The following is a 57671-nucleotide window of genomic DNA, read 5'->3' on the forward strand; positions in this document are numbered from 1 at the left end:
TATCCACCCATTTCGGCAGGAGTACGTAATGAACCGTCAGGTTGGGGAAGAACCCCTCGGCCAGTATGGAATCAATGGATGTTCGGCCGTCTTTTTTGGTCAGACAGTGAACCTCCAGTTCATTCCTGCTCAGTGTTGTGGCGTATGTCCAGCCCGTTCCTTCTTCAGAACCATGATTGGGAATGCAGGCGTAGGCGGATAGAAGCACTTTTTTCATGGCTTATAGCGGTTTCATCAGTTTTACTTTACGCAGTAAAAAACCCGTGCAGATTCGACCCACGTCGAAACAGAAGTAGAGCGCTTTCGTCTTGGAATGGTCGATGGCGAAGTTGTAGCGTATCCGCAGGTTGGTGGGCGACTTGATGGAGGTAAAGCTGTCGATGAATTCCTTCAGCGTTATTTTGCGCTCCACCTGAATACCCGTTGCCTTCACGTATTCATACACCACACTCGGCACGTTGACGATGAGCCGGTAGCCCGCCTTCCGCGCCCGCACCGAAAACTCGATGTCGGACATGTAGTGAATGTATTTCTTGGAATCGTAGAGCCCGATCTTATCGAACACTTCCATCGGAATCAGCGTGCCCCGGCCCGGCAGGGAGTGCGACTCGACGTAGGAGGTCTTGGCAGCCAGTTCGCGGTAGCTGTTGTTATAATCTTCGCACAGGTGTCGGCCACCTGCCGTGTACAGTTCGAAGGAAGCCCCGGCGTATTCCAGCTTTTCGGGGTTGTCGCTGTCCACACTCACCGATCCAATTAGGCAGGGCTTGTATTTCCGGTAAGCGTCCAGCATGGTTTGCAGGTAGTCTGGTGCTACGCGGGTGTCGTCGTTAAGGGTCAGGATGAAATTTTCCTGGCGTTTGTCCTGCGTTTTCTGGGCGTAGCGAATGCCCCAGTTCGTGGCTTCCGTCCACCATAAATTACCGTCGCCTTTCAGGACAACGACCTCCGGAAACTCCTGGCCGATCATGATATCGGTACCATCGGTTGAGCCATCGTCGACGACAATGACCTGAAAATTGCGATAGGTTTGCGCCGAAAGGCACGCCAGGCATTGCCGGGTGTACTCAAGGCGGTTGTGGACAGGTATAACGATACTAATCATAACAGTGATTGGCTTTGGGTTAACTCAGTGGATTGTAATGGATGGGTAGAATCGATCTCCTCGAAGGGCGTATACTCAACAGGGAGTTCGGGCGCGGGGCGTTTGAGACCGTAATACATGCCCAGCCCAACAAATCCCCAGAAAAAGACGGGTAACTGATACGAAACGGCGTACACAAGGCCGCTGACGATAAAGCCGAAGAGGACGGTCTGCTCAAGGGTGAACACCCGGTTTCGGCGGTACATGACCCACAGCGTACCCAGTATGATGAGCAGGTTGATGAGCAGCCCCGCAAATCCGTAATTGTAGAGCATGTCGATGTACTGCGAGTGGATGATGGTGCCCTTCTCGGGGAAATCTTCATTCTCCATGATCTCGCCCTTGTCGTAGCCAACGTACCGCCAGCCCAGCATGGGTTTGTCCGGGATTTTGCTCAGGTAAAACTCTGACTGTTCCAGCCGCCAGCTACCCGTATTGTCATCTTTGGGGTCGAGGATGCCGCCGATGTTTTCCAGAAAGCCCGCCACTTTATTGTCGGGCAGCATACCCGCCAGCGGAGCCACCAGCACCAGCAGCACCGCAAACGTGGCAATGGTGCGGCCCATCGGGAAGCCACGGGTTGGTAGCTTGCCCATTACCGACAGACCAGCCACTACGCCAATGGCAATGAAAGCCGCTGAGATCACCGAGCGGTGCAGCAGGAAAACGATGAATGCGAAGGTGAACAGCGTGAGCAGCAAATCCCGAACCTGACGATCGCGCAGGTAAAGCATCAGGTAATACAGACACGGAATAACCAGATAAAGCGCTTCGTTGGAGGTTACGGTACGGCTCTCGGAGGTAAGGTTATAGCTGAAAATCTGTCCCAGAAACAACTGGTTGATGATGTAGAAGCCGAAAATCAGGAGCACAATGTGCTGAACGCTTATGTCGCCCACCTTCCGCGCAATGGCATAGGTGAGCAACGCCAAACCACAGTAGGCAAAGCGTTTGATGACGAAATAGGAGTAAACAAACTGCCCGTAATCGTATTTCGATTCGAGAACCAGACCGATAACGCCCAGCAGAATCATCCAGGCCGCCACTTTGTAGATACCCGGCTGGTCGAAATAATAGACCACCAGCCCGACGATACCAATCAGCGCGGTACCGCTAACGGCCTTATCGAACAGCGGATTCAGGGCGTTGCCCCCATAAATCAGGGCACTCATCCCGAACAGCAGGAGAAAGAGGACGAACCGATAAACCCAGATCATCATAAAACAGGTGCCAGTTGAGTGACGGCATCGGCAGGAACACCCGCCGTTTGCCGGTAAAATGAAAGTAGTTTTTCGAGATTACCCCGGTGATTGAACGATACGGCGGCATTAGCCCGCTGGGCACCGGTCAGTTGTTTCCGCCGGGTCGAATCGAGGTAACGGGCTACCTCAGTGGCCAGCTCGGCGGGCTTTGTGCCGCTGAAAAGGCCAGCGTCTTTGGGGAGCATTTCGGGAATACCGCCCACGGGCAAAGCCAGCACGGGCGTTTCCACGGCAAAAGCTTCGACAATGGAGTAGGGACAATTGTCGTTGAGGGCGGTGTGAACGTACAAGTCACTCTGGGCCACTAACTGCCAGGGCGCGGCCTGCCGACCCAGAAAACGAACATGGTTGTTCAGATCAAACTGCTGGGTTAGCTGTTCGTAATCGGCGCGTTTCGGACCATCGCCAATCAGCCAGATCATAAAGTTGTGAATACCCCGGCTGCGGAGCTTGCGCCCGATCTCCAGCAGGAGTTTCTGGTTTTTTCGCTCGTCGATATAACCCACGTTGCTGATAACGAACGTATCAGGGGCCAGACCATCGGGGCGGCTCTTGCTCACCGAACCCGCCAGCCGAACCGTGTTGCGGAGGATTTGCTTGTTGACGTTAGCCGGTAACAGGTGCTTCGACTGGTTGTAGGCGTAGTTCGAGACGAAAATGTAGTTGCTGATGTACGAAAACAGGTACACGTACCAGCTCGTGAGCCGTTTAGTGAAGCCGGGCTTAAGGGAAAAGTGGTCGACTAGTTCCTTTACGGGGTCGTCGTTGAAGTGGCAGGTCAGCACAATGGGTGCCCGCCGACCCAGCGCCAGGTAAGCCGCCACACCGGAGCGGGGGTCCTGCGCGTGAATGAGGTCGATGTTGGCGTTCCGCCACTTACGGGCAGACAGGTAGATGCCGGTGAAATACGCAAACTCGTCGTACAGCACAAAAAACGCACCACCCAGAGGCCGCATCACCCGCTTCAGGATGCCCAGGAATTTCCGCCAGAGAACGGGCGTATTCGTCGCATCAACGGTATGCACGCCAACCCCGGCATCGGCCAGATCGCTGGCCAGTGCTTTGGTATAGGTAACAACACCCGAGGGTGAGTTTGGGGCGAGATACGTGGCAATCAGTACATTCATGGCCGGGTCTTATTTATGCATGAATCGATAAAGCCGAACCGTGAAAATGGATTCGGGGCGTTTGCGGAAGTTGTTCAGCAGGCTGTCGAAAGCCGCTTCGCCGTAGAGCAGGAAGTTATACAGTCGGTTCTGTCGTTTCTCTTTGGCTTGTTGCAGCGTAGCCCGGATAGACCATTGCAGGAAAACGACGATGCCGTATTTACTGCCGTACATGTTCTGGAAAATGCGTCGCTGGTTCCGGACAGCGTAGTACTGTTTCCATGCACCGGGCCAGGGAATGCCGTTCCGGTCGAAGGAGGGCGGATGGTAGAATACCGATGTTGGCACAGTAACCACCGGAAAGCCCATTTTCTGGGCGCGGGTCATGTATTCCACTTCGTCGCCCCAGATGAACAGTTTCTTGTCGGGGATACCAATGGTCCGGATCACCTCCGCGCTGATGAGTGTGCCGTTGAAGAGCGACGCCACGCCATACACCAGGTCGAACTGGGTCATGTCGGTCACTTTCCGAAAGCTCTGATTGGGCCGGTCGACGTAAAACGCCAGTTCTTCGTGGTCTTTGACGCTGATGGACACGCAGTTTTTGATGGCTGGCCCGATATTGGGCGACAGCAGCAGGTTTTCGAGCGCATCCGGGGCCGCAATGCAGTCGTCGTCCATGCACCAGATGCCGTCGAAACCATCCTGAAACGCCCGTTCGATACCCGTAGCAAAGCCCCCGGCACCACCCAGATTGGCCTGCGTCAGTACCGTGAGCCCCGGCTGGCTTTTCAGCCACTCATCGGTGCCGTCGGTACTGCCATTATTGACGACATAGATCGCATCGGTCCGGCGGGTCTGCTTGTGCAGGCTCGACAGACAGATTTTCAGATCGGTTAGTCGGTTATAGGTCACAACAACTGCGGCTATTTGTTTCATGATTGTTGTTTAAACAGGACCGCCAATCGGCTCTTGCTGAATGTTATAGCTTCCTGTAAGTAACTGAGCTTCACTACCTCGATGCCTTTGTAGCGGAGGTAGACGTAGAATGATGTGGTAACGAATGCCTCGGTAATGACCCACGAACAGGCCACGCCCACGTGACCGAAGCGTTGAATGAAGAGAGCGTTGAGCGATAGACTCACGATGGAGCCTACCGCCGAAATCCTGAAGAATGCTTTGTCCATACGCAGGCTGAGCATGGTATGAACGCCGAATAGATTGTTAAGCCCCAGTGTAATGGGCAGCAGGGCCACGATGCGCAATACCAGCACGGCCTCCTCGAACTTGGCCCCGTAAAACATGGAAATGAAAATGGGCGCAATGAGCCAGATGCCCGCCGAAACCAGCATCATCAGGAGTGTAACGGGGAAGAAAATGGTCCGTACGATGGTCAGCCCTTTCTCTTCGCTTTGCCCGAAGGCGTTGGCTACGATGGGGAAAAAGGCCTGATTCAGCGCCAGCGACACAAACGCCTGGGCAATTCCCACAATCCGGGTCCCGGCCGAAAAAATGCCTACGTTGTACGGCGTGCTGAACATGCCAAGCAGGAAGATGTTCGACCCGGCGTAAATGGTAGCCACCACCGAGGTGAAGAACAGCGTGCTGTCATCGCGGAACCGCTTCGTCATCTGGGCCATCGTTGGCCAGGAGAAATGGATGTTGAAGCGTTTGACGGCTACAAAGAAGGCAACGAAACTCACCATCACCTGCGATAAGCTCAGCGACAGGTTCTGGTAAACATAATCTTCCGGCTGCTGGATAAAGATGAACACCGTGAGCGTGACCAGTACCTTGATGATGGTGTTGAACAGCGCCACCCGCCCCAGATTTTCCATGGCCTGGTAGAGCCAGACCGGAAAAAATACGATCCCGATGGTGCCAATGTAGGTGCAGATGTGCAGCCAGTAGTGCGCCCGGAACTCATCGACAAACGAAGAGATGACAGCGAAAATGATCGTCGAAACGACCCATAATGCCGATTTTCCGAAAATCACCTCGCTGAACACCCGGTTTTTCACTTCGGCATTGTCGCGGTTGGCGGCAATCGCCCGCACCGAAGCCATGTCGAAGCCGTAGTTGATGAGCAAGGTAAAGTAGGCAACGAATGCCTGCGAAAAGTTGAGCAGTCCCAGCCGCTCCGGCCCGATGATGCGCACCACGTACGGCACCGTGAGCAGGGGCAACAGCATGTTTGCCACATGCAGACTAAAGAGCGACGCCACATTGACCGCGAACCGCTTCAGGATGGGTTTCGATAAAATATCCTGTTTGCGGGGAGCGGGAGCAGGTGCCGTTTCTACCGCGCTGGAAGATGAACCCGCATAGGCAGCCCGGTCAGTTACCCGGATCGAACTCTCTGCCTGGTCGGTCAACTCACCAGCCGCCATACTTACGGAGCCTACTTCTTTACTAACCATATACTGTTGTTTGTTAATGACTTGTGTAGTTGGGCGGTCGGCTGCTGCCGTGGGGTTAGTACTTAATTCAACTCGTGGCAACCCCGAAGTAAACGTACTCCAGCGGGTCGTCGCCGGTGGCTTCCAGCCGGTGCGAGACACCCGCCGGAATCCGGACAAAAACACCGTGATGCAGCGGAATCGTCTGGTCGTCGACTACGTAAATGCCTTCGCCTTTGAGGAAGAAAAAGCACTCTTCCATGGTGGGATGCGTGTGTAGTTCGCAGTAATCCGCCTTCGTAAAAATGCCGTAAGCCACCTGCGTTACGTTGGTTGGCGTGTCGCTGTTCCGAAGGAAAACCTGCTTTGCGCCCTGAGCATGAGCGGTTAGCTCGCGCTCAAGGTGCAATAGGGAGGCTGTTATCCGTTCCATCAGGCTTCGACCGGTTCGAGGACTTTCTTCTGGATCTGTTCCGAAATCCAGTCGTAGGTTTTCTCAACGCCTTTGCGCAGTGGGGTCGACGGTGCCCAGCCCAGTTTTTCCTGGATCAGGTGGTTGTCCGAATTGCGGCCCCGTACGCCCAGCGGCCCCGGAATGTTATTGATCGAGAGGCTCTTGCCCGAAATGTCGATGACCATTTTGGCGAAGTCGTTCAGCGAAATCATCTCTTCCGAGCCGATGTTGACCGGTCCCGAAAAATCTGACAGCATCAACCGACGAATACCTTCTACGCACTCGTCGACGATCAGGAAGGAACGGGTTTGTTTGCCGTCGCCCCAGATCTCGATGGAGCCGCCATCTTCGGCCATGGCTACTTTCCGGCAAACGGCAGCGGGTGCTTTTTCACGACCGCCGTCCCAGGTACCCTGTGGGCCAAAAATGTTGTGGAAACGGGCAATGCGGGCTTCGATGCCGTGGTTTTTCTGGTAGGCCAGAAACAAGCGCTCCGAGAACAGTTTCTCCCAGCCGTACTCGCTGTCGGGGTTAGCCGGGTAAGCCGACTCTTCCGAGCATTTCGGGTTGTTGGGGTCCATCTGGTTATGCTCCGGATACATGCAGGCCGACGAGGAATAGAAAATCCGTTTCACGCCTTTGTTCTTAGCCGCTTCGAGCACGTTGAGGTTACAAAGCACCGAGTTGTGCATGATGGCCGCGTCGTTGGTGCCCGTAAAGACAAAACCGGCACCGCCCATATCGGCCGCCAACTGATAGATTTCGTCCAGATCAGATGTGATCACCTCATTTGCAACCTCCGGGTCTCGTAAATCGCCAAGGATGAACTCGTCGGCATTCCGGTTTTCGTATTCATTTTCTTTAACATCGACTCCACGAACCCAGTATCCTTCTGATTTGAGTCGATTAACGAGGTGGCCGCCAATAAAGCCACCAGCACCACAGACGAGAGCTTTTTTCATACTTGTTGATTTGCCGAAGCAGTTGATTGTTTAACGGGTGAGATAAGTTCTTTTATGTTGAGCAGGATAAAGAGCGGTACAATTTCTAAGTATCTCTTATAGAGTCGTTTGGGTTCGGCCATGAGCCGGAACAGCCATTCCAGCGACATCCGCTGCATCCAGCTCGGAGCCTGCGCTACGCGGTCGGTGTGGAAGTCGAAAGCGGCCCCCACCGTTACGATGAAGTTGACGTTGACCCACTGGGCCAGCCGCCGGGCAAAGCGTTCCTGTTTGGGCGTACTCAGCCCGATCCAGACGATGTTAGCCCCCGAGCGGTTGATGGTTTCGGCCAGCTCCTGAAACTCGCCGTCCGTCAATTCGCGGAAGGGCGGACAGTAGGTGCCGCTGATCTGGTAGTTGCCAAACTTGCGGCCCACGGCTTTTTTTAGCTCGTCGGCAACCCCTTCCTGACCTCCGCAGAAGAAGTGCTTCACCGATTTGTCGGCGCTGCTCTCCATCACGAATTTGAAAAAATCGGGGCCGTAGCACCGGGTCATCTGTTTGGCGCCTTTCATCTTGCCAACCCAAACACCGGGCATACCGTCGGGCAGGTTCCAGTAAAAGGAATCCAGCGTAGCCTTGAATTCGGGTTCTTTGAAGGCCGTTACCAAGCCATGGGCGCCCGTGGCGCTGATGCATTTGTTTTGTTTAGGCAGTACCGGGTCGCATTGCCCGATAATGTCCTGCACGGCAGACGGGAGCCCGGCGTCGTACAGCTTCACTTGTAGTACTTTTGTCATCGTACCTGAGTTAATGGGTGATTGGATAGGATTACTGAGAATTACCAGGCGTTTTTGTTGCCACCAATGGCCGCCTTAACGGTCCACCAGCAGATTTTGGCATCCAGCCGGGTCGACTGCCGGTTGATGTACAGGTGGTCGTAGCGAACGCGGACCTTCATTTTGTACAGCTCACCGGTTTCGCCCCGTGCCCCGCGTGCCTGCGCCAGCCCCGTAATGCCGGGTCGGACGGAGTAGCGTTCCTTGTAGCCCGGCATGGTATGCCAGTGTTGGGCATCCAGCGGAATGGGGTGGGGGCGGGGGCCAACAATGCTCATGTGCCCGGCCAGTACATTGAGGAACTGCGGCATTTCGTCGAGATTGGTCCGTCGCAAAAACCGTCCGATACGCGTTATCCGCATGTCGTTGCGGGTTGCCTGTTTAAACTGGGCATTGCGCTCGTAAGCCATCGTCCGAAATTTCAGGCAGGGGAATACCTTGCCATTGCGCCCCGTCCGGGACTGCACGAAGATGGCCGGACCCGGAGAGGTCAGTTTTATCAATAGGGCAAGTAGAGGTATAAGCCAAATAAGAACTGATACCAAAACGATGCTCGCAACGAACAGATCGAATCCGCGTTTTTTGAGCCCCTGAACAATACGCTTCGTTGTGTAAGGTCTGGCCTCACCATCGTAGCTTAGATATACATGAAAAGTTTTTCCGTCGGTAGAAGCCTGCATAGGAATCTCCAGTTTCTGGGGTGGACAAGTGAGTAATCCAGCATCCAAAGTAAAGAGCCAGCTAGTGTGGCACCGGGTTTAGCGGTATGAGTAGCTATTCTTGTACTTGCTGTTGAAATGGTAGCCATCGCCACCACCCACGGCATTAAGAATGATGCTCATGTTCTGGAATCGGTGCTCGCGGTGGAGCATATCCAGAATCTTGAGGCTTTCTTTGGGCGTTACGCCGTGCCGTACCACAAACAGGGTGGCGTCGGAATACGGAGCAATCGCTTGGGCATCCGTAACGATACCCACGGGTGGCGCGTCGATGATGACGTAGCGGAATCGCTCCCGAAGTTCACCAATGAGCTGTTTCAGGTTCGGGCCGCTCAGGAGTTCCGACGGGTCAGGGGGTAGCGGACCACTGGGAACGATAAAGTAGTTGGGATAGCCCGGCACCGGCTTCAGAATGTCGGCCAGGGTGGCTTCGCCGTTCAGGTAGTTGCTGATGCCGACCGAATTGTCGATGTCGAAATGCTGGTGCAGGCGGGGTAGCCGCATGTCCATCTCCAGAATGACTGTGGGCTGTTTCAGCAACGCCATGCTGGCACCCAGATTTAGCGATATGAACGATTTGCCCTCGCCACTGATGCTGGACGTAAAGAGCAGCACCTGGCTATCGGTCGATTCGCCCCGGCCAAGGTGGAGGTTGGTCCGGATGGTTCGGATCTGTTCAGCAATGACCGAGCGGTTATTAGGGGCCACAATCAGTACGTCGCGGTTACGCTTGTTCATGATCTCGCCCAGGATGGGTACCTGCGTTACGTCTTCAACATCGTTCCGGCGCAGCACTTTGGTGTTCAGTGCGCCTTTACCCGCCACAGCAGCCGTTGGTACCAGCAAACCCACCAGTGCAAACAGGGCATAGATGACAATGCCCACTGGCTTCACCGGTCCCAGACTGCTTTTGGCAGCATCGATGGTGCGGCTGTCGGCAATGGCAGCGGCAAAAGTAACGGCCATTTCTTCGCGCTTCTGAAGCAGGTAGGTGTATAGGTTATTCTTGATGGTCTGCTGCCGGGTAATGTCCAGCAAGGCCCGCTCTTTCTGGGGAACCGTCCGGATAACGCCCTCCAGCCGGGCATTGGTGGCCACGTACTGGTCTTTAGACCGGTTGAGCATGGACTTCATCGTACGGATGTTCTGCGCGATGTTGTTCTGCGTATTTTTTATCTGCTGATCCAGCGACTGAAGCTTGGGGTTCTGGTCGCCACTGGTTTGCCGTAACTCGTCCCGCTGCAATTCAAGCTGCGACAGTTTGTCGATTTGGTTGAGCAGAACAGGATCGCCCAAGCCAACCGTAGCGGGCGTGCTGCCCCGCTTGTCGGCGCGGGTGCTTACGAATTTGTCGAGGTCTTCCAGCGCGGCCAGTTGAATGTTTACCTGGTTGAGCTGAGCGTCGTTCTGGGTGGTCGTTTGCATGATCGACTGTGCCTGTGCGCCCAGGTCGGTGATACCCAGCGTCGATTTATAGGTTTCAACGTTTTTCTCAACCGTCGCCAGTTCGCCGGATACGATTTGTAGTCGATTCTCAACGAACTTGAGGGTGTTGTCGGCTACTTTGTTCTTGTCGACGAGGGAGGCCTGATTGTATTCGTTGATGAGACTATTGAGCACCGCTTCGCCTTTTTTGGGAACGGCGTCTTCGAGCGTCAGGCGAATCACGGTCGAGGTTTTGCTGGTTGGCTCGGCTTTTAGGTTGTCCAGATACATCCCAACGGCCGCTGCGAGCGGTATCGCCTGTACAATCACAGGCTCCGTTTTTGGGCTGATTGGCTTGCGGGTTAGAATGCGTAACTGGCCGTAAGGCGTTCCAATCCGCTGATTTAGAGGATAGGTTCTATCATTAATTCGGACGGATTTATTATCGATAAACGATAGGGTAAGTGGTTTTTTGTACAAAGCTTCATCGCCTTCTTCAACAAGCACCCAAACCGGCGATTCGGTGTAGATTTCCCGTTTGCCGAAAGACGCTTTCCGGAAATACCGGGCGTCGAGGTGCAGGTTGGTCACAACCCGCTCCATCAGGGTAGAGGAACGAAGCACTTCCAGTTCGTTTTCAACTACTTTTTTGGGCGAGTAGACTTCCAGTTCCTTCAACGGGTTGGTTTGTCCGCTCCCTTTTTTCTCATCCTGGAGCATCAGGCTTGCCTGAATGCGGTAAACCGGTTGTTTGTAGAGCAGGAAAACGTACGCACCCACCAAGGAAAGCGCCAGCGACAACGCAAACCAGGGCCAGTAACGAAGGTAGGGAGCCAGATGCGTTCGAATCGGAGAGCCGCCGGGGTCGACTACCTGATAAGAAACATACGATTGGTTGGTTTTTGTATTCATACTCATTAAGTCTACGTTGAGAGGTAAGTGTTGGTCCGGTTAACGCCGGGTCGCAATGATGGCAATGATTGACAGAATACCCGTCAGGATGGGGGCCAGCTGATAGGCCCGGTCTACACTGGTTGCTCTGGCTTTACCGGGTTCTACATACACAATATCGTTGGGGTGAAGTGTGTAATAGGGCGACCGGAAGGCGTCGCGTTGGGTGAGGTTGAGCCGCGTAAAAATTCGCTTGCCACCCTCCTCCCGGATAACCAGTACGTTGTCCCGCCGACCGTAGATCGTCAGGTCGCCGGCGAGCCCCAGGGCTTCCGGAATGGTGATCTGTTCGGTTGGGATGGTAAACAGCGCTGGCCGCGACACCTCACCCAGTACGGAAATTCGGAAGTTCAGGTTGCGCACATTGACAGTTGGTTCTTTGAGGTAGTTTTTTAATTTACTGCTGATTAAGTCACCTGCTTTGGCATTCGTCAGACCAGCGACCGCCACCTGACCAATCAGCGGCAGTTTGATCGTGCCATCATTGGCAACCACATAGCCTACTGTTCGGGCCAGTGGGTTGGTGCCATTGGCCGTTGCGGCAGCTTCGGCCATGGATACCGGATTGAAATAAGCCGATGCCTCGGCGTTGAGGCTGCTCACCTGAATGGAGAGCACATCGCCTTTTTTTATCGTTGGAATGAAGGGTTCTGCTATCGCTATTGTATCGTCTTTGCTGGTTGCCCCCTGAAAATAGACCAGTTTCTTGGCGGATGTACAGCCGTCCAGCGAAGCTATTGAAAGTAAAATGGCTGCTAAGGCGGCCCAGGTGGCTACCCGTGCGTGTACTCTCTTACTCGTTCCCTTACTCATTCTTAAACGTTGGTTGGTCATTCTACTCAATGCTTCAGGGAGAACAAGGCTTCCTGAAGCGTATAATCAGTCATTGTCCTTTCAGATATGATCTGGTAGCTGATAATCAGCAATTGGTTAAAAGAGGTTCTAAACCCGATGATTGGTGAAAATGGAACTACAGTTTGCTGGTAGCAGATGGCTGTAGTGTGTACTGTAAGAGTACGTTTATGATGGGCGCACGGTGGATTGCAAAGGCATTGACTGGTGTGTTCAATTCTTTACTTGATTATTTACCGAATGTAAAGCCGGGATAATTGAAGACAAAGGATGATGAGTGAGCGGCTGAAATTCAGGGGTTAATAAACGGGAGATATTTGTATGTGTGTATTGTGATGTGTTAACAATTTAGGCCTAATAATGAGCTAACGTTAATACAATCATTGGATATAATGAAGTTTTTTTTGACTAATACTTACTAATACCGATTTAGAAATTAACGTAGCCTTTAGATAGTTTACAGGTAAAGTTATACCACTAACAGAAATTGTACTATACTAAGGATGGTACTATACTTATAAAAAATTAAACTATTTGAAAAATACCAAAAAGGCAAGGCGTTGGTTATACACGTGGGCCTGTAAAACTAATTGTAAAGATTAGCTGAAAAGAAAAACTACAAGAGACCGTAAAGCACAAATCGTCTGTTGGGGTTGAATCAACAGACGATTTGGTAAATGGAAAAAAGCGGAGAATAGGCTAGCTCGCTATAAATCAGGGAAGTAGATTGCCTGATTCATCATAGTTCATCGACGCCTTAACACTGCCTCCCAGCACAGCATCGTAAGGCTTGCCCCCACTCCCCTGAATCAGCTTGTTGTTTGTGAGAACATTATTCGTGGCTTTACTGCCATACGCCATAAGCGTAGCCTGATTGCCGGGATTGGTTTTATTGGAAATTGTATTGTTGATAAATGTATTATTCGGTGAATTGTCGCAGATGATCGCTTTGTTGGCGGCACTTTCTATGACGTTTTCGGTGAACAAACCACCCGCTGTAGAGTGGGCCAGTTCCAGCATGCCGGTCATGGAAAAGGTGTTTTTCGTGAACTGAATGGCCCCTCCGTTGAAAAACTGAATACCACCCGTAACGGTGCCCACGGTTCCATTGCCAGAAACGATCATACCGCCAATTATTGTCCCCCCGTTTTTGTCTGGCCCGCTTCCATCATTCGAACCCGTCAGAAACTTATCGAAAACGCCTTCAAACTTGTTGTTGATAATGCTGACGTTCTGGGCGGCTCCGGCAATCTCGATACCAAACAGGCTGCAGTTTTTAAGGTAGTTGTTCGCAACGGTAAGCTGGTCCAGCGGTCCGGATAAGGAAATGCCGAAGCGGCAATTCGAAAAGCTGTTGTTGCTAACCGTTATGTTTTTGCCCGCATAGACATTATAGTTGTCATGGTTGAAAATCTCGCAGGCCATTCGCTTTGCCTGAACGGTGTTGTTGCGTACCACGATGTCCTTACCAGTTCGATTGGCCTGTATTTTTACCGTGAGCCAGTTGGTACTGTCTTTTGCAGCCGCATCGTTGCCTGCACAGTTCTGGATGGTCAGGTTAGTAATGGAAGGCCCGTCGATGTAGATGGTACCATAAGTACCCTTTTCCTGCGAGCTTGTAATCCAGGACAGGCCATCGATCAGAATGTCGTTTAACGGGATTTTCGGATCGTCGGGATTAACCAGCGAGATATAGGATTTGGGCAGCTTGATCGTCACCTTGCCCGGATTGGCCCGAATGGCGATGTTGCTTTTCAAATGAACCGGCGTGGTTTGGGTGTAGGTGCCGTCCGGAATGGTCAGGTCACTAACGGCCGTAACGGCAGTTTGTAACTCAGGACCTATGTCCGTATCCGCTACATCCACCCCAAACCAGTAAGCACTGGCAGAACCGCTATAGGCTCGCTTGTAGCGGTGGCCCTTAGTCGTAACGAGCGTGGTGCCCATGTTATCGGAGCTGCTCATGTCGGCTTCGTCGAGCGTGAAAACACCTTCCCGGCCCGCGTCGGTAACCCGGATTCGGCTGGGAATCGGGTTTTCGTGGAAGAGCCTCACCTGCGCAATGCTCATGGTATCCTCCCGCTGAACAACGGTTTCCGGAACAGGATCGGCTGGTTTACAGTAAGCCAATAGGCTCACCGCAGACACGAATAAGCTTATCTGAAATATGCTTGAGTTCTTCATAGTTGTTGTCAATAGATCAATCCGGGCGGTGAAAAACCGCCCCCCTGCCCGAATAAGCCAGGGGGGCGGTGACCATTAGCGCATACCGGCAATGGTTTTCAGTCGGTTAAAAATTCGAATGGGCACACTGTACCGACGCAGCGTTTGCTGGTGGTAATAGTCGGTCGTTTGTACTAGTCTGGGGAAGGTAAAGACACGCTGCGTACCGTTGTCAAGGTCCGTTTTATAGCGATTGTAGATGTTGGTATGGGTGGCTTCTTCGCCAAAGCCAATGTTTTGCACTTTTGATTTTGTTGGATAAACCGTTAGGCCATTGCCTTTGAACCGGTTGAAACAGAACCGGATATCCCAGGCATCGGCCCGGCCTTCCATCTGGTCGCGCAGCATACCGAGTAGGTCAGACCCACCCTGCATAAATGCTTTTTGCTGTTGTTTGTCCCGGATAAACGCCGGATACTCGTGCATATCCCAGTCGATGGATTCCCAGCGGTCGGCCCAGGTAGCCCAGCCCCACGGACTATGGCGCGGGATCATGTAAGCGTCCGTTTCGTGGGTTAGCGGTTTTTGAAAGGGAAAGGTATAGCCCGCCACCGAATATACGCGCTTGTTGAGGGCGTATTGGCGGAGTCCCTGGTTCATAAAATCCAGGAAGTTAGGCGACGTAATCAGGTCATCTTCAACGATAATCGCGGTTGGATGCCTGGCCAATACGTAGGATATACCCCGGATAACCGAATCGGCACAACCGATGTTGGTTTGGGCGTAGTCCCGCTGAATGGTTCGAAATCCCGTAACGCTGTCTAAAAGTTGCCGGACTTCATTGACTTTGAGCCAGTCCTCGGGACGCTTCGGCGCATCGGCGAAGATATAAAGATCACTTTCCGACGCCAGGTAGTTTGCCTGTAGGGCCTGGATCGTTGCTTTAAGTTCATGAGGACGCTTGAAGGCAAATAAGATTACCGGTGCATTCATAAAATCGAAACGTTTGAGTAGTAGAACAAGCCATTAATGAAAAGACAAGGTCGATGGGTAAGGACGCGTTCCTGAGTCCTGTTGCGCTCAGGTTTTCCAGCCTTTAGCCGCCATTTGGTAAGCAGGCAGATGTTCAACGGTACACGCCTGAAAGGGCTGGAGCAACAAGTGATGTACTAAAGAGTACCAACAGCTACATAGAGTAGGCTCACCCATCTATTCATATTGGTGAAAACAAAGGCGGTAAGTAGCCCGGAGGAACCCCCTGATTTTTGCCCTGTTTGACTGAATGCCTACTATAAAGCTAGATGGGTAGTTTGTGAGAACAAAAAAGTGGCCTTCAGCAGCCCTTCCTACTGATTAAATTAACGGCCTTCTTTTATATATCTCTGATCGCTAAATGGATCTATCTACTTGGTGAAGGAATTAATTGGTAAACAAAAAATTGAACTTTGCCACTATATAATAGGCTGTTGCTTGATTATGCCTGTTAAGAAATTAACTCTGTTTTGACGGTATCCTGCTCAGAACCTTCGTGTATGGACTTCGCCAAAACAAAAAAAGCAATCGTCCTGTAGTGTTAAACAGGCAATTGCTCGGGTGGTGTAAATGGTAAACGCGTATTAGCGGTTTGCTCGCTGACAGATCGTTCAATCGGCCAGGGGGTAATCAGACAGGTCATCCGGCATGTCATCCAGCTGCATTTCCTGCCTAACGATCAGGGTAAGCTGAGCCGCTGTGTAAAGAAGCCGATCACGGGAAACGGGTATGACGGTGTCGTCGAGCAGCCGTACCCAGCCCGACCGTCCTTTTTTCTGGACAAATTCGCGGGCGTACGCTGGATTAATGATGGCAGAGCGGTGAATTCGTACAAAATTCAGATTTTGCTCAAACCAATGAAGCGGCTGAGTGATTGTTGTAATGGTGCCGTTCTGAAAATGAACCCGGGTGTAATTTGCATCGCCTTCCAGCCATACAATAGAACTTATGTGGACCTGGTGTGTGTAGCCTACTAATTGAATGGTATCCATATAGAGCTTGTTGAGTTGCTTCTATATACGTATTGTATGTAACGCTGGTTTTCGTTAACTGGTGGTAGTTTAAAGGGGTTTCGCCCTAGTTAACTGGTTTTGTGAGCATACGGTAGCTATGGAATAGATGCTTATATTTACTTGAAAAGGTACACTAAAAAGGCTGTTACGTCTAAACTATTTATTATTCGTAGCTATTTATCAGTAAAACTATGGAGCTATCCAGTCGCCAACCAAGTCTGAAGATCAGTCAATCGACACTTATATTTACACAGGCAACTGTTGACAAACCCTGCTATTTGTTGCTAACCGTTGCGCAACAATATGCAGATTCTCCCGTAACAATCGAGACAGATTCTCCGGACCATTTTCTGCTGGCAACGGACGATCAGCCGATTTATAAGCCTAAACTTACCTTTGTACCATCGCCGGAAGGCACGTATGTACACGTACGTTATATGTCTTCACAAAGGGCAACAATACAGGCACTATTGACTGTTCAGTCGCCTTATGCGACTCAGACGGTCGCTCTGAAAGGTCGGACGGCGGGTCTGCTGGCAGTTGTGCAAAAGGCCATACCCACCCGAAACCTGCCCCAGTTGGCCAGCGGTACTGAGCCGCATACCCGCAAACGATGGATTGCGCTTGGCCTAGTCGCGGTTCTAAGCGGCCTGGGCTACGCTGGCGTTATGTACCGGTGCGAAATTTTTCCCGGTTTATGTCAGCCTACATCGGTCAGTGAATCAACCGTTGAGCAGTCCCCGGCGCTTCCAACCGACTCATTGACAATCAACTTGGCCGATGATGCCCCTTCTTCAGGAAAACGCCCGTCTGTTGAGGGAACCACTTCGCAGCCGACCGCGAAAGCCGTAGCAGAAAGCGATATTTCCCCAAAAGCAGTTACCCAGCAAAAAGAAACGAAAGCAGTTAACCGCCAGAAATCCGACTCGACAGTGCTTGATCAGGAGAGTGACCTGGAGCGGGAGCTGAATGGCAAACCAGGCACTAATTAAAAGGCTTTCCTATTTCTTTTTTAAACGGCCTAAGTTTCACATAGCCAGAAGGTGAGTAGTAAGTTATTCGTATACGTCATGCGGTTAATCGGAGCATGATGTATACCTTTTTTACGGGACGGAAATAGATTTTGTGCCAGTTTATTTCTTCGCGTTTTTTTAATCTACATACCGTTTAATAAACAAATCCTTCGGCTTATCTTGCGTTGACGGCTCTGCAAACGGAGCCGTCGGTCGAACGCATTACTCTTTTTATCCGCTGGTTTACTTTATTAAATATGTTCCAAAAATCCATTGGTGAGCACCGTTCGTGTGCCCGTTCACCACTTCTTTTTACCCTCATTCTTCTTTTTTGTACGCTCTGCCAACCTGTACTTGCTCAAACGACGTATTATGTCGCTAACTCGGGGAGCGATGCCAACAGCGGCAACTCGGAAGGGACGCCGTTTCAGACGTTGGCTAAAGTCAACAGCCTGGCCTTACAACCGGGCGATGCTGTGTTGTTTCGGCGGGGCGATACCTTTCGCGGCAGTCTGGTTATCCGGCAGTCCGGTGCGCCGGGCAGGCCCATTGTGATCGATGCCTACGGGGCCGGGGGTAAACCGGTTCTCGCCGGGTCGGTGCCGGTGACCAACTGGGCCAATCTTGGCAATAACATTTGGCAGGCCGATTGCCCATCCTGCGGAAGCCGGGTAACGGGTGTGTACCGAAATGCCACGGCTTTACCACTGGGCCGCTACCCGAATCTGAGCGATGCCAGCAAAGGCTACCTGACTATCCAGTCGCACAGTGGTAAAACACAGCTTACCAGTCAGCAGGGGCTCGCGGCCAACTGGACGGGGGGCGAAGCGGTTGTGCGGCCCAATCAGTGGATTCTGGACCGGGCGGCCATCACCCAGCAAAACGGAAACACCCTGGCTCTGGCCAATACCAGCAGCTACAACCTGGCCGATGGCTGGGGATTTTTTATCCAGAATCACCCCGCCACGCTGGATCAAACCGGCGAATGGTATTATAACCCGGCTACCAAAACGATTCAGCTGTTCGATAATCAGGGCAATCCGAATAGCCAGTTTATGACGGCCACGGCGTTCAACGAAGGAATAAAGCTGGCGGACGTATCCTACATAACGGTGCGCAATGTTAAGATCGCGGAAACCCTCAGTAGTGGCATTGCCGTTACGGGCGGGTCGAATTTCACCTTCTCTGGCAACGATATCACCAATTCCGGCGAGGATGGCGTCACAATTATTGGCTCGGGAAACACCGTAGTGGCCGAAAACAACCTGATCGAAGATGCCAATAGCAGCGGCTTCTACATTGGTCCGTACCAGAACTTTACGTTTCGGGGGAATACGCTTCGGCGGATCGGGACGCTGCCCGGTCGGGGGAAAAGTGGTGATGGCACGTATTCGGCCCTGCAATCACTGTGTACCGCCAATACCCTGATCGAAAACAACGTGATCGACAACATTGGCTACAGCGGTATTACCGTTGTGACCAACGCCACAGTGCGGTATAATCAGGTGTCGAACTTCTGTCTGACAAAAAGTGACGGGGGCGGTATTTACACCTGGAACGGAAGCGGCAGCAGCACCGGTGATCTGCACATTGTGTCGAATATCGTGTTCAGTGGCATCGGAGCACCGGAGGGAACACCCGGCGGGGCTTATTCCGGCGCCAACGGTATTTTTCTGGACGACTGCTCGAAGAATATAAACGTGCTCAACAACACCTCCTTTGGCTCGAAAGGGATGGGCATTTTTCTGCGGGGCGTGTCCAGCATTACCGTTAAAGGAAATACGAGTTTCAACAATACGGAAGAGCAACTCAAACTGGCCTATAACGGGGCCTGTGCGTTACGGAACAACATCGTTGAGAACAACATTCTGTTCAGTCGTCTGGCTAATCAGGTGGTAGCTGCTTATGAATCGAACGGAAACGATCTGGCGAGCTACGGCCAGTTCGATTACAACTACTACGTGCGGCCGTTCGAAGATTTGTTCAAGATTCGGGCCGTTTATAACCCCGGCTCCGGGCTAACCGGGGCCGAGCTGTCCCTGAAAGCCTGGCAGACGCAGTTCGGGAAAGACGCCAACTCGGCCAACAGCCCGATCACGTATAAAAGCCAGATCGTTGGCCAGACGGGAGCCAGCTTACTGACCAGTTCGTTCTCGGGCGATGCCGGGGGGTGGAGCGTCTGGTCGCCAGCGGGCAACGGCCGGGCCGACTGGGATAACACCAGTCGACTCGATGGTGGCTCGCTTCGCCTGGCATTCAGCAACAGCCAGCCGGATTCGTACCTGCTGGCCACGGTAAAGATTGGTACCGTTACCAAAGGAAAATCCTATCAGTTGCTGTTTGACGGAGTGGCGTCGGCCGATGGCAAGAAAGTGGAAGTGTACCCCCGGCAGCTGTCGGGTAGTTACCGAGACCTGTCGCCCCGCACCCTGTTATTGATGGGCACTGCCCGCCAGACGTACGAAGCCGTTTTTACGGCCACGGCCGATGAGTCCAATGCCATTCTGGTGGTGCAGGTAACCGGCGACGGACAAACCGCCTGGATCGATAACGTCCGGTTGAAAGAAGCAACACTTACCACCGTAAACCCGGACGACTACATTAAGTTAGTCTATAACGCAACCAGCCAGGATAAGACCGTGGGTTTGGATGGTTCGTACCGGGATGCGAAAAATACGGCCTACGCCAATCAGATAACCCTGTCGCCTTTCTCGTCGGCAGTGCTAATGAAGGAGATCAACCCGGCCGCAACGCCCGTCGTAGCCTTGCGGGAACCGGAAAACCCGGCGAACGCCACAGCCGGGCTCGACTATCAGTATTACGAAGGCTTCTGGAACAACCTGCCCGATCTGAATGGCCTCACGCCCGCAAAGTCGGGAAATGCTCCCCGTGTCGACCTCTCGGTGCGTAACCGAGCGGAGCAGTACGCCCTGCGTTATACGGGCTATGTTGACGTACCGGCCGATGGCAGCTACACGTTTTATACCTCTTCCGATGATGGCAGCAAACTCCTGATCGGAACAACGGAGGTGGTTGCCAACGATGGCGTACACGACGTGATCGAGAAATCCGGCAGTATCGGTTTAAAAGCGGGCAAACACGCCATTACCCTGCTTTATTTTCAGGCTGGCGGTGGTCAGTCGATGATCGTTAGTTACGAAGGCCCCGGCCTGGGCAGGCGGGAGATTCCGGCATCGGCTTTTTATCGGGTCACTACCGGAACCAGTGGCGTCTATCTCTCCGACCTGAACTGGACAACGGCCAGCAACGGCTACGGTCCCGTAGAGAAGGATCGCAGCAATGGTGAAGCCAACGCAGGCGACGGCCGGACTTTAACCCTTAATGGCGTGACGTACCCTAAAGGGCTGGGTGTACATGCCGCTTCATCTATTACGTATAGCCTGAACGGTCAGTACACGCACTTTCTCTCCGACATTGGTATCGACGACGAAATCCCCAACGGGAGTTGCGGGTCGGTTACGTTTGAGGTCTACCTCGATGATGTGCTGGCTTACAACAGTGGGCGAATGAATCCCGCCATGCCCACCAAATCCATTGATCTGGATGTATCCGGTAAGCAAACGCTGCGGCTGGTGGTAACAAACGCGGGCGATGAACCCACCTGCGACCATGCCGACTGGGCCGGGGCCAGATTAACCGGTTCGGGAAGCGGCCGCATCGCCAACCGTAGCGCCGAAGAATTCCCGGCCGAACTGGCGGTGCTGGTTTACCCCATACCCGCCCGCGACGAAGTTCAGGTGCGCTACCGAACACCGACTTCCGGCGATGTGAGTGTACAACTGGTCAATACAGCCGCTATACCGGTCATTCAGCTACGCCAACCGGTGTCGGTCGGTGAGAACCTGATTCGGCTCCCCGTTGGTGAACTCAGGCGCGGTTTCTACGTGCTGACGGTGACGCAGGATGGTAAACGGTTCACCCGAAAAGTGATCCTGGCGGAGTAGAGGGAGGGTGTAAAACCGGGAAACTTCACCAACTATATTATTGTTGATCATATAGACAGAAAATCCTTGTTAATCTGGCCGGAAAAGCGTTAATTTTACCTTTGCGTTTCGTCAGGGTATTCGCCAGATAACCTGATTCCCGTCAGTCAACCACCGTCTTTTTACAAACCAGTCAATGATCATGGCAATGGGGGCCTATGTCGATCAGAAGAGCCCCGTCAACGAAATAAACAGTTATCAAAAAACCTATACGGTAGAACAGGCCGAAGCGGCTAATGAGTCCTTCGACCTGGCCGTCAAACAATTTCTGCGCGACTGGATTGAGCAGGGAACCGTTTCAACCAAGAGTCTGGAAGGTATCGGCGATACCGAAGAATTCGTCGAACACGGTGCCCTGCGTAGTTTCTTCAAACACCGGGACGATGCCTTTGAACGCCTGCTTGAGCAGGAGTCCATAGCCCGGCATTTACTGCGGCCCATTGACGAAGTGTATTTTCAGGGGGATGCCTACGAGCCCTTACTCGCCAAGTTCGAGAAGCGCATTTACAACATAGCCGCGCATCGGGAAAACCTCGAAGTTCCGTTCCGCTATAGTCCCCTGAGCCGTCAGGGCGATCACGGCGACACGCTTCAGTTGATCGATGCCAATGGCAATCAGTCGCACGAAGACATTGGCGTCTATTTTGGTACCCGCCGTACCGATAGCACCGCGCTGGCTATTCTGGCCCACCAACTGCGTTGGGAAGCCCTGTCGCCGTCCGAAATGCCCATCCATGTGGTTACGGAAGGCTACATGATCGACTCGATGCAACGCGTTAAAGCCATTGCCGAACAACTGGGCGAACAGGGCGTAACCGCCCCCCACTGCTTCGTTATCCAGCGTCGACATGCGGCCGACGACCGGCATCTGGGCACTGCTCTGCTGGTTATGAACCCGCAGGTGCCGTCCGTGCCCCAGCGCATTATTTTCTGTGATACGCTCAGCACCGGTACGCGCCCGCCCTGGTGGGATAAATTCAGGCATAAAGTCGATCTTGTGTTTCCTCAGCCCGAAGGCTACGAGCCCGTTTCGGCCCGGCTGGAAGATGGGGGCGTAAAGCTCCAGCGGTTGCACGACGGCGTACCCGTTCGGCATCAGGACATCGACTGTGCGTTTTATACCTCCTCCATGTGCCGGGCGCTGATTCAACTGGTAAAGGCCAGCCCCGACCTTATCCTGAACGGCTCAATCGACGCCATTGTCGATCAGATGACGGAACGGATGCCGGAGTATTACGAACAGCCCAATCAGCCGAAAGAACCTGCCATTGTTCGGGAAGTCAATGTGATCCGCCGGTGGAATACCGGTTGGCAGGCGTTGAAAAATATGATGCAAAACCGCCTGACCGACCTCGTCGCGCAACTGTCGAGTAGTCAGGTTGTCAGTTAGTTGGTAAGTTAATAGGAAGTTAAGAGGTTGTCAGGAAGTTGTCAGAGAATAGTCAAGAAATAGTCAAGAAGTAGTCAGGAAATAGTCAGGAAATAGTCAAGAGGTTGTCAAGAGTAGTCAAGAAGTAGCTAAGAGAGACCTTAAGAACTACTTCTTGACAACCTCTTGACTACTTCCTGACAACCTCTTGACTTCTTGACTACCTTTTGACCAATTAATTGACCAATACCTTCTCCCGGCTCCAGAAGCGGTGCTGCTCAATGGCATCGATGAACTTTTGGGGAACATCACCACTCGTTTCTGAACGGGTAACGACGCCCTCGCTGCTCAGCAGGTTTTCGGCACCTCCGTTGGCGGCTGCCTGTAGCAAGTCGGTGCCTTCGCCGGTAGCCGCTATGGCTTTGCAGTGCATGAACGCTTCGTGAATGAACCGGATGGCGTCGGGTTCCTGAAGCAGTGAGTTTACGCTGCTTTCTCCGCCCGGCACGTACACGGCGTCGAACAGTACGGAGGCCGTCGTTTGTAGACTGGCGTCGATCTTTATCGTTTCTCCGCCCGATGTCTTCAGCATACCTACCCGTGGGGCAACAATACCAATAATCGCTTTCTCGGCCGAGAGGGCGTTCATCATCGCTTTCAGCTGCGTGGCATCGACACCATCGGCCGCCAAAATAGCTACCTGACGCGTTTTAATGCCTTTTTTGACTGTGTGCGCCATGCTCAGAGCCGCCGAACTACCCACCGTTGGCTTGGCTGGTTCCGACTGGTAATCGGCTGGGTTGGCATCGGCCGGAACGCTTTTGTTCAATTGCACACCGTTGGCCGATGGCACCTCCAGCCCCAACCCTTCGCCAACGAGCGTTGCCAGGGTCATATCGATCTGCGAGAGGTGAATAAGCATACGCTTCCGAATGTCTTCGATAACCACTTTGCCTAACTCAAAACGCAGGGCTTTGACGATGTGCGTTTTCTCCGTTGTCGACTGGCTATTCCAGAACAGTTTTGCCTGGTTATAGTGATCCATAAAGCTCTTGCTCCGAGCGCGGACTTTGTTGGCGTCAATCCGCTCGGCATGACTCACGAAGCCGCCTTCTGCCTCACGGGCCTGCGCGGGCGAATCGCCGTTGATGGCATTAGGGCCGTAGCTGGTACGACCGGCGTTGATGGTCTGGCGCATGTGTCCATCGCGCTGACCGTTGTGTACCGGAGCGATGGGCCGGTTAATAGGGATCTCGTGGAAGTTTGGTCCACCCAGCCGTTTCAACTGCGTATCGGTGTAAGAGAACAGACGTCCCTGCAACAGCGGGTCGTTGGAGAAGTCAATGCCGGGAACAACGTGACCCAGGTGAAAAGCTACCTGCTCCGTTTCGGCGAAGTAATTGTCCGGATTGCGGTTGAGCGTCATCTTGCCAAGACGAATAACGGGCACCAGTTCTTCGGGAATGAGTTTGGTTGAGTCCAGTAAGTCGAAATCGAATTTATGCTCGTCTTCTTCCTCAACGATCTGAACGCCCAATTCCCATTCCGGGTAAGCGCCCCCTTCAATGGCATCCCACAGGTCACGACGGTGAAAATCGGGGTCGCGGCCCGAGATGAGCTGTGCTTCGTCCCAAACAACGGAGTGAACGCCCAACAGGGGTTTCCAGTGGAACTTAACGAAACGAGATTTGCCATTGGTGTTAATCAGTCGGAAGGTATGCACACCGAAGCCTTCCATCATGCGGTAGCTGCGGGGAATGGCCCGATCCGACATAACCCACATCACCATATGCATGGATTCGGGGGTTAGCGAGATAAAGTCCCAGAAGGTATCGTGCGCCGATGCCGCCTGTGGAATTTCGTTGTTGGGCTCTGGTTTCACGGCATGGATCAGGTCCGGAAACTTGATCGCATCCTGAATAAAGAACACGGGTATGTTGTTGCCGACGAGGTCGAAATTTCCCTCTTCGGTATAGAACTTTACGGCAAAACCACGTACGTCGCGGGCGAGGTCTGTAGAACCCCGCGATCCGGCCACGGTAGAGAAACGGACAAAAACGGGTGTTTGAACGGCAGGGTCAAGCAGGAACTTCGCTTTGGTGAGTTCGGGCTGGGGCTCGTAGGCCTGAAAGTATCCGTGAGCGGCAGCACCACGCGCGTGGACGATGCGTTCCGGAATCCGCTCATGGTCGAAATGAGTAATTTTTTCGCGAAGAATGAAGTCTTCCAGTAAGGTAGCACCACGGGGGCCAGCTTTGAGGGAGTTCTGGTCGTCGTTGACGCGTAAGCCCTGATTGGTAGTTAGAAACTGGCCCGAACTATCTTCCCGGTTTATGTCCAGTTCTTCCAATTTTGCATTTGTATTAGTTTTGTTTTGTTCGGTACTCATGTTAACGTTGAGTTAATAGCTATTATCTAATATCTATAGGATTACTTGTAGTACCTCTGCAAATAAGGTTTGTTCAGAAAATAAGAACAATTTAACGTGACTAACGGCCCTGTAGAGGTTAACTGCCCATCAATTCAGGACCTTAAGGCATGCTTTTAACTCTAAGGACCATAAATAAAAACGCCCGGTTTTTTGGACCGGGCGTTTTTGTATAACCTGCTTGAACGTTCATCTACGCCAGCGTGCAGGCATGATTTTTTGATCTGATGAAGACACTGCCATCTGAGTGGCAATAGAAAGGCTACTCTGACTGAGATTCAAAAATAGCCATAGCCTTGTCGATGATTTCGTCGTCTACGCCATCTACCGTTAATTCGTTGTCGTTTTCGACGTTGCTAACAACGACAACAGAATCCATATCCAGACTTGGATCGGCTAAAAAAAGCGCAGCGCGGAAACGCTCCTCAATTCGCCGGTTCAGGGCATCATTAATGTCATGCGTAAGCGCACTGGCTAACTGAGTTTCTTCTTGATTATTAAGCATGCGTAAAGGGAAGTTTTGAGAACATTGAGAGTATAAAGGTAACAAAACTAACGCTGAGGGCAAGCGTATCGGCGCGTAGTTTTGCCGTAAATTATCCTCTGTAATCGGCCCTTCTCCAAACGGGTTTATGCCAGATAATCCTTCCGGGTCTGGCTTTGTAAACCCGAGTAAGCCAGTTCGTAAGTCGATGTCTTTCGAACCGAACGATTCTGGTTTAACTCATTGAGTACCGCTTTGGCAAAAGCTATTTTATCCGATTTCCGATACTCGTCAACGTGCATTGCTCCGGAAGGCGGACTAAATTCCTGGCTGGTGCGCTGGCAGGCAGCCCATAATTCGGGGTGTAACTTGATCTTGTACTGACGAATGGGGGTGTCTGCACCGAACCAGAGATTTTTGATGTTTTCTACAGTAGACTTCATGTTGATAAACGCTAGCTAGTATGTAGCCAAACCGCATCCTGTATGTATTGTTCGAGAATGCACTGATCGTTAATAAAAACTTAATCAGATAGTTAGCCTACGGATTTTGTGGAATTACTTACTTGCTGGTGAATACTTTAAACGACTGTTTGGGAGAATGATTGCGCCTGTTAGTCAAACATTCGTTGAACGGCCTAAGTAAGTGCGTCGGCCGCTCAACCCCCTTCAGCGGGCCTTTGTCCGTTTAGACTAGCTTTTTTACCTTTTTGTATTTTACTTGCAATATACTGTGGGGGGTGTATTATAGCAGGACTCACGACCAGATCAACCTACTTTCTCAGTGGGGTCAACCCTACGCATCCCGCCCAAACGAGCCGCACGCCAGCCGACCTTATTATGGAACAGGAACGACTTGACACGTTTGACAACACACTCTTCAGCCCTCCATCCGACAGGTCGGTAAAAGTCTGGCGGTACATGGATTTTACGAAGTTTGTCGCTCTGCTCAATAGCGGGAGCCTTCATCTGACAAGATGTGATCAGTTCGACGACCAGTTTGAGGGGGCTTTCCCGGAAGAAGACTCGCAAGGGCAACGGGATAACTACAAAGACGCTCTGATAAACAAGGCCAGACTAATGCCCGACCAGTTGGCTCAGGTACTCGATACTGTGTGGAAGAAGTACCAGAGGCAGTATATGTTCATCAACTGCTGGCACATGAACAGCCACGAGTCGGCCGCGTTGTGGAACGTGTACGGGGCTACGAAGGAGGCTATTGCCATTCAAACGACTTACGACCGGTTACGCAGTGTGTTACCGGCCAGTTATCAGATCGGCGCGGTCCGGTATATTGATCATGAAACGTATCTGAACGAAGAAAAAGAAGGGTTCTTTTCGGTTATGTTCAAGCGAAAATCCTTCGAGCATGAACGGGAGTTGCGCGTGTGTTATGTAGACGCTTATGAGTTTCAGCAGGATGTGAGAAATCCCGCCGAGTTCTTCTGCCCGACAAACGCTCGTCTGGTCGAAACCGTACCGGTCGATCTGAATACACTGGTCGAATCGGTGCGAATCGCGCCCCAAACGCCGGACTGGTTTGTGAAACTGGTGAAAGATGCCGTACTCCGGTTCGGCTACAACCTGCCCGTCAGCCAGTCGGGTCGGGATGATTACCCCCGGCTTTAATGTTGTTGGGTGTGGGCTTTGCGAAAATCAGGCGGCACCCAGACGGATACCGACCGACTGGAATCTCTATTAAAAACAGTGACCTATACGCCGGTTCTGTTCGAAAGGTGCCAGCTATTCATATTAAAAATCTCTTTGACTTAAGGCCGTTTACTGTTGTCTAAAAAGGTAGTTGAATCAATTTGACGACATGTATAAGCCCGACTGCCTTGATGCGGCCGGGCTTTTTTGGTGGCTTCGGGGTGGTAAGTTTCTAGTTTACTTCGACGGATTGGCCAGCGCTGGAGACGGCTTTACCCCGCTCAAACGCCAGATCGATGCGGCCGAGGTTGATGCCCGCAAACCCAACCTGATTGATCCAGACAGGTTGCCCATCGAGGTTGTTGACCGCTACCGGCGCGTCCAGAAACGTGTGCGTATGTCCACCAATAATAAGGTCGATCTGTTTGGTTTTAGCCGCCAGTACATTGTCCGACACGGTGGCGTCGTTGTACTTGTAGCCCAGGTGAGACAGGCAAATGATATAATCGCACTTCTTGTCCCTGCGCAGTTTAGCGGCCATGTCGTTCCCGATTTCTATCGGGTCGAGGTACTTCGTTTCTTTGTACGCATCACGCGGAATCAGCCCTTCCGGTTTGATTCCCAGACCAAAAACGCCCACCCGAACGCCGGCTTTCTCGAAGATTTTAAAGGGCATTGTGCGGCCGTCGAGTACGGTATTTTTGAAATCGTAATTAGCAATCAGCAACGGAAAGCTGGCTTTGCCAAACTGCGTCACCATGTTGTCGATACCCCCGTCGAAATCATGATTTCCGATGGTACCGGCATCGTAGCCAAGCTGGTTCATCGCCAGGATTTCGGGCTCACCTTTGTAGACATTGAAGTAAGGCGTTCCCTGGAAAATATCACCGGCATCGAAGAGTAATATCTGGCGGGGCTGCCCATCCACCTGTTCCTGCCGGATTTTTTGGATGAGCGTTGCCCGGCGGGCCACACCACCCTTGCCCGCATTCCGGCTGCCGTCCATCGGGAAAGGGTCCAGTCGGCTGTGTACGTCGTTGGTATGCAGAATAGTGAGCGACGTGGGTTTGGATTTACCCGAATAGGCCAGCACATCCGGCGCTACGGAGCCAATGACGGCGGCTGTTCCGAATACTTTTAAAAACTGGCGTCTATTCGATGCTAATGCGTCCATCAGAAACGGGATTTATGGGTTGACCGGTTTTGCCCAACTGCCGGAAATAGTCGATCAGGGCATCGCGCATGAGGTAATTGATGTTTTCGCTTTTAATGGGGTTCTTCAGGAATCCCGCTTCGTCGCCCCCGTTAGCCACGTAGTCGCTCATGACCACGGTGTAGGTTTCGTTGGGCTGGAGCGTCCGGCCGTTGGTAAACGTAGCCGATTGAAGCTGCCCATTGTGGAGTTTAGCCCGCAAACCGCCAATGACAAGTTTATCTCCTTTGGCAAAATGATTCAGCATTTGCCGGAGCATATCGCCCGTCATGGTCAGTACAATCAGCTGATTATCGAAGGGCATGACCTCAAAAATAGAGCCGGTGGTAATGTTTCCTTGGGGCAGGTTGTTTCGAATGCCACCGTAGTTCAGGTGCGAACAGTCAATGGGTTTGCCATAGCGTTCAATGGCTTGTTTGAGCAGGGCGTCGGTTAGCAGATCATTGAGTGGTCCTTCGGGCTGGCCTTTCTCGATGCGGGCCGTTGACCGGGCCAGTACCTCGTTCATGGTTTTTTCGAGGCCCTGCCGGTAAGGCGTCAGAAAACGGGCAACGCTGCTGTCGGTTGTAGCCGACAGGGAATCCACACCGATGCGGCTGGCCGTTCGGTTTGTGAGATGATAACTCGGATTACAGGCCGATAAAGCCGCCAGAGCGAGTAACAGGAGGTGTTTTTTCATACTGAAGGGCAAGTTCGGAAACTCTGCGGAATCGTGCGTTAATAAATCGTTAGAAAGGCGGCCCGGCGATCCGGCGATCCGGCGGCCCGGCAACCCGAGAGCCTAGTTAAGCATAGTGCCCTGCAAGGGAATCAGGGTATGATCGGGTTTATAAACGACCCGCCGGATTCGGCTGAACCCGCCCAGGCTAATTTGCAGGTTGATCAGCCCACCCGAAAAGGTATCCTGCGCCAGCAGGGGGCTGTACGAAACTTTTGTCCGCACGAACCAGAAACTGTCTTCCGAGCGGTCGGGTTTCTGGGTATTATCGCCCAGCTTAATGTCGACGATCAGCCCGAGGGTAGGGGCGTGGTTATAGAGTGATAATCCTTTGTAGCGTTCATCATTCCCATCGCGGGGCGACAGGTCGAGCAAGCGATAGCCAACGTACGGAATGAGTCGGCTGCGGGGTAAATCAGCGACAATTCGGCCCAGTCCGACTTCAAATAAGCTCGACGTAATCGACATATCTTTCTCCCATGTCTGGTTGTTATGCGAAAAACCAGCCCGTAAGGTACCGTTATACAGTGTGGGATGCAGGAGAAGCATGGTTCGCTGAAACGCAATATCGAGGCCAACAACAACCCCCGCTGCCGGGCTGAACGTTTGTGTGAGTGGGCCCGCAGGTAACATACCTCCTCCGCCAACGAACATACCATACCCTATTTTCGATGAACGGAACGTCGTTCGCAGATCGGGCGTATCGTACAGGCGCTGGGCTACCTGCAACTGCCAGCGTTTGAGCGCGGGCAAATCGTCGCCCCCGCCGGTTTCGGCCCGGAACCGGTTCACTTCGGCACCCAGTTCGGCATTTGTCAGGTACTCAATTTGGGTGGCCTGCTGTTTGAAATGCCGGTCGGTATGCAGCGCCACCAGCTTGGCTTTCATCAATCGGGTATAAACCTCTACCAGATCGAACAGCACCTGATTGTAAGCTAAGGTGCGTTCGTTACGGGCCGTTTCGGACACCCACGACAGGTTGCGGAACATCAGGCAAAAGGCGTCGATGGCGGGCTGACTCCAGACGGATGTCGGGCGAACTTCGTAGCCTATCTGGTAGTGAAATTCGGAGCCGCCCAGGCCCGATTGAATCGGCGCGTGGAAATCACTCAGGAGAAGGCGCCGGGTTGTGCTCCAGTGCAGCGTGTCAATTGTCGCCTGCGCCGAACCGAGCAGGGGAGACAACAACAGCACAACGAGCAGACGATTCATGGCGGGTATCGTTACATTAAGTCAATTAATCGTATTGAAAAACCTCGTAGCACATTATCCCCGGTCAGTTCATCGGAAAATGTTTTTATCTGTGGTTCCCTATCTGGACGATAGATTGTTACTTGCTGATTGAATGGATCTACTACCCAACCTAGCTGAAGGCCATTCTGGAGATACTTTTCCATCTTCGCGGGCAGAGTGTACTTCTCGTCTAAGTCCGACATCAACTCAATGACAAAGTCTGGACATATTCTGGCAAACTTACCCTGGTCATTTTCTGAAAGGGCGTTCCAGCGTTCATTACTGATCCAGGAAACATCCGGTGCTCTAACTGAAGTATCGGGTAGCGTAAACCCTGCACTAGAATCAGCTACCATCCCTAACTTCGACCTACGGTTCCAGATACCAATTTCAATTATTAAATCGGCGTTTCTTAATCCAGTTTTCGTATTAGTAGGCATTTCAAAGACAATCTGGCCATTGGCTTCGCGTTCGATACGAAGCGAAGGATTAGCCTGACAAAATGCGTAAAACTCATCGTCCGTCAGGCGATCATCCCGGCGTGTAGTAGGATTTAACGGGAACATCATAGTCGAGTAGCTTTCCTTGGGTCAATACTAACAAATTTAACGCAAAAAAGCGCAGCCCCGTTTCCGAAGCCGCGCTTGGTGATGTATGATATAGAATGTATGGGGTTGAGCCAGCAATATATCCTATATCATACATCCTACATACCTTAATACCGATACATTTCCGATTTGAACGGGCCTTGTACAGGAACACCGATGTAATCGGCCTGATCCTGTGCCAGTGGCTCAAGCTTGGCACCTACGTGAGCAAGGTGCATAGCGGCTACTTTCTCATCAAGAATTTTAGGCAGCACATATACTTTGTTCTCATATTTGTCCGAGTTAGCCCACAACTCCAGCTGAGCCAGCGTCTGGTTGGCAAACGAACACGACATCACGAAAGATGGGTGACCCATAGCACAGCCAAGGTTTACCAGACGGCCTTCGGCCAGTACGATAACTTCTTTGCCGTTTACTTCATACATGTCTACCTGCGGCTTGATCTGGCTCTTCGTGTGACCGTAGTTTTCGTTGAGCCACGCCATGTCGATTTCGTTGTCGAAGTGACCAATGTTACAGACAATTGCTTTGTCGCGCATGGCTTCGAAGTGACGGCCTTTAATGATGCCGACGTTGCCCGTGGCAGTTACAAAAATCTGAGCGCGGGGAACGGCTTCATCCATCGGAAGTACCTCGAAACCATCCATAGCGGCCTGAAGCGCGCAGATTGGGTCGATTTCCGTTACCAATACGCGGCAACCGGCACCCCGGAGCGACTCCGCCGATCCTTTACCTACGTCGCCGTAACCAGCCACAACGGCTACTTTACCGGCCAGCATCAGGTCGGTCGCCCGGCGGATAGCATCAACCAGCGATTCGCGGCAGCCGTATTTGTTATCGAACTTCGACTTCGTTACCGAGTCGTTAACGTTGATAGCGGGCAGGTGCAGCGTGCCATTTTTCATGCGCTCGTACAGGCGATGAACACCGGTCGTCGTTTCTTCCGATAGCCCTTTGATGTTCTCGATCAGTTCGGGATACACATCAAAGACCATGTTGGTCAGGTCGCCACCGTCATCGAGGATCATGTTCAACGGCTGACGATCTTCGCCGAAAAACAGCGTTTGTTCGATGCACCAGTTGAATTCCTCTTCGTTCATCCCTTTCCAGGCATACACGGGAATGCCAGCCGCAGCAATGGCAGCCGCAGCGTGATCCTGCGTCGAGAAAATGTTACACGAAGACCAGGTTACCTCGGCACCCAGCTCAGCTAGGGTTTCAATCAGCACCGCCGTTTGAATGGTCATGTGCAGACAGCCCGCAATACGTGCCCCTTTCAGGGGTTGCGAAGGGCCATATTCGGCACGGAGGGCCATCAGCCCCGGCATTTCGGCTTCGGCAAGTTTAATTTCCTTGCGGCCCCATTCGGCCAGCGCAATATCCTTAACCTTATAGGGAACGTAGGTTGACGTTTGCATGATTAGTTTGTGAAAAACAAAGGAACGTTCGATTAGTCATAAAAACGGATTCCTTCGTATGTTGCGATTCTTAGCAAAATGCAAAAATAAAGATTGATGGGCAGAATCCCTACTGAACAACAACTACTTTAGCCAGCGGAATGCGGTAATCCTGTCGAAAGTTACCCTATCTAAATACATCAATTTATAACCACCATGAACGACATTTCCATCCATCCTTACTCACCCGGATACCAGCCTGATTTCAAGCGTCTGAACATCGAATGGATATCCCGCTATTTCGCGGTCGAGCCACACGATCTGGAGCAACTGGATCATCCGGACGTACACGTACTGCCCAATCACGGTCAAATCTTTTTCGCCAAACTAGACGATGCCATTGTTGGCTGCGTGGCGATGGTCAACACAGGAACGCCGGAGCAGGGCGTAAGCGAGTTTGAACTGGCTAAAATGGCCGTTTCGCCCACGGCGCAGGGGAAAGGAATTGGTAAAAAATTATGCCTGGTCGCTATCGATTATGCCCGTCAGTTGGGTGTTAAGACCATCTGGCTGGAGTCGAACCGGATTCTTACGCCCGCGCTTACGATGTATGAAAGTGTCGGGTTTCGGGAAGTACCCAGCATTCCAACGCCCTATGCGCGGGCGGATATCCGGATGGAGATGGTGCTGTGAACGGGCTCGGTGATTTTCAACCTCCAGCCAGTAAAAAGCTATAGGGCTGGAGGTTGAGTAAAGTGTAGTTATGACTAACTTTTCATGCAACTTAACGCAACGTTTGATTATGAACCAGATTTTGATGAAAACACTAGTCCTTTTCGTTGGCTTTAGTAGTTGCCTGTCTTCGTGTGTTACATCAAAGATTAAACCCCTTGAACAGGTAGTAGGCGCTGGTTTACAGACGGACAGCTCATCGGTTAAGGTTTTTCTTTTGGAGCGGGATATTCCTCAGGATATTGAACAGTTAGGCGTTGTCTCTTTATCCGTCAATGTTAGGCCGGATCTGAACGTTGATCAGCATGTAAAGCAGCAATTACAAAGTGACTGCCAACGGCTGGGAGCTAACGGGGCCTACCGAATCAATGATGGTACGTACTACCCCCTTATCGTAAGTTACCTGGTTTTTAGATACAAGAAGTAGTGATTTTGTATCAGGGTACTTAGTACAACATCAAATTAGTAGGGTGCATTGTAATTGACCTACAGGTTTCATGGACGATTTTAAGATAACAAAATATTGTCGTATTTTCTTATTGTACAATATATTACTAGTTTAATAAATTCCATATGCTTGCCCTTATTTAAACAATTTGCCAATTTACCCGTCCGGAAAAGTGTTGGCCGGTTGTTAATAATTCGTTTGTTTAATGATGAAAAAAATAGTTAAAATGAAATTGATTGACAAATGGTTTTTTGTGATTTACAACTGTTATTATAAGGGCGAAGATTACAAGAATAATATTCCCGCTTTTACAGTAACTATATTGTTCGCTTTTGTTTTTTTCTCAACTACATTCTTATTATATAGTCTTTATAATGACTTTATAAAGTTTATTATAAATAATGTCGCACCTACTAGAAGCGACACGGGCTCTAAACATGCAGGTATAACGACTTCGAACTTCTTAGCCGCGCTGCTGTTTCTCGTTATAAGTTCACTAATGTTTATTAAGAACAAACGTTATATAGTTATTTATGAGACGTACCGATCCAACCAAGCTTTATCTTCATACCACGCCAAATATCTTGCATTTTCGCTGATTATTTTAGTTATTTTATCGCCGATTCTGTTCGCATTTATTAGAAATTATTATTTCTGGAGAACGTGGTTGTAACATTAGATTGCTGTCTTGTAAGGTCACTCGAATAGATGCCAATAATAAGGAGATAAAAAGCAAATCGCCGGATGAATTAACGAGTAAACAGCTACAGGATATCGTCTTATCGATACGCATTAGGGAGATTTTACTGGTGATGCCCGCCGAGCCAAGGTAAAAATATGCCCGATGTACACATTGGGATGAGCTAATAGCTTATTTGCACGCTGAGCGAAAAGAAATAAAACAAAGTTCGATTATACAACAAAAGAAATGATGAATAACCCTCTTTTCCTGTCTTTGCCTTTGGTGATTATGGTCTTGCACCTTGTCGCTTATGTAGTCGGTATAACGATGGGTATTTTTGGTATTCAAGCTCTTCGTAAATACTTGCGTGAGTGAATCCTGGTCTACATGATGCCACTTATACAATAGAAAATTTTATGATTTACCAGTGGTTTAAACGGCTTATATTAGGAAGTGTTATTCTGGCACAGAGCACCTTTGCTCAGTCAGGCTACCCCCCGCCCTGTGATGAGGCTCAACTGACAGATATAGTAGCGAAATCACCCACTAAACGGCAGATACTAGCTGACTATGTCGAAAGTTGTGAACAGAAATTATGGAGCAATGACAAAGGCATTGTCATGCTTTATCAATACCGTAACCAACAGGATCAGCTTTGTTGGTACTTATCATCCAGTATAGATGACCACTACAAGGACAATCTTCCCCGGCAATTCATGGATTTTGAAGGAGATATTGTATTGATCTACAATGGCAAGCCAGGGGAGCTAAGAAGCGATACAACCATTAACAAGAGCGCGTTAAATCATTGTTTAGAGCAGATTATTGGCGATAGAGTTTATAGTCGGCCAACTGCCAAAAGTCGCTGGACAAATGGAGTTTTGCCCATTAGTAATCATAAACTAACCGTTGGCCGAAGACGCATCTTTGCGGGTAATGGAGGGGCGCTAATTATTGTATTTGCATCAGATGGAACTTACCAAAAGATTTTGCCCATTTAAGTGCAAACTTCAGATGGTATGACCCGCTAACGTATGGACACCGCTATCGATAATTTTCCGCTCTCCGCTGTCCTTGGTCTATACTTAATACAGGCTTGACCAATGTAATACTGAGTTGCCATAACGGTATCAACCTTTCCTGTAATGACAACCTTTAACCTCGGTGTATAATAGTGATTTGTACTGTTTATATCATTGCACGCATCGACCGAAACACTCGCCCGCCCTTTTATTTCTCCCGTTACATGAACTTTTATCTGTGAATACGAGCGACTCCGTACGTCCTTCTCATAAGTAAAAAAGGCTGGTTGTCGAACGTCTTCGATAAGGAAGTGTTCATAGCCGTATTTGCGCTCGTAAAGCAGATAAAATGACAACAACAGCAGCGCTAATAAACCAATCCGTTTAGCGCTGCGGGTAGCCAAAAAGGCAGTATAGCGTTTTTTTATCACAAGTACTTTGGCTTGTTTTATACGTGGTGTAGCTGTTGCAAAAACCGTTCAATGGGGTTTGCAACAGCTACACGGGCTATCTTCTTTACTTCTTCGCCGTTTCCTTTGGCCACACGTATTGGAAGGTGTTGTTAATAGGCGCACCGAAGTAATTGACGTTCAGAAAATCAAGTCGTTTTTTGTGTACCTCAAGTCGTTGTTTGAAATCGTCGATGTTCCGGGCATCCTGGGGTGTCCAGCCTGTTTCGGCGACGGCAAGGAGACGCGGGTAGGCCATGTACTCCACCGAGTGCGTCGTGGGCATGTACTCCGACCAAACGTTGGCCTGTACGCCCAGCACGTGTTTGGATTGTTCGGCCGTCAGGCTGTCCGTCACCGAGGGGTTGAAGCTGTACACCTTCTCGATGGGCAGCAGACCGCCAATGGTTACGGGCTGCGTTTTGGGGTCGGCCTGGTAATAGTCGAGGTAGCAGTACGTGGTTGGCGTCATGATCACATCATGGTTCTGCCGGGCGGCTGCAATACCCCCGTTAATGCCGCGCCAGCTCATAACGGTCGCGTTGGGCGATAGGCCCCCTTCCAGAATTTCGTCCCAGCCAATGATCCGGCGACCTTTCGAGGTGACGAACTTGTCAATGCGCTGGATGAAATAGCTTTGCAGTTCATGCTCGTCTTTCAGCCCTTTTTCCTTCATCAGCGCCTGACAAAATTTACTTTGCTTCCACTGGGTTTTCGGGCATTCGTCGCCCCCGATGTGAATGTACTGGCTCGGGAACAAGTCAATAATCTCCGTCAGGACATTTTCCAGAAAGGTGAAGGTCTCTTCACGCGGGAACAGAACATCGTCGTGAACGCCCCAGGTTGGGGAGGGTGTCAGCATCTTGTCGGAGCTGCTTCCCAGCTCAGGATAGGCCGCCAGAACGGCTACCGAGTGGCCCGGCATTTCAATTTCGGGGATGACCGTCACAAACCGTTCCTGTGCGTATTTGAGCACATCGCGCACCTCATCCTGAGTATAAAAGCCACCGTACGGTTTGTTGTCGTAGACCTTGTCCCGGTAGTGACCCACCATCGTTTTGGGGCGTATGGAGCTGATTTCGGTTAGCTTCGGGTACTTCTTGATTTCGATCCGCCAGCCCTGGTCTTCGGTGAGGTGCCAGTGAAACGTATTCATCTTGTGCACGGCCAGTAAATCGATGTATTTCTTGATGAAGGCAACGGGGTAGAAATACCGGCCAACGTCCAGCATCGACCCCCGATACCCGTAACGGGGCTGGTCTTCGATGGTACAGGCCGGTACGGTCCAGGCTACACCACTTACTTTTGTCGGGCTGAAAACAGCCGTAGGCATTAGCTGCATCAGGGATTGAACACCGTAGAAAAAACCCTGCGGCTGCTCGGCAGTAATGACAATCTGCTTCGGCGAAACAGTCAGGGTGTACCCTTCGGCGCCGAGCTTCGGGCCTTTTGCACTCACGAACGAGATACCGCCGGAGGCTTTCCCCGTCGTGACAACCGGCGTTGACCCCGTTGCTTTTGCCAGTTGGTCGGCCAGCATCTGGGCAATCCGGCGAATTTCGGGATTGGCCGCCTGAACGGCAATGGTTGGTTTGGCGGGCAGTGCATAACTACCACTGCGTGCTTCCAGATGGGTGGGTTTGGGAATCAGCGCGTACGTATTGGTCTGGGCGTAGTTGGCCAGAGCCGTCAGGCATAAAGCGATCAGGAGGAGAAACGATTTTTTCATGTAGGAAAGGGTTATTGACAGCATCACTCACTCGGGTTACTCATTTCAAATAAGGACTCAATATACGGCCCCAGCGCTCATAACCGGCCGGGAGCATATGCAGGCTGTCCGACTTGAACAGAATGGGCTCGGGCTGGCCATTTTTGCCAAGCATAATTGGTCGGATATCGACAAACTGGGTGTTTTCCTGTTTGGCCAGATAGTCTTTGATAAGCTGGTTGGCGATGTCGTTTTCCGCAAAATACTGCCGGCGCGACGGGCTGGACTTTATGGAAATAAACGTAAATGTAGCTTCGGGCAGCTTTTGCCGAACGTGCGTGAACAGGGCCGCCAGCCGGTCGAAGGTTTGCCGACCGGTTTGTTTGCCGCTGGCAATGTCGTTCTCGCCCGCGTAGATAACCACCTATTTTGGGTGATAAGGGGTAATGATCCGGTCGGCATAGAGCAGCACCTGACTCAATTCCGAACCGCCGAATCCACGGTTGAGGATTGGCTTGCCGGGGAAGTACGTGGCCAGATTTTCCCAGAGCCGGATGGACGAACTTCCTGTAAAAACGATGGCGTTCTGTGGGGGCGGAGACTCCCGGTCCTGCGTCTCAAACGCACGAATTTCGGCCTCAAATGGGGTATCTGTTGCAAAAAAGTGGACCTTTCCCGTTATCCAGGTGCTCAAAAACAACAGGCAAACTACTAAACTGATCTTCATGATAATGGAAATGTTGAGTTTGTGCATTTGCCGAACCGGCTAATCAGAAACTTCTGATTTATATAAAAGGCACAACCGACTCTAAACTCATGCCCCGCGACCCTTTTATTAAGATGTGGGTGTTTGTCATAGGATTGTCCATGACCCAGTTGTGCAGCGAAAACTTGTCCGGGAAGTAATACGCTTTAGGCAGGTAGGCCAGGGCAAAGCGCATGTCTTTCCCGGCCAGAATGACCAGATCGAAGTTACTCTCCGCAATGAGCTTTCCCAGTGCCGCATGTTCGGCTTCACTTTCGTCGCCGAGTTCATACATGTCGCCCAGGATAACGGCTTTGCGTTTGGCGGGAGTGGCGGCAAACTGCTGAATGGCCGCAGCCATGGAACTGGGGTTGGCATTGTACGCATCCAGCAGCACCATGTTGGTGCCTTTCGTAACATGCTGGGAGCGGTTGTTGGTTGGATTATAGTCGGCAACGGCGCGGCTGGCCTCTTCGGGCGATACGCCAAAATAATCGCCGATGGCCAGAGCCGCCAGCATGTTGTCGAAGTTATACCGGCCGGGCAAATGCGTCGTGATCTCCTGACCGGAAGTAGCTCTATAAACGACCACCGGCGATTCACTAACCAGTGTAATTGGGTCTTCGTCCGGATTGGCGGCCGGATAAAAAATAGCTTCCGCGAAGGTCGTCTCGGAGCGTATGTCTTTGAGCCGCTCGCGGTACATAGCCGTCAGGGTTTTGTCGCGCGAGTTTATAAAGACCGTTTTGGCGTTTTGCGCCAGGTAATCATACAGCTCGCCCTTGCCTTTTCGAACGCCTTCGATGCCGCCGAAACCTTCCAGATGGGCTTTTCCGATGTTTGTGATCAGGCCGTGGGTGGGCAGGGCAATGGAACACAGGAACGCAATTTCTTTCTGGTGATTGGCCCCCATTTCGATGATCGCCAGTTCGTGCTGCTCGTTCAGCGACAGCAGCGTGAGCGGTACGCCAATATGGTTGTTCAGATTGCCCGCCGTGGCGTAGAGGTTATACTTTTTCGACAGCACGCCCGCAATCAGTTCTTTGGTCGTCGTTTTGCCGTTGGAACCGGTCAGGCCAATAACGGGAAAGGTAAAGGTTTGCCGATGGTGACGAGCCAGATCCTGAAGCGCCGTCAGGCCATCGGCCACGAGCAGGCATCGGTTGGTACCACTGGCCCGGTCGCGTTCGGCCACGGCGGCATCGTCTACCAGCGCATAGCGGGCTCCCGACGCCAGGGCCTGTTCGGCAAACTGGTTGCCATCGAAGTTGTCGCCTTTGAGGGCCACAAATAAACAGTCGGGCGTAATACGGCGGGTATCCGTCGAAACACCCGTACATTCCTGAAATTTATGGTAGAGTTGTTCGGTTGATAGCATACCGATAGACATAAATAGTTCCTCCGTTCGTTCTTTTGAGTGAAGTGCCGGTTGTGATTGATAAAGGTCAAAATTAGATGAAAAAGCTGTTTACGCTCTGTTTTTTAGTAATTCCGTTTCTCACCCAGGCACAGTCGGGCGGGAAGATCGCGTTCCGATACGACCAGAGCCCAACGGTTAGCGTCAATAACCGCCCGCTGCTCAACCCGTGGGCGGGTGGCCTGAATACCACACAGTACTCAACCATTCGCCTGAACAACGACACCCGCGACGATCTGGCCGTTTATGACCGGACAACCGGCAAGGTAAGCACCTTCATCGCTGTCGACAATCCCGTTGGCAGCGGCACAGTCTGGCAGTACGCGCCTGAGTACGAACTGGCGTTTCCGGCAGTGATGTACAGCTGGATGCTGCTGGTCGATTATGACTTCGATGGTCGGAAAGATATTTTTACCAACAGTTCGAAAGGCATCAGCGTATGGCATAACGAGTCGGAAGGCGGGGTGGTGTCGTTCAAGCTGGCGGTCGACCCGCTCCGAACACTCGGCTTCAGCGGCTTTCAGATACCCCTTTACGTAAATGCCAGCGATTTACCCGCCATCACGGATTATGACGACGACGGCGATATCGATATTATCACCTTCGATGCCGATGGAAACATCATTGCCTATCAGCAAAACATGAGTGTTGAACGAACCGGCAAAAAAGGCGGGCTGGACTTTGCCCGTGCCGGGAATCAGTGCTGGGGGCATTTCCAAAAAGAGTTTTGCAACGACTTCAGGTTTGGTATCAATTGTGACGATGGCTCCGGCAGCGGTGGCCGCCTGGCTGCTCCATCCGCTACCGGTCGGGTTGGCCTGGGCAGTCCCAGCGGGGCAAGACCATTGCATTCGGGCAATACTCTTACAGTGATTGATACCGACGGGGATGGCCACAAAGACTTACTGTTTGGGTTTGTAAGCTGCGAAAACATTGCCCGTTTGCGAAACAGCGGGCCGAACAGCGTAAGTGCCAATTTTACGAGTTACGACAGCCTGTTTCCGGCCCGGAACCCCATACTCTTTCCAGCCTTTCCGTCCACTTTTTTTGAAGATGTCGATGGCGACGGGCAAAAAGATTTGCTGGCATCGCCCAATGTAAACTTCAACGACAGCTATCTGTACGATTTTCGAGCGTCGGGCTGGTTTTACAAGAACACCGGTACGACGCAAAAGCCCGATTTTCAGCTCGTTCAGAAAGATTTTCTGCAAAGCGACATGCTCGACCTGGGTGAACGCACGGCTCCCGCGCTGGCCGATCTGGACGGCGACGGCGATCTGGATCTACTGGTCGGATACGGCGGTGTAGGGGTTGGTTCCGGCTACCGGGGCGGTATCTGGCAGTTCGAGAATAAAGGCACAACGCAGAGTCCGGCCTTTGTTCTCGTTACAACTGATTACCTGGGTGCTCAGTCGCTGGGGCTGACAAATGTAATGCCCACTTTTGCTGATGTGGATGGCAATGGCAGCATGGACCTGATCATCACCGCAACGGGAAAGCAGGCCGTAGAGATTCGCGCGCTGATCAACACAGCGCCGAAAGGGGCAGCCGCACAATATAGCCTTGCCGGTGCCACCCGCTGGCCTACACCCGACCTGATGTTCCCGCTCGATTTGCTGACGGTAACGGATGTGGACAGGGACAATAAACCCGACTTGTTAATCAGCCGATACAACGTGGGTACCATTCTCTATTACCGGAACGCAGGTACAGCCACGGCTCCCGTTTTTCAGTTGCAGAACCAGACGTTCGGGGGGATCACGACGGACGATTACATCTATGCCCGCGCCCGGTCGCTGGTGGTGGCAGACCTGAACGGCGATCAGAAGAACGAACTCATTGCCGCAGCCGATAATGGGTCTGTTAAGGTCTACCAATTCCCCGAAACGCCGACCCAGGCGTTTACGCTGATCGACTCGCTGGTGGGCATTGGCTTGCCCGGCAAAGGGCTCATTGCCGCAGCCGCCGACCTCGACGGCGACCAGCTTCCCGACTTGTTGCTTGGCGGAACGGGGGGCGGGCTGCGCTACCTCAAAAACACTTCCCAAAAGGTCGTTGTGACGGGTGTACCCGAAGAACCGACTAGTCCCTGGGTATTCCCCAACCCAACCAACCGGTACATTACCGTTCGTCCGCATTATGATGGGCGCGTTGAACTGGTGTCTTTGACGGGCCAGACTGTGGTACCCGTTCAGCCGGTGAAAGCCGGTGCAGAAAGTCTCCTTGATTTGGGAAATCTGGCCGATGGAACGTATCTGATACGGCTTCAGAGCGACAACCGCCCGGTACAGATCCAGAAAGTGGTGGTCTGGAAATAACCGAAAACTCTTTTAGACGTTCGGAGTTAGGGAGTAATAACTGGTGCCGAATGCGGCCAGGCGGTCGTTTCGGTTATTACCGCCAGTAACTAAACTCGTATGGAAAATACCAACAACTCCGATCAACAGCGCGTCGATGAAAATTCGGGCGGTCCGCTGGAAGGTATGTCGCCCCAACACACGAACATGCCCGAAAATGATCTAGAAGAAGACGCTGTTGTTTACGCCGGGCTTGGCGTGAACAACGAACCCGACAGTATGAATCCGGGCGATGAAGAAGCCTCCGATACGCTTTTATATACCGATACAGCCACCGCCCGCCACGCCACCGACGAGCTATCGAACGACGCCGAACCCGACGAGTTCATTGATGATGCAACCGATGCCGATATGTCGGACGACGACCTCGACGAGCAGATCATCGAACTCGCCGAAGAGGAAGACGAGGGAAACGAGCGGTATTAAGTGAATGTAATACCGACCGGGATGGTTCGACGCATCGACGGTCGGTATTACACCTTTTTGCATTCTGTTGCTGTATATTGCACATGAAGTAAGGAAATAATTTCCGGGTTTCTGTTAGCAAGACCATCGACGGCATCTAAACAGTAAAAAGGTGAAAATTGGGTTTACCGTTGATGTACTAATCGGGCTGTTCATTATCAACGTGGGCTTCTTTGCGGCCGGGTTGCTGTGGTTTTCACACCATAACCGGCAGGCAAACCGGTTTCTGGCCTGTTTGATGGCTGCCCTTTCGTGTTGGCTGATTGATGGCTTTTTTCGATTAGCCGGAATTTATCAGCAAAACGCCAATCTGTATTTCCTGCCCATCTTCTATTCGTTTGCCTTTGGGCCGCTTATTTACATCTACGTAAACAGCCTTACAAACAGTACTTTTCAGTTTAAACGGAGCTACTGGTGGCATTTTCTGCCGGTGGCTGTCCAGGCAGGCCTTTATCTGTTTCTGACGTTACAGCCATACGAGTTCAGGAACTGGTTCTGGAACAACATTCATTCCCCGTACACCTACAGCATTGAGTTCGATGGTACGCTGCTTTCCCTGCTCGTTTATCTGTTGCTCTCTCTTCGGTTGTTGCGTAAGTACAGCCGGTATGTTCAGGAAAACTTCTCCGAAACGAGCCAGCTTACCCTGCGGTGGCTTAGGGTACTACTGGTCATTATCGCGCTGGTTTGCGGTCAGTGGGCTATCGAACTGATTTTGCGCCATCGGTTCAATCTGTATTTTCAATATGATTACTCATACTGGCTGCTTGGTTTGCTGCTCATTGTGCTGGGTACGGCCGGTTTGCAACAGACTAACCTGGCCAATGTGCAGTTCAGAGACGAAGCCGTGCCCGATAGCCTGCCGTTGCTGCCGAAGACTGACGTTCAGGTTAGCCCTGAGCAGATTGCCCAGGTTCGCCGAGCTATGGATACCGACAAACTCTACCTCAATCCAACCCTGACGCTCACCGAACTGGCCCGCCATCTGGGGCTTAACCCCAAAGTCGTTTCGCTTATTATCAATGCCGGTATTGGCCAGTCGTTCAATAATTTTGTCAATTCCTATCGCATTGATGAAGTGAAGCAACGGCTTCGCACCGACGACCTGACCCGCTTCACACTGCTGGGCATCGCCTTCGAATCGGGCTTTAATTCCAAAACGACCTTCAACCGAATCTTTAAGGAGCACACGGGGCAGTCGCCCAGCGAGTATGCCGGTCAACCCTAGTCCCAAATCGTCCGTTGGGACGTCCCAATCCTGAATTGGGGCGATGGGGGCCGGTTGCCACCCCACCTTTGTATCGTTCAACGACTTAACCCCGTCACAACGATGCGCACATTTCTGCTCCTTACGCTCAGCCTGATCAGCCTGACTGCCAGATCCCAACAACAGTCTTCCGGCTGGTCGAACAAGTCCCGTTTATTGCCCGACAAGCTACGTTTGCTACCCGTTGGCCTGACGCTCTGGCATACCAACAACCCCTGCATACCCGTGCTGGAAGGCGACACCTATTACTGGAAACATGCCACAATGGTCCGCGCCGAAGTAAGCGATCTGGAACTGGTTGAAGCCGGTAGTTTTATCTGGTACGACTCAACCGGCTGGCACCCCAACATGCGGTACAATCCCGCCGAATTTGCCGCCACGTTTGTCTGCCCACAGGGAAAACTCCAGCGCGGCCAGACATACACATACCCCAAAAACTGGCGGTATGGCAAGCAGGCTTACGGGGGCGATGCGCTCTGGTACGTCATTGCGAAAGACCGTTCCGGCAAACGCTACAAAGGCTACGGCCTGATCGAAACGGAAGGAAAACCCAACGCCAACTAATCATTAACTAAATCAACTTCAAATCAGATACCATCATGAAAACGCTTTTCATTAGTTTCTTTTTCGCATTTGCTCTTGTTTCATCGACCGTTGCGCAGTCTCAGTTCACCGTCGACGCCAAAGCCAGTCAGCTCAACTGGACGGGATACGCGGAGCTTGGCTCCTGGGCACCGTCGGGCACGATTCAGGTAAGTAAAGGGCAGTTTTCCGTTGCGGGCAGACAGATAACCACTGGCCGAATCAGTATTGACATGACTACCCTTCAACACGAAGACGCCAAACTCCAGGCGCATCTTCGGGATGAAGATTTCTTCGATATTGCCCGCTATCCAACCGCCACCTTTCTGCTGGCCAGCTTATCGGGTCAGGTGGCAACTGGCCAGTTAACGATTCGGGGCGTTACCCGGCCGGTTACGTTTCCGGTTGTCGTCAGCCCGGAGGGTGACGGATTGCGCATCAAAGGCAAAGCCGTTATTGACCGGACGCAGTTTGCCATTCGGTACAACTCGACCAGTTTCTTCTCGGGTCTGGGCGACTATGCGATCAAAAACGAGTTTTCGCTGGCGTTCAACATCGTGGTGAAACCGGCAGGTAAGCCGGGCATTGCAGGAAGACCAGCCGAAAGCTCCCGCCGATAACCGGTGGGCGTTTGCCGGTAGTACCGTTTAAACAGTTTGTTCAGGTGGCATACGTCTGTAAACCCAAATTCATCGGCTATCTGCGAAACGGTCAGGGTACTCAGCCTGAGCCTTGTTTCAACCAGTTGAAGCTTATACCGAATGATATATTGCTGAATGGATTCGCCGGTTTGCTGTTTAAACAGCGCGCCCAGATGCCGCTGCGAATAATTAAAGACATCGGCCATCTTTTCCAGGCGCAGGTAGTCCGGTTCCGTAATGTACCGGTGTACATAGGTCCCAATCCGCTGCCGAAGTGACGAAGCGGTGCAGGATGATGTTCCTGCGCCTGGCTGGTAATGTGAGAGTTGGCGGTCTATGATGCTCAGGATCGTTTTCATGAGCGACTCCACAACGGGGTTGGCTAAGGGGGACTGATGTGCGTAATGTTCGACCAAGATAATCTGGAACAGGGCCTGTAAGTTTTGTTGTTCCATACCGTCTGTAACAAGGCTGCCCGCCAGGGGCTGGTATTTGGTCAGGCCGTATTCCCGAATCTGCGGCCAGGAATTCGCTCCCATTTGCGACAGGTTAGCCAGGTAAAGATCAGTGAAGGATAGAAAGCAGAAGCAGGTTTTTTTATTGATCACAAACGAGTGGCAGTCCAGAGGGCTCAGAAAGAATACATCACCCGCCTGGTAGGCGAATCGATTGCCGTTGATGAGGTGATACCCACTGCCACCTCGAATCAAAATTAGCTCGAAGTGATTGTGGGAATGAACAGGATAAGACCATTGACTTGTTTCAACTTGTTGAACCGCTAAAGGGTCGTGCTGGATATTACGTTTCATAAGAAGAAGTGTTTAGTGACCATCCACTTAGCCAGTGCAAACGATTCTGCCAATCAAGTGCCAAGTCTTTAAAATGAGTCCGGAATAGAGGGGTTTATGTATAAGTTGTTGCTATTCAGTATAGTTTACATATACTATAGTAGCTCGATAACCCTCTATTATTTTGGGCCTCCAATATATTGGAGATGTAAATTGGAGGTCGTATAACCTCGTACCTTTGCCATTCACTAACTCAACGAATCGAATGGTACTACCCAGCGAGTTTATTCCGTTACCTAAATTACTCATTGTTGAGGATGAGTTTTTGATTGCGAATGACCTTAGCCGGATATTGCAAAAGGCAGGTTATCAGGTTGTTGGTACGGCAGCATCCGTAACAGAAGCCAAAGCGATGGTCACCAGCCATACGCCGGATATTGTCCTGATGGATATTTTCCTGAATGACGACCAAACCGGTATCGATCTGGCCAGTTGGCTCAATGAGCAGGCTGTTCCTGTTCCGTTTGTCTTCCTCTCCGCCAACCTGACCGATCGTATTCTGGAAGCGGCCAAAGTAACCCAGCCGTTTGGCTTTCTGAACAAGCCTTTCCGGGAGAAAGATGTACTGACAACGCTGGAAATTGCCCGCTACCGCCATGCCCACAGCGAAGAGGCCAGATTAAGAAAACAACAGGAAGTACAAATTGCCGTCAACAATGCCATTGTCACCATTCAGGACCGCGACCAGCTTTGTCAGGCAATCGCCCATCAAATCAATACATTCGTTCCATTTTCATTCTTTAATCTGCGAATCGGCTTGCCCGACGAAGTGTCTTTTTACTGGCTGATGCTGGCAAAGACCGACACGGGTACGTTTGAGCGGGTAAATCTGACCGCGCTGCTTCGGGGCGAAGTGGAAGACGGACTGATTCAAAAACTGGATCGCGAAGCACCAGACAGGCTGGGGGAGGAGCAGGGCGTTTTCACGGGCGACGCCTTCGATCAACTCTGCGACCGGTACATAACCGCCCGTTCGTGCCGGGATAACTTTGGCGTTCGTTCGCTGGTGCTTTTTCCGATTCAGTTGAAGCGGAAAGCCTTTACGACCATTATTCTCTCCAGCACCCGTACCGATGGGTTTACGCAGAAAGACTACCAGGCCGTTAGTCTGATTGCGCCCCAGATTGCTCTGGCACTGGATAACCTGCTGGCTTACGAAGAAATCGAAGCACGCAGACAGACCAAAACAACGGAACTGGCCCTCGTCAATGTATTTCAGAATGGCAAAGACAGCCGTGAGATCATACCACAGGTAGCCGCTATCCTCAACGAGTTGATGCCGTTCGATCTACTGGCTGTTTACCGAATTGGCCGGATACTGGAATCGGCAACCATCGACAGGGCCGTTCAGAAACAGCATGGCGTTTTTGTGCCGTTGACGGGAAAGGAGAGTGTTCCCCACGCTATTGTCGACCAGCCGGACTGGAAACAGTCATTGGCCGATCTGGAAACCTGGCTGGTAGAACCCAGCATCAACGTAGGCACCCGATTTGCCGACATGCGCCAGCGAAGCGTAGTCACCCGGTTTTATGCCGACGCCCTGGGCTTGAAATCGTCGATGTATGTGCCCATTCTTAGTCAGGGAAAGCCGATAGCCGCGTTGATTCTGGCCAGTAAAGCGGCTTATGCGTTCACCCATAAAGATCTTTGTACATTGCAGGATATTAGCGTTGAACTGGCGCTGGCGCTGGAAAATATATCTGCCTACGAACGAATCAAGGTGCTGAGTGAACACCTGGAACAGGAAAAAACCTACCTGGCCGAAGAGATTAAGACCAGCCATAACTTTGAAGAAATCATTGGCACGAGCCCGTCCATGCAAACTGTGTTCAATGCCATCGGGCAGGTAGCGCCTACGGATTATACCGTCCTGATCATGGGCGAAACGGGAACGGGTAAGGAACTCATTGCCCGGGCTGTTCATAGTTTGTCAGCCCGTCGTGACCGGCCCGTCGTTAAAATAAATTGTGCCGCTTTACCCGCCCAACTCATCGAGTCGGAACTGTTCGGCCACGAGCGCGGAAGTTTTACGGGCGCAACCGAAAAGCGGATCGGTAAGTTTGAACTGGCCAACGGAGGCACGCTCTTTCTGGATGAGATCGGCGAATTACCCCTCGAATTACAAGCCAAACTGCTGCGGGCTATTCAGGAAAAGGAAATTGAACGGGTAGGCGGGAAAGGCGTTATCCTGATCAATACCCGCATCATTGCAGCCACCAACAGAAACCTTCAGCAGGAAGTAGCCGCCGGTCGGTTCCGCTCCGATCTATATTACCGGCTCAATGTGTTTCCAATTGTAGTGCCGCCCCTGCGTGAGCGTCAGGAAGATATTTTCCCTCTGACAATGCATTTCCTGCAAAAGATCAGCAAAAAGCTGGGCAAGCCCATCACAAACATCGCCAACGCATCGCTGCAACAACTCCTCCACTATACCTGGCCGGGTAACATTCGGGAGTTGGAGCACGTGCTGGAGCGGTCGGCTATTCTCTCCCAAACCGCTACCCTGACGCTGGCCGAACCGCTGCGGACAGCCAGTGGTTTACCGTCGTTTGTAATACCGTCGTCTGAGGATGTAAAATCGATTGACGATGCCATGCGATCAGCCATTCTGGCGGCACTGGCGAAATCGGGCAACCGGATTCGGGGTGTTGGTGGAGCGGCTGAACTGCTCAACATTAAGCCGACCACGCTGGAAGCCCGGATGAAAAAGCTGAACATTAGCGCCTACCAGCAGTCAGGTAACTGATCAGAGCAACCAGCTACTGGGATGACCAGGCCGTTCGGGCTGTTTTTTTGACGATGCTAAACTGTAGGCTGATCTGAACACCGTCGTCTCCATTAATACGCAGCTGCCCGCCAATCTGTCGGCTAAGGCCTTTGATCATGGTCAGGCCCAGGGTGTTGCTTTTGTCCACATCGTAGCCAGCGGGCAGGCCAACTCCGTCGTCATTGATTGTCAGCAGATAAGACAGCTGATCTACCGGGCTAAGGCTGATGGTTAGCGTTCCGGGGCTGTGCGGAGGATACGCACCGGACGGGAAGGCATACTTCAGGGAGTTGGTAACAGCCTCATTGATGATCAACCCCAGGGGAGTCGCCAGTGTTACATCCAGCAGAACCACCGAAACGGCTACGTTTCCCCGGATGGAATCCTGCCGGTCGAAGGAGTCAACCAGGTAGTCTACAATGTCACGGATATAGTTGGCCATATCGACTTGAGCCATGTTGTTGGACTGGTATAGTTTCTGATGAATCAGGGCCATGACATGTACCCGATTCTGACTCTCCCGAATGGCCGCCAGCGCCGTTGAATCGTGCAGAAAGTCGGACTGTGCATTCAGCAGGCTGCTGATAACCTGTAAATTGTTTTTGACCCGGTGGTGGATTTCCTTGAGCATCCATTCCTTCTCAGCCAGCAGTTCTTCCTTTTCGCCCAGCACCTGCTCCAACGACTGGTTTTTCTGGTTGATCTCAACCTGTTTGGCTTCAAGAAGCTGGTTGCTCTTTTGCTTGAGCCGATATCGGTTATAGCTTACGCCCAATAAACCTGCCAGCAAAATAGCCCCGGCAATAATGCCATTTCGGGTTGTCTGGGCGTGTTTAATCTCACTTTGCTGTAACCGGCTCTGTTTGGTGAGCAGGGCAATGTTCTGTTCCTTTTTCTGGGTATCGTACTGAATCTGCAGACTGGCGATCTGCCTGCTTTTGGTTTCGTTGAACAGGGAGTCGTTGAGGGATTTGTAGCGTCGGAAATGGTTGATCGCCGAGAGGTAGTTGCCCTGCGCCGAATCAACTTTAAAGAGCATAAAATGAATATCTCTGACCGTCGACAGAGCATTTTTCTGCGGGAGAAAACTCAACGCTTTCTGTAAATGATAATTCGCCTTGTTGAATTGTTTCCGGTTGAAGTAAAAGCCCCCAATATCCTGATGAGCCTGTTGTGAGGCCTCGAAAATCTTGTTCTTTGCGTACCAGTTCAACGTTTCTTCGTAATACCGTTCGGCCAGCGGGTAGTTTTTCAACGCATCGTAGCAATACGCTAAATTCTGGGCAACACAGGCTTTCTGAATGATGGTGTTGGTGGGGATTTCCCTGACGAGCTGTTGAATGAGCCGAAGGGCATCCTGCGGTTTTTTCTGGTCGATGAGGTCTTTCGCCAGCACACCCGCTGCATAATACATGGCAAAGTTAGGGAGCCGTTCGTGCCGCCAGGCTGCCAGCGATTTTTTGTACCACTCAATCCCTTTCTGGTGGTTGCCGATCTCGACATAAATCCTGGCCAGATCGCCGTAGAAAGCCGCTGCCGACACGGTATCCGCCGTTTTGTTCATGCTCTCCAGACACAGCATGCCATACAGCAGGCCCTTGTTGAAGTCGCCTTTCATCCGGCCAATGGTAGACAGTAACGTATAGGTATAGTGGAGCCTGGGATAGCGGATGGCTTTGTAGCGGTTCAGTACGTTGAGCAGCTCCGTTTCGGCAATGGCCAGGTCGCCATGATACAAATGCGTGACAGCGATTTCTTTCAGGGCGGTAATCTCCTGCTCCGGCTTATGTAAGGCCTTGTAAATGGCAGCCGCCTGACGGAAATTGGCATAGACGTTGGTATAATCGGGGTCGACGTTTCGGAGCCAGATACCCAGTCTGAACCGGGCAATAGCTTCGCCTTCTTTGTCGCCCGTACGCTGGCAGTCGGTGATCAGTGCCGAAAACTGGGAACGTCCGGATTCCGGATTACCCCCTTCCATGTTGGCAATCACGAACATGCTTTCTATGTTGTGCTGCCAGGTTCGTAAATGGAGCGAATCGCTCAGCTTCTTCGCTTTGTAGAGGTAGGTCCGGCCACTGTCCAGGTCGACTTTAGATTCTCCCGGTTTGTAAATATGGAATTTGCCCAGTTCGAGTAAAGCAGACAATCTGTTCGTATCCGGCTGGCTTTTCTGCAACTGAACAAGCAGGCGGTTAACGAGTTGCCGGTTTATGTTTTGCCCGGAAGCCGACAGGCTGTGCAACGCCAGAATGCAACCCACCACAAATAATTTATGGTTGCAAGAGGCCAATAGCCCGGTTGACCGCTGGTGAGCGTTACCCTTAACTGGCTGCATACTACGTTCGTTTAAACCGTAAGCCTTTCGCTTAGACCCGTGCCACGGTTACCTCGTGCGTTACAGGGTAACCGTGGCACGGGTCTAAGCGAAAGGCTTATGTATGGAAACAACCGCAAAAATAGTGATTGGTTGATGGTTATTAGTTAGCAGTTATTGGTTATTGAGTTAATGATTATTAATGAGTAGATCATTCTGAGGTTGGGCTATTTCCCTTACCCCTTACCCCTTACCCCTTACCCCTTACCCCTTAACTACTTAAGGTGTGCCCGCAGCATCCAGGCTGTTTTTTCGTGTTTTTCCATTAGTCCCGTCACAAAATCGCTTGTACCGGCATCCTTATGCGCATCGGCGAACTCATCAATCGTGCCCCGAATAAATTCGATTATGCTTTCATGATCGGCCAACAGCTTTTTGATCAGGCTCCGGCTGTCGTTGCCGTCTTCATCCTGCTCGGTAAGGTGGGTGAGTTGCAGGAAGTTTTTCAGCGTGGCCGGGGCGTAGTGACCCAACTGCCGGATGCGCTCGGCCACCGCATCTACAAACTCGGCCGATTCATTGTACAGGTCCTCGAAGTAGACGTGTACGGAGTGAAAGTCGATACCTTCCAGGTTCCAGTGAGCGTTGAGGGTTTTTGTGTACAGGACGAATTCATCAGCCAGTAGTTTGGCCAGCTCATGAGCAACTACTTCCCGGTTTTCGGGTGAGATACCAATGCTTGTTTTCATAAATGCAGCTTGAAATAAGTTGTACCTGAATGGACAGTGTTTAGTCGTCTGTTGGGAGATTCAGCTCAGCACGGGTAGCGACGTCTCTATTTTGGCCCGTTTGTCTTCGTGCTGTCGGGGAAGCTTAAGGTGGGTGCCCAATTCTGCCAGCGGTTCATCGACCGTAAAGCCAGGGTTGTCGGTGGCAATCTCAAATAGAACGCCCCCCGGTTCGCGGAAGTAGAGCGAGAAGAAATAATCGCGGTCTATTTTCGGGGTTATTTGTAAGCCTTTGCTCAGAATCTTGTCCCGAAATTCCATCTGAATAGCATCATTAGCGACCCGGAACGCTACGTGGTGATTGGTCCCGGCGGCATTCCGGCCGAGGGTTCCGGTGGGTTCTTCCAGCAAATCGACGATGGATGCCGTGGGTGTTGAATCGGTTATGAATCGGTAGCGGTTGCCCTCCTGTCCTTGTTGCACATAGCCAAAAATATCGGTCAGCACCCTGGCGGTGGCATCAATGGATTGCAGGGTCAGTGTAACGCTGTGAAACCCCCTGGTGGCGATGTTCTCTTTCAGGTCTGCGGTTTCCCAGACCGGCCGGTCGTCGGGGTGCTGAATGAGGGCAATAGCCAGCCCGTCGGGGTCGGTGAAGGGGAGATATACTTCGCCAAACCGTTCCGCCTGTTGGCCCATGGACACGCCCATTTCCCGGAATCGGCCCGCCCAGTTATCGAGGCTTCCGGTGGGAACCGAGTAGCCGATTTCGGTGGCCATGCCCACGCCGGTTCTGCCTCGCCCGATGCCTTCCCAGGGAAAAAAGGTAAGGATAGTACCGGGCGTCCCTGTTTCGTTGCCGTAGTAAAAGTGATAGGTACTGGGGTCGTCGAAGTTGACGGTCTTTTTCACCATCCGAAGGCCCAGCACATGGGTATAAAAATCGTAGTTGCGCTGGGCGTTGTTGGCAATGGCGGTAATGTGATGAAGCCCTAAAATGCGGTTTTCCATAGCTGTTTGGTAATTGGTTAGTTGCGAACGGGTGTTGCCCCGATCTGAAGTTTGTAGAGGTGTACTGGGTAAACAACGGCCGATCTTCCCGGCTGAAACAAGGTCGTTCGGTTGAGTTGTCCCGCCGGGAGCCACAGAAATCCGGCCTCATCAATCCACATCGCGCCTACCCAGATAAGTCGGGGATCGGCAATGAGTATCGAGGTTTTTCCGTCGGGCGTAATTTTTAAAATTCGTGACTGATTGATATCCGACAGATAGATGTTGCCGTCTGCATCAATCGTAGTTCCACCCGTGCCCGGCGTATCGACGAAGAGCTTCACCTGTTTAGCTATGTTGGCGGGGAGCAGGGTCACATCGTTCACGAAAAAGGTGTCAATTCGGCTCATCAATCCCGATGCCGGTTGAAAATACAGGTATCGGCCATCGGGCGACACTTCCAGTTGGTCGGCATGAATGCGTACTTCTTCGCCGTTCGGGTAGCGCAAAATCTGCCCTTCGGCCAGTATGGGCCGCATGTCCGTTACGGAATCGTCGTCTTCCAGAATCCGGCGACCCCGACCCGATTGCCGGTCGAGCACAATCAGCGCGGGGGCTCCGGCATCGGTCAGGTAGATATGCGACGGGGTAATCCGGACATCATCGACCAGACTGTTTGCCTTAACTACGCCATCGAGCGGAATGACCCGTATTACCCGATTCGTTTCTACCTCGATAACAACCACTTTGGCCCCCTCCACTATTGACTCGGGCCCCATCTGTAAATGTCCCGTATCCACAATCCATAGATTATGGTCGGGGCCGATGCGCAGGGAGCGAACCCGAATAAACGTTGGCCGGGTCGTCTGGTTAGCAGACAGCTTATTCCACTCCTCGTCAGGATAGGGAATAAGCGTACCATCGGCCCGGATTTCGCCGATTCGCAGGCCTGCTTCATCTGCCTGGCGTGGAAAACAAACGAAAACGCGTCCAGTATCGGTTGTCGTGACGCCATTCCAGACCAGATTCGATTGATAGGCCGATATCAACTGGAAATCTGAAATCCGTTTACCAGACTGACCGTTGCCGTTTACCATACTACTGAGATCAATAAGGGAAGCCCAGCTGTCAGGTCACTGGTGCTAGTGTAGAGCTACCTTTAAGGCCGCCCCGATAATGGTCTTTGCTACCTTCTGGGAACAAGTTGTTCCGGTTCAATGCTGATTCGGTTATTCATGGCTTACGTTAAGGTAATTCGATGATAGTCAGATTTCTGCGTCGATAAATTAGGGTATTGTTACTCCCCTGTCTCTACACTTGCAAACCTAAGGAAGGGCTACCCACTGAGAGCGGTACGAATCGACGATTTTTCGGTAAAAGGAGAGGATTGTCAGGAAAGAGCAAGGCAAAAGTTGCCAGAATGAGGGAAACAAAATGATGTGGAAATAGCTAGCCTACTTCTATTACGTTACCCGACTTGATTAAAGATAGCCGTTAGAATATCTATAGTTAACTCAGGCGGTTAATATAGATTTGCCTTTCAAATACCTGTAAAAGCGAATACGACGAAGTCCAGTAGACAAATAGACGTATGCTACTGAAATAGGTTTACAAAGGGGAAGAAAAGGCCGTATCTACCGGATATTGCACATTTCCGTACCGCACTTTTTTATAAGGGTACCATTTTAAGGCGTGATACCCTGTCTGTTGATGCGCTCGATTGGGTGATAAGTTGTTTAATGACCCATGAGGCCGCAACGAATTATACGTATCAATCGCCTGCGCCACGGCGGCTTGGGCCGCCACAAAACTGGGAAAACCACGCAAGTGAAAATCGTCCTTCAAGCAACGAAACACCCGCTCGGCCAATGCATTCTCGTTGGGATCACCTGACTCCGTCATGCTGATGGCGATACTGGCCTTCTTTAGCCGGTCTACATAAGCCCCCGAGCAATATTGAACCCCTCGATCGGAGTGATGAACCAACTCCTGTTGGCTTTCGCCACGCTCCCTTAGGGCCATCTCTAAAGCCGCTAAGGGCCCTTTCGCTTCCAGCGTTTTATGCAACGACCAGCCCACGATTTTCCGCGAATACCCGTCCATGATCACCGATAAATAAGCAAAGCCATGCCCCACCAAGAGGTACGTGAGGTCACTTACCCAAAGCCGATTCGGCCGATTCGGCTTCAGCTCTTTGACCTGATTAGGCCGGGCCGATTTCTATGGTTCAAACAAGGGTTGGCGTATAATTTTTGTTATATTTTTTACCCTGCTTAACGACTGCATAGACCCGATGGATGAGCTTATTTCTTAATGCGTTGATGACCAGCATCTTATTTTTACCCTGAGCCACCTTTCGCTAATAATACGCCTGTAATTCACCAGGCACTTGAAGTGCCGACATAGCTGCCATATGAAGTAATGTTTTAAGTGACTTTCGAGCATGGTGATTCACGCGGGTCTTGCCCCGTACACTACTTCCCGAAGAGTGTTCGAAGGGAGCTACGCCCGCATGGCAAGCTAGTTTTTTGGGATCTTTAATGGCGTTGAACTCATCACTGGCCAGGATTAATTCAGTGGCCACGACTTGACCAACACCGGGGATAGAAGTCACCAACTCAAAGAGTGCTTTCAGCGTAGGATCGTCAGTAATAAGCTGTTTGATCGCCTTTTCGACCCCTTTTAAATCGCTTAGTAGCGCCTTCAGTGAGCTACTGCAATGCTGACCTAGTTGGGTAGTCAGGGCTTTGTCGCCAAATCGTTTTTGTTCGGCTAGGGGCACTTTCAACTGGCTGATCATACCTTGCAGACGCTGACGAAGTCGAGTAAATTCCGCCAGCTTTTTCATGACGGGTCGAGCTGGCTTCCATAGGTTGCGAGCCTGGCCGGAGACGCTAGGGAAGCCCGCTCGGTTGTCTGTCTGGCAAGCTACCCAAATCTTGGTTTCTTACCAGCCCTCAAACCTAAAGGCCGGGGCGGCACAATACTTTCAGACTACGCATTAAACAGTTAACTGTCTTTTTTTTAGGTATTTATAGCGAAGATTTCATCCTAACGTGGGGCCGGCCGACGGTCGATTGAACGAAAAGGGGAAGAATTGACAGAGTATCATCTTTTAAGGCCTTAAAATCGTTTCATCCGCGGTGGCGACGGGCAGACCCGGGTCGGCGCACCGACTGCTGGCAATTTGCCTTTTCCGAAATCAAATCGCTTCGGCCGGTCCGCCGGTGCGACTCCGATTCATGAAACCTGCTCATTTATTGAGTTTTACGAAATGAACCGGGCCGCGCCACGGTGGCCCGCTTTGGTAGCTGCAACCTTAGCAGGGCCATAGATCGGCCTAAACTGGGGCCTTGGGAATGAACCTATCGTTCAACTATTCCTTTTGGCCGAAAATTACTGTTTTATGGCTGAAATGTGAAAGCCCTTCTGTGGGTATCCGGCGAAGTTTGTCTGACTGTTCACTGATAAACTCCCTGAGCCATGAAACTTGTTTATGCTTTCTTCTTTCTGCTTTCTCTCCCGCTGCTCGGGCAATCGATCCGGGGAACTGTTCAGGAAAGTGATGGTAAGATAATACCATTTGCCTCCGTTCTTCTACTTAAAAGTACTGACTCATCGCTGATAAAAGGCGCAGTAGCGTCCGTAACAGGTACGTTTATCATTGATAATGTGCCAGAGGGTACGTATATCCTTGCCGTTAGTATGGTTGGCTACCAGAAAGCTCACACAAGTCTTGTAGTTATGGCAGGGGCTACCAAACTACAATTACCTGCACTTACTCTTTTGCACGAAATCCAGCAATTGGCCGAAGTGAAGGTTGTCGTCCAAAAGCCCATGTTTGAACAACAGCTGGATAAGCTGGTAGTCCATGTCGGTAGTATGCTATCGGTGGCCGGGAGTTCAGCGCTTGATGTGCTCGAACGTTCGCCGGGCGTGATGGTGAATCGCCAGCAGAATGCCCTGACGCTCATCGGTAAAGGGGGCGTAACGGTAATGATTAACGGCAAAATCAGCCGCCTGCCGCTCGATGCCGTTATGCAGCAACTAGCCGGGATGAACGCCAGTAACATCGACCGGGTCGAACTCATTACCAGCCCTTCTGCCCGGTACGACGCGGAGGGTGATGCAGGGATCATTAACATTATCCTCAAAAAAGACATCTCCATGGGTACGAATGGTACCTATAACCTCACGGCAGGCTATGGCTTCTACGAAAAGCCGGCCGGTTCGATCAACCTGAACCATCGCAGCCAACGGCTGAACCTCTTCAGCGATGCCTCGGCGCTGTACGACAGGCAGCAGCAGGAGTTCTGGGGCGAACGCCGGTTTAGCTTCAACGACATAGAAAACCTATATGGCGTCACGGTACGGCATAAGCCGTTGGGGCAGAATTATAGCGCCCGGTTAGGGGCTGACTATACGCTAGCAGCACGGACCACCCTGGGTGGATTGGTAGCCGGTTTTTTGAACCAGTGGTCGACTCTGAAAAACAGCCACGTTACGCTTCAGCAAAGTATGAGGCTCACCGAGCTGAACCAGTTGGCAGACCGGGAGCTGAACCGCTGGACGCAGGGTATGGTCAACCTGAACCTGCGCCATAGCTTTGGGAAGGACCGCCTGCTGAGTCTGGATGCCGATCGGCTTCAGTATTTCAATACCAATTCGCACGACTACCGCAGCCACTATACTTACCTGCTTACAGAACAGCAGCGGCAGGAAGATATGAACAGCAGCAAACTTACACCCATTCGGATGTGGGTGCTGAAAGCGGATTACAGCCAGCCCCTCGGCGCAAAAGCCAAACTGGAAATGGGGGCCAAGAGCACCCGGACCCGCCTGACCAATGACGTTGTGGTGAATCGTTTACTTAATACCGGCTGGCAGGCCGACCCTGACTTTAGTCAGAATTACACGCTAAGCGATAATATTACGGCCGTTTATGCCAATTTCAATCAGAGCTTGACGGCCCGGACGAAGCTTCAGGCAGGGTTGCGGTATGAACACACCCGCACTGACGTCAGTACGCAGGAAAACCCCATCCTGGTAGCCCGCAATTACGGTAGTTTGTTCCCGAGTGTATTTCTATC

The 57671-nt window shown here is 51.6% G+C and carries 47 protein-coding genes and 1 pseudogene (2 of these 48 only partly in view); 14 read left to right on the plus strand and 34 right to left on the minus strand.

Annotation, left to right across the window (positions count from 1 at the left end; all coding sequences use genetic code 11):
• The 15 genes from CRO74_RS17260 to CRO74_RS17330 form a co-directional block, all read right to left on the minus strand.
• Positions 1-217: the 5' portion of a glycosyltransferase family 4 protein gene (locus CRO74_RS17260; protein ID WP_097127376.1), read on the minus strand. The gene continues 1052 nt to the left of window position 1, outside the view; only the first 217 of its 1269 coding nucleotides appear in the window; the start codon lies at positions 215-217; its stop codon lies beyond the left edge, outside the window.
• Positions 218-220: 3 nt separating this feature from the next.
• The gene (locus CRO74_RS17265; RefSeq protein WP_097127377.1) at positions 221-1105 is read right to left on the minus strand and encodes a glycosyltransferase family 2 protein; all 885 of its coding nucleotides are present in this window, start codon (positions 1103-1105) and stop codon (positions 221-223) included.
• Positions 1102-2364: an O-antigen ligase family protein gene (locus CRO74_RS17270; protein WP_097127380.1), complete on the minus strand. Its 1263-nt coding sequence runs from the start codon at positions 2362-2364 to the stop codon at positions 1102-1104. The genes CRO74_RS17265 and CRO74_RS17270 overlap by 4 nt, the downstream gene beginning before the upstream one ends.
• Positions 2361-3533 carry a glycosyltransferase family 4 protein gene (locus tag CRO74_RS17275; protein WP_097127381.1) on the minus strand — a complete coding sequence of 391 codons (1173 nt, stop codon included), beginning with the start codon at positions 3531-3533 and terminating at the stop codon, positions 2361-2363. The genes CRO74_RS17270 and CRO74_RS17275 overlap by 4 nt, the downstream gene beginning before the upstream one ends.
• Before the next feature lie 9 nt (positions 3534-3542).
• Entirely contained in the window at positions 3543-4451 is a 909-nt protein-coding gene (locus tag CRO74_RS17280; RefSeq protein WP_097127383.1) for a glycosyltransferase family 2 protein, read from the minus strand.
• Positions 4448-5932, minus strand: coding sequence for a flippase (locus CRO74_RS17285; protein ID WP_245877891.1), 1485 nt, complete (start codon positions 5930-5932; stop codon positions 4448-4450). The genes CRO74_RS17280 and CRO74_RS17285 overlap by 4 nt, the downstream gene beginning before the upstream one ends.
• A 67-nt stretch (positions 5933-5999) precedes the next feature.
• Positions 6000-6344, minus strand: coding sequence for a cupin domain-containing protein (locus CRO74_RS17290; RefSeq protein ID WP_097127385.1), 345 nt, complete (start codon positions 6342-6344; stop codon positions 6000-6002).
• A complete protein-coding gene (locus CRO74_RS17295; RefSeq protein ID WP_097127387.1) occupies positions 6344-7327 on the minus strand; it encodes an NAD-dependent epimerase/dehydratase family protein in 984 nt (327 codons plus the stop codon). The genes CRO74_RS17290 and CRO74_RS17295 overlap by 1 nt, the downstream gene beginning before the upstream one ends.
• A complete protein-coding gene (locus tag CRO74_RS17300; RefSeq protein WP_097127389.1) occupies positions 7324-8106 on the minus strand; it encodes a WecB/TagA/CpsF family glycosyltransferase in 783 nt (260 codons plus the stop codon). The genes CRO74_RS17295 and CRO74_RS17300 overlap by 4 nt, the downstream gene beginning before the upstream one ends.
• A 41-nt stretch (positions 8107-8147) precedes the next feature.
• Positions 8148-8825, minus strand: coding sequence for a sugar transferase (locus CRO74_RS17305; protein WP_097127390.1), 678 nt, complete (start codon positions 8823-8825; stop codon positions 8148-8150).
• A 78-nt stretch (positions 8826-8903) separates the two neighbouring features.
• A complete protein-coding gene (locus CRO74_RS17310; RefSeq protein ID WP_097127392.1) occupies positions 8904-11207 on the minus strand; it encodes a GumC family protein in 2304 nt (767 codons plus the stop codon).
• 33 nt (positions 11208-11240) lie between these two features.
• Positions 11241-12053 (minus strand): polysaccharide biosynthesis/export family protein, encoded by an 813-nt coding sequence (locus tag CRO74_RS17315; RefSeq protein ID WP_179830231.1) that lies wholly within the window; start codon positions 12051-12053, stop codon positions 11241-11243.
• Positions 12054-12806: 753 nt separating this feature from the next.
• On the minus strand, positions 12807-14276 hold the full coding sequence (locus CRO74_RS17320; RefSeq protein ID WP_097127393.1) for a right-handed parallel beta-helix repeat-containing protein: 1470 nt from the start codon (positions 14274-14276) through the stop codon (positions 12807-12809).
• A gap of 75 nt (positions 14277-14351) precedes the next feature.
• Positions 14352-15248: a glycosyltransferase family protein gene (locus tag CRO74_RS17325; RefSeq protein ID WP_097127395.1), complete on the minus strand. Its 897-nt coding sequence runs from the start codon at positions 15246-15248 to the stop codon at positions 14352-14354.
• A 650-nt stretch (positions 15249-15898) separates the two neighbouring features.
• The gene (locus CRO74_RS17330) at positions 15899-16279 is read right to left on the minus strand and encodes a LytTR family DNA-binding domain-containing protein (RefSeq protein ID WP_097127397.1); all 381 of its coding nucleotides are present in this window, start codon (positions 16277-16279) and stop codon (positions 15899-15901) included.
• Between the two features lie 212 nt (positions 16280-16491).
• Here CRO74_RS17330 and CRO74_RS17335 point away from each other — a divergent pair, with 212 nt between their 5' ends.
• The 3 genes from CRO74_RS17335 (at position 16492) to CRO74_RS17345 (ending at position 22707) form a co-directional block, all read left to right on the plus strand.
• Positions 16492-17292: a hypothetical protein gene (locus CRO74_RS17335; protein ID WP_097127398.1), complete on the plus strand. Its 801-nt coding sequence runs from the start codon at positions 16492-16494 to the stop codon at positions 17290-17292.
• Between the two features lie 278 nt (positions 17293-17570).
• Positions 17571-21278, plus strand: a complete 3708-nt coding sequence (locus CRO74_RS17340; protein ID WP_097128655.1) for an NPCBM/NEW2 domain-containing protein — start codon at positions 17571-17573, stop codon at positions 21276-21278.
• Positions 21279-21453: 175 nt separating this feature from the next.
• Entirely contained in the window at positions 21454-22707 is a 1254-nt protein-coding gene (locus tag CRO74_RS17345) for a hypothetical protein (RefSeq protein ID WP_097127400.1), read from the plus strand.
• A gap of 214 nt (positions 22708-22921) precedes the next feature.
• Here CRO74_RS17345 and CRO74_RS17350 read toward each other — a convergent pair whose 3' ends face one another.
• From CRO74_RS17350 to CRO74_RS31635, 3 genes are all read right to left on the minus strand, one after another.
• A complete protein-coding gene (locus CRO74_RS17350) occupies positions 22922-25075 on the minus strand; it encodes a catalase (RefSeq protein WP_097127402.1) in 2154 nt (717 codons plus the stop codon).
• Positions 25076-25376: 301 nt separating this feature from the next.
• Entirely contained in the window at positions 25377-25619 is a 243-nt protein-coding gene (locus CRO74_RS17355; RefSeq protein ID WP_097127404.1) for a hypothetical protein, read from the minus strand.
• A 125-nt stretch (positions 25620-25744) separates the two neighbouring features.
• The gene (locus tag CRO74_RS31635; RefSeq protein ID WP_179830232.1) at positions 25745-26041 is read right to left on the minus strand and encodes a hypothetical protein; all 297 of its coding nucleotides are present in this window, start codon (positions 26039-26041) and stop codon (positions 25745-25747) included.
• A gap of 396 nt (positions 26042-26437) precedes the next feature.
• Here CRO74_RS31635 and CRO74_RS17365 point away from each other — a divergent pair, with 396 nt between their 5' ends.
• On the plus strand, positions 26438-27226 hold the full coding sequence (locus CRO74_RS17365) for a hypothetical protein (RefSeq protein WP_097127406.1): 789 nt from the start codon (positions 26438-26440) through the stop codon (positions 27224-27226).
• 253 nt (positions 27227-27479) lie between these two features.
• On the opposite strand, the gene CRO74_RS17370 is transcribed toward CRO74_RS17365, so the two are convergent.
• The 5 genes from CRO74_RS17370 to ahcY form a co-directional block, all read right to left on the minus strand.
• On the minus strand, positions 27480-28421 hold the full coding sequence (locus tag CRO74_RS17370) for a bifunctional metallophosphatase/5'-nucleotidase (RefSeq protein WP_097127408.1): 942 nt from the start codon (positions 28419-28421) through the stop codon (positions 27480-27482).
• A complete protein-coding gene (locus tag CRO74_RS17375) occupies positions 28399-29139 on the minus strand; it encodes a 5'-nucleotidase C-terminal domain-containing protein (protein ID WP_097128656.1) in 741 nt (246 codons plus the stop codon). The genes CRO74_RS17370 and CRO74_RS17375 overlap by 23 nt, the downstream gene beginning before the upstream one ends.
• Before the next feature lie 102 nt (positions 29140-29241).
• Complete coding sequence (locus CRO74_RS17380) at positions 29242-30390, minus strand: hypothetical protein (RefSeq protein ID WP_097127409.1); 1149 nt, start codon at positions 30388-30390, stop codon at positions 29242-29244.
• An 11-nt stretch (positions 30391-30401) separates the two neighbouring features.
• A complete protein-coding gene (locus CRO74_RS17385) occupies positions 30402-30980 on the minus strand; it encodes a Uma2 family endonuclease (RefSeq protein ID WP_218840223.1) in 579 nt (192 codons plus the stop codon).
• Between the two features lie 146 nt (positions 30981-31126).
• Positions 31127-32437, minus strand: coding sequence for an adenosylhomocysteinase (ahcY, locus tag CRO74_RS17390; protein ID WP_097127411.1), 1311 nt, complete (start codon positions 32435-32437; stop codon positions 31127-31129).
• Between the two features lie 195 nt (positions 32438-32632).
• Between ahcY and CRO74_RS17395 the strand changes: the two genes are divergently transcribed.
• The 3 genes from CRO74_RS17395 (at position 32633) to CRO74_RS17410 (ending at position 35279) form a co-directional block, all read left to right on the plus strand.
• Positions 32633-33109 carry a GNAT family N-acetyltransferase gene (locus CRO74_RS17395; RefSeq protein WP_179830233.1) on the plus strand — a complete coding sequence of 159 codons (477 nt, stop codon included), beginning with the start codon at positions 32633-32635 and terminating at the stop codon, positions 33107-33109.
• Between the two features lie 124 nt (positions 33110-33233).
• The gene (locus CRO74_RS17400; RefSeq protein WP_144035939.1) at positions 33234-33575 is read left to right on the plus strand and encodes a hypothetical protein; all 342 of its coding nucleotides are present in this window, start codon (positions 33234-33236) and stop codon (positions 33573-33575) included.
• Positions 33576-34649: 1074 nt separating this feature from the next.
• Positions 34650-35279 (plus strand): hypothetical protein, encoded by a 630-nt coding sequence (locus CRO74_RS17410; protein WP_144035940.1) that lies wholly within the window; start codon positions 34650-34652, stop codon positions 35277-35279.
• A gap of 537 nt (positions 35280-35816) precedes the next feature.
• Here CRO74_RS17410 and CRO74_RS17420 read toward each other — a convergent pair.
• Genes CRO74_RS17420 through CRO74_RS17430 form a run of 4 tightly spaced genes read right to left on the minus strand, consistent with a single transcriptional unit; the run spans position 35817 to position 39580 of the window.
• Entirely contained in the window at positions 35817-37478 is a 1662-nt protein-coding gene (locus CRO74_RS17420) for a beta-N-acetylhexosaminidase (protein ID WP_097127421.1), read from the minus strand.
• A 40-nt stretch (positions 37479-37518) separates the two neighbouring features.
• Positions 37519-37881 (minus strand): GDSL-type esterase/lipase family protein, encoded by a 363-nt coding sequence (locus CRO74_RS32035; protein WP_245877893.1) that lies wholly within the window; start codon positions 37879-37881, stop codon positions 37519-37521.
• Positions 37882-38184, minus strand: coding sequence for an SGNH/GDSL hydrolase family protein (locus tag CRO74_RS32040; protein WP_245877894.1), 303 nt, complete (start codon positions 38182-38184; stop codon positions 37882-37884).
• A 58-nt stretch (positions 38185-38242) separates the two neighbouring features.
• Complete coding sequence (locus CRO74_RS17430) at positions 38243-39580, minus strand: UDP-N-acetylmuramoyl-tripeptide--D-alanyl-D-alanine ligase (RefSeq protein WP_245877895.1); 1338 nt, start codon at positions 39578-39580, stop codon at positions 38243-38245.
• 77 nt (positions 39581-39657) lie between these two features.
• On the opposite strand from CRO74_RS17430, the gene CRO74_RS17435 reads away from it, so the two are divergent.
• From CRO74_RS17435 to CRO74_RS17455, 5 genes are all read left to right on the plus strand, one after another.
• Positions 39658-41937 carry an FG-GAP-like repeat-containing protein gene (locus CRO74_RS17435; RefSeq protein ID WP_097127425.1) on the plus strand — a complete coding sequence of 760 codons (2280 nt, stop codon included), beginning with the start codon at positions 39658-39660 and terminating at the stop codon, positions 41935-41937.
• Between the two features lie 99 nt (positions 41938-42036).
• The gene (locus CRO74_RS17440; protein ID WP_097127427.1) at positions 42037-42402 is read left to right on the plus strand and encodes a hypothetical protein; all 366 of its coding nucleotides are present in this window, start codon (positions 42037-42039) and stop codon (positions 42400-42402) included.
• Positions 42403-42553: 151 nt separating this feature from the next.
• Entirely contained in the window at positions 42554-43669 is a 1116-nt protein-coding gene (locus tag CRO74_RS17445; protein WP_097127429.1) for a helix-turn-helix domain-containing protein, read from the plus strand.
• Between the two features lie 102 nt (positions 43670-43771).
• Complete coding sequence (locus CRO74_RS17450) at positions 43772-44272, plus strand: hypothetical protein (RefSeq protein WP_097127431.1); 501 nt, start codon at positions 43772-43774, stop codon at positions 44270-44272.
• Between the two features lie 35 nt (positions 44273-44307).
• Positions 44308-44910, plus strand: a complete 603-nt coding sequence (locus CRO74_RS17455; RefSeq protein WP_097127433.1) for a YceI family protein — start codon at positions 44308-44310, stop codon at positions 44908-44910.
• Here CRO74_RS17455 and CRO74_RS17460 read toward each other — a convergent pair.
• Complete coding sequence (locus tag CRO74_RS17460; RefSeq protein ID WP_097127434.1) at positions 44808-45740, minus strand: AraC family transcriptional regulator; 933 nt, start codon at positions 45738-45740, stop codon at positions 44808-44810. The genes CRO74_RS17455 and CRO74_RS17460 overlap by 103 nt on opposite strands.
• Positions 45741-45984: 244 nt before the next feature.
• On the opposite strand from CRO74_RS17460, the gene CRO74_RS17465 reads away from it, so the two are divergent.
• Entirely contained in the window at positions 45985-48525 is a 2541-nt protein-coding gene (locus CRO74_RS17465; RefSeq protein ID WP_245877896.1) for a sigma 54-interacting transcriptional regulator, read from the plus strand.
• A gap of 13 nt (positions 48526-48538) precedes the next feature.
• Here CRO74_RS17465 and CRO74_RS17470 read toward each other — a convergent pair whose 3' ends face one another.
• The 6 genes and pseudogenes from CRO74_RS17470 to CRO74_RS17495 all read right to left on the minus strand — a co-directional run bounded on the left by CRO74_RS17470 (position 48539) and on the right by CRO74_RS17495 (position 55429).
• Positions 48539-50884, minus strand: a complete 2346-nt coding sequence (locus CRO74_RS17470) for a tetratricopeptide repeat-containing sensor histidine kinase (RefSeq protein WP_097127437.1) — start codon at positions 50882-50884, stop codon at positions 48539-48541.
• 254 nt (positions 50885-51138) lie between these two features.
• Positions 51139-51612: a Dps family protein gene (locus CRO74_RS17475; RefSeq protein WP_097127439.1), complete on the minus strand. Its 474-nt coding sequence runs from the start codon at positions 51610-51612 to the stop codon at positions 51139-51141.
• 60 nt (positions 51613-51672) lie between these two features.
• Positions 51673-52602 carry a ring-cleaving dioxygenase gene (locus tag CRO74_RS17480; RefSeq protein WP_097127440.1) on the minus strand — a complete coding sequence of 310 codons (930 nt, stop codon included), beginning with the start codon at positions 52600-52602 and terminating at the stop codon, positions 51673-51675.
• 17 nt (positions 52603-52619) lie between these two features.
• Positions 52620-53678, minus strand: coding sequence for an SMP-30/gluconolactonase/LRE family protein (locus tag CRO74_RS17485; RefSeq protein ID WP_097127442.1), 1059 nt, complete (start codon positions 53676-53678; stop codon positions 52620-52622).
• 511 nt (positions 53679-54189) lie between these two features.
• Positions 54190-54777: pseudogene (locus CRO74_RS17490) on the minus strand (IS3 family transposase); the annotation flags it as partial.
• A 163-nt stretch (positions 54778-54940) separates the two neighbouring features.
• A complete protein-coding gene (locus CRO74_RS17495; protein WP_097127445.1) occupies positions 54941-55429 on the minus strand; it encodes a transposase in 489 nt (162 codons plus the stop codon).
• Between the two features lie 635 nt (positions 55430-56064).
• On the opposite strand from CRO74_RS17495, the gene CRO74_RS17500 reads away from it, so the two are divergent.
• A protein-coding gene (locus CRO74_RS17500; RefSeq protein WP_097127447.1) for a TonB-dependent receptor crosses the window boundary here: on the plus strand, positions 56065-57671 show its 5' portion. The gene runs 823 nt beyond the window's last position; 1607 of the gene's 2430 nt are visible here — the first part of the coding sequence; its start codon is at positions 56065-56067; its stop codon lies off the right edge, out of view.

Source organism: Spirosoma fluviale (assembly GCF_900230225.1).
Taxonomy (GTDB): domain Bacteria; phylum Bacteroidota; class Bacteroidia; order Cytophagales; family Spirosomataceae; genus Spirosoma; species Spirosoma fluviale.

Bases quoted from the DNA above. Each gene is read 5' to 3' on its own strand.
- CRO74_RS17265 (WP_097127377.1), bottom strand. From the start codon at position 1,105: ATGATTAGTATCGTTATACCTGTCCACAACCGCCTTGAGTACACCCGG.
- CRO74_RS17270 (WP_097127380.1), bottom strand. From the start codon at position 2,364: ATGATGATCTGGGTTTATCGGTTCGTCCTCTTTCTCCTGCTGTTCGGG.
- CRO74_RS17275 (WP_097127381.1), bottom strand. From the start codon at position 3,533: ATGAATGTACTGATTGCCACGTATCTCGCCCCAAACTCACCCTCGGGT.
- CRO74_RS17280 (WP_097127383.1), bottom strand. From the start codon at position 4,451: ATGAAACAAATAGCCGCAGTTGTTGTGACCTATAACCGACTAACCGAT.
- CRO74_RS17285 (WP_245877891.1), bottom strand. From the start codon at position 5,932: ATGGTTAGTAAAGAAGTAGGCTCCGTAAGTATGGCGGCTGGTGAGTTG.
- CRO74_RS17290 (WP_097127385.1), bottom strand. From the start codon at position 6,344: ATGGAACGGATAACAGCCTCCCTATTGCACCTTGAGCGCGAGCTAACC.
- CRO74_RS17295 (WP_097127387.1), bottom strand. From the start codon at position 7,327: ATGAAAAAAGCTCTCGTCTGTGGTGCTGGTGGCTTTATTGGCGGCCAC.
- CRO74_RS17300 (WP_097127389.1), bottom strand. From the start codon at position 8,106: ATGACAAAAGTACTACAAGTGAAGCTGTACGACGCCGGGCTCCCGTCT.
- CRO74_RS17305 (WP_097127390.1), bottom strand. From the start codon at position 8,825: ATGCAGGCTTCTACCGACGGAAAAACTTTTCATGTATATCTAAGCTAC.
- CRO74_RS17310 (WP_097127392.1), bottom strand. From the start codon at position 11,207: ATGAGTATGAATACAAAAACCAACCAATCGTATGTTTCTTATCAGGTA.
- CRO74_RS17315 (WP_179830231.1), bottom strand. From the start codon at position 12,053: ATGAGTAAGGGAACGAGTAAGAGAGTACACGCACGGGTAGCCACCTGG.
- CRO74_RS17320 (WP_097127393.1), bottom strand. From the start codon at position 14,276: ATGAAGAACTCAAGCATATTTCAGATAAGCTTATTCGTGTCTGCGGTG.
- CRO74_RS17325 (WP_097127395.1), bottom strand. From the start codon at position 15,248: ATGAATGCACCGGTAATCTTATTTGCCTTCAAGCGTCCTCATGAACTT.
- CRO74_RS17330 (WP_097127397.1), bottom strand. From the start codon at position 16,279: ATGGATACCATTCAATTAGTAGGCTACACACACCAGGTCCACATAAGT.
- CRO74_RS17335 (WP_097127398.1), top strand. From the start codon at position 16,492: ATGGAGCTATCCAGTCGCCAACCAAGTCTGAAGATCAGTCAATCGACA.
- CRO74_RS17340 (WP_097128655.1), top strand. From the start codon at position 17,571: ATGTTCCAAAAATCCATTGGTGAGCACCGTTCGTGTGCCCGTTCACCA.
- CRO74_RS17345 (WP_097127400.1), top strand. From the start codon at position 21,454: ATGATCATGGCAATGGGGGCCTATGTCGATCAGAAGAGCCCCGTCAAC.
- CRO74_RS17350 (WP_097127402.1), bottom strand. From the start codon at position 25,075: ATGAGTACCGAACAAAACAAAACTAATACAAATGCAAAATTGGAAGAA.
- CRO74_RS17355 (WP_097127404.1), bottom strand. From the start codon at position 25,619: ATGCTTAATAATCAAGAAGAAACTCAGTTAGCCAGTGCGCTTACGCAT.
- CRO74_RS31635 (WP_179830232.1), bottom strand. From the start codon at position 26,041: ATGAAGTCTACTGTAGAAAACATCAAAAATCTCTGGTTCGGTGCAGAC.
- CRO74_RS17365 (WP_097127406.1), top strand. From the start codon at position 26,438: ATGGAACAGGAACGACTTGACACGTTTGACAACACACTCTTCAGCCCT.
- CRO74_RS17370 (WP_097127408.1), bottom strand. From the start codon at position 28,421: ATGGACGCATTAGCATCGAATAGACGCCAGTTTTTAAAAGTATTCGGA.
- CRO74_RS17375 (WP_097128656.1), bottom strand. From the start codon at position 29,139: ATGAAAAAACACCTCCTGTTACTCGCTCTGGCGGCTTTATCGGCCTGT.
- CRO74_RS17380 (WP_097127409.1), bottom strand. From the start codon at position 30,390: ATGAATCGTCTGCTCGTTGTGCTGTTGTTGTCTCCCCTGCTCGGTTCG.
- CRO74_RS17385 (WP_218840223.1), bottom strand. From the start codon at position 30,980: ATGATGTTCCCGTTAAATCCTACTACACGCCGGGATGATCGCCTGACG.
- ahcY (WP_097127411.1), bottom strand. From the start codon at position 32,437: ATGCAAACGTCAACCTACGTTCCCTATAAGGTTAAGGATATTGCGCTG.
- CRO74_RS17395 (WP_179830233.1), top strand. From the start codon at position 32,633: ATGAACGACATTTCCATCCATCCTTACTCACCCGGATACCAGCCTGAT.
- CRO74_RS17400 (WP_144035939.1), top strand. From the start codon at position 33,234: ATGAAAACACTAGTCCTTTTCGTTGGCTTTAGTAGTTGCCTGTCTTCG.
- CRO74_RS17420 (WP_097127421.1), bottom strand. From the start codon at position 37,478: ATGAAAAAATCGTTTCTCCTCCTGATCGCTTTATGCCTGACGGCTCTG.
- CRO74_RS32040 (WP_245877894.1), bottom strand. From the start codon at position 38,184: ATGAAGATCAGTTTAGTAGTTTGCCTGTTGTTTTTGAGCACCTGGATA.
- CRO74_RS17430 (WP_245877895.1), bottom strand. From the start codon at position 39,580: ATGCTATCAACCGAACAACTCTACCATAAATTTCAGGAATGTACGGGT.
- CRO74_RS17435 (WP_097127425.1), top strand. From the start codon at position 39,658: ATGAAAAAGCTGTTTACGCTCTGTTTTTTAGTAATTCCGTTTCTCACC.
- CRO74_RS17440 (WP_097127427.1), top strand. From the start codon at position 42,037: ATGGAAAATACCAACAACTCCGATCAACAGCGCGTCGATGAAAATTCG.
- CRO74_RS17450 (WP_097127431.1), top strand. From the start codon at position 43,772: ATGCGCACATTTCTGCTCCTTACGCTCAGCCTGATCAGCCTGACTGCC.
- CRO74_RS17455 (WP_097127433.1), top strand. From the start codon at position 44,308: ATGAAAACGCTTTTCATTAGTTTCTTTTTCGCATTTGCTCTTGTTTCA.
- CRO74_RS17460 (WP_097127434.1), bottom strand. From the start codon at position 45,740: ATGAAACGTAATATCCAGCACGACCCTTTAGCGGTTCAACAAGTTGAA.
- CRO74_RS17465 (WP_245877896.1), top strand. From the start codon at position 45,985: ATGGTACTACCCAGCGAGTTTATTCCGTTACCTAAATTACTCATTGTT.
- CRO74_RS17470 (WP_097127437.1), bottom strand. From the start codon at position 50,884: ATGCAGCCAGTTAAGGGTAACGCTCACCAGCGGTCAACCGGGCTATTG.
- CRO74_RS17475 (WP_097127439.1), bottom strand. From the start codon at position 51,612: ATGAAAACAAGCATTGGTATCTCACCCGAAAACCGGGAAGTAGTTGCT.
- CRO74_RS17480 (WP_097127440.1), bottom strand. From the start codon at position 52,602: ATGGAAAACCGCATTTTAGGGCTTCATCACATTACCGCCATTGCCAAC.
- CRO74_RS17485 (WP_097127442.1), bottom strand. From the start codon at position 53,678: ATGGTAAACGGCAACGGTCAGTCTGGTAAACGGATTTCAGATTTCCAG.
- CRO74_RS17495 (WP_097127445.1), bottom strand. From the start codon at position 55,429: ATGAAAAAGCTGGCGGAATTTACTCGACTTCGTCAGCGTCTGCAAGGT.